Raw genomic sequence first — 54087 nt, 5'->3', positions numbered from 1 at the left:
TACGTCCTCCGCCCCCACGACACCACCGAGAAGGAAACCATGACCACCTGGACCGCCCGTACCGAAACCGCCGACGACGTCCCCGCCGTCCGTGACATCCTCCTCGCGGCCTTCCCCACCGCCGCCGAGGCCGACATCGTCGACGCCCTGCGCGCTGACCCGAAGGCGTGGATCGACGGCTTGTCGATGGTCGCCGCGGCCCCCGACAGCACCCCGGCCGGGTACGCCCTGCTCACCCGCTGCCACGTCGACGGTCAACCTGCCCTCGCCCTGGCCCCCTGCGCGGTGCTGCCCTCAGCCCAGCGCGCCGGTGCCGGCTCCGCGGCCATCCGCGCCGCCCTGGCCGCCGCCCGGGCCATGGGAGAGAACCTCGTTCTCGTCCTGGGACACGCCGACTACTACCCTCGGTTCGGCTTCACTCCGGCCTCCCGCTTCGGTATTCGGGCCCCCTTCGAAGTACCTGACGAGGCCATGATGGCCATGGCTCTGGACGACACCCGCCCGGTCCCGACGGGCACCATCCAGTATCCCGGGGCGTTCGGCGTCTGACCGCAACTGTGGCGCCCCGGGGCTCGTTCCCCGGGGCGCCACAGCCTTTCGAGACACGCGCAACTGCTCTCGTGGGCGACCAGCCCTGATCCGCAGCATGTCCATGTGGGTAACGGGTGCTTTCGCACCAGAACGACCACCCACAGAAGGAGTGCGATGCTGAAACAGGTCGCGGATACAAGCTCGGCGCGCTCGGCGAGCCCAAGTCGCTGACCGGGTGCGCCAGCGGGTCGAGAAGATGCTCCCGAAGATCGGCCGGCCGGACCTGTTGTTCGAGGTGAATGCCTGGACCGGGTTCCTGAACGCCTTCCTGCACCTTCGCGACGGCACGACCCGGATGAAGGACCGGCCGGCCTCCATGGTCGCGCTGCTCGTCTCCGAGGCGTACAGCATCGGCCTGACCCCGGTCGTGAACCACGGCTACGAGGCGCTGACCCGGTCCCAACTCGTGCACGTCGACCAGTACTACCTGTGGGCCGACACCATCACCGCGGCGAACGCCGCTCTCATCGCCGCCCAGGCCCACCTCCCGTTCGTGCAGTTCTGGGGTGACGGGCTCCTCAGGCGCGGCATCACCTGGCTCAACGCCGTCAGCGTCCAGGTCGCGGGCATCGGGCGGATGGTCGTCCCTGGCACCCCGCGCGACTCCCTTCACATCCTGGACGCCCTGCTGAACCTCGACGGCGGGGTCAAGCCGGAGACGGTGGCAACCGACAACGCCTCGTACTCCGACATGGTGTTCGTCCTGTTCATGAGCCTCGTCTACAACTGCAGCCCTCCGCTTCCGCGACCTGGATGACCAGCGGTTCTGGCCGGGAACCCGTCGGCCGGGGTTGACGGCGGCCGGTGTTGATCACGGACCCGGCATCGGGCCCCTGCTGGACGTGATGAGGGGGGGTGGGAGACTGGCGGGATGGATATCCGCCGCAGGAACAAGGTCACCGTCACGGGCCGTACGGACGGGCCGGTGCTCCTGCTGGCCCACGGGTTCGGCTGCGATCAGAACATGTGGCGCCTGGTGGTTCCCACGCTGGCCGAGAACTACCGAGTGGTGCTCTTCGACTACGTGGGTTCGGGCCGGGCGGACCCCTCGGCCTGGGACGAGCGACGCTACAGCTCCCTGGAGGGCTACGCCCAGGACGTGCTGGAGCTCTGCGAAGAGCTCGACCTGCGGGATGTCACGTTCGTGGGACACTCGGTCAGCGCGATGGTCGGGGTGCTCGCGGCGGCGAAGGCTCCACAGCGCCTCTCCCGGCTGGTGATGGTCGCTCCCTCGCCCCGCTACATCGACGACGACGGTTACCGGGGCGGGTTCAGCGCCGAGGACATCGACGAGCTGCTGGAATCGCTGGAGTCGAACTATCTGGGCTGGTCGGCGGCGATGGCCCCGGTCATCATGGGCAATGAGGACCGGCCCGAACTCGGCCAGGAGCTGACGACCTCGTTCTGCGCGACCGACCCGGACATGGCCCGCGTTTTTGCCCGCACCACGTTCCTGTCCGACAGCCGCGAGGACCTCAAGACGGTCATGGTGCCCACGCTGATCCTTGAGTGCAGGCAGGACGTTATTGCCCCCCGGGAGGTCGGCGCCTACGTCCGCGACACGATTCCCGGCAGCAGGCTGGTCACCTTGGAGGCGACAGGGCACTGCCCGCAGCTGAGCGCACCACAGGCCACCGCACGAGCGATCACCGACTTCGTGGGAGCTGCCTGATGATGTGCCGCACCGACCAGTCGGTGCCCGAGCCGGGTGAGGAGCACGACGTGGACGCCACGGACGCGGTGTTCACATCACTGCTGGAGGACAGTGCCGAGGAGCTGTACGACCAGGCTCCGTGCGGATACCTGTCAACACTGATGGACGGCACCATCGCGAAGATCAACACTACGCTGCTGAACTGGCTGGGGCTGGGGCGGTCACAGGTGGTGGGCAGGATGCGGTTCGCCGAGCTGCTCACCGTAGGCGGCAAGCTGTATCACGAGACGCACTTCGCGCCGCTGCTGCAGATGAAGGGCGAGGTCAGCGGCATCGCCCTGGACATCAGAGCCGCCGGCGGCCGGATGCCGGTATTGGTCACCTCGAAGGTGAAGACCAGCGAGGACGACCAGCCCCTGCTGATCCGCACCACCGTCTTCGACGCCCGCGACCGCCGCGCCTACGAGGCGGAGCTGCTGCGGGGCCGCAAGGCAGCCGAAGAAGCACGCCGGCAGTCCGAGGCCGACCGCGCCCGGCTCCAGGAGGCTCTCGCCGTCCTCCAGCAAAGTCTGCTTCCCACCGCACTGCCCGTGGTGCCGGGACTTGAGGCCGACTCCTACTACCACACAGCCTCCCCGGATCTGCTGGGCGGAGACTTCTACGACCTGTTCCCCGTGGACGGCGGCCGGTGGGCGTTCTTCCTCGGGGACGTATGCGGCAAGGGGCCCCAGGCCGCCGCGGTCACCTCGCTGGCCCGCTACACCCTGCGCGCCGCCGCCCTGCACGACGCCGACCCCGTAACCGTGCTCACCACGCTGAACACGGTGCTGCACGAGCGGTACGCCAGCGGCGAGGGCCGCTACTGCACCGCCATATTCGGCGTCTTCGAACCCGCCGACGGCCACGTGAGCGTGCACCTGGCTTCCGGCGGTCACCCTTCTGCGCTGATCCAGCGCGCGGACGGCAGCGCCGACTACCTGCCCACCCCCGGCGGGCTGCTCGTCGGCGTCCTGCCCCAAGCCCCGTTCGCCGCCGCCCGCACGGACCTGCTGCCCGGCGACACCTTGCTCCTCTACACCGACGGCCTCACCGAAGCTCGCACCGGGCCCGAGCGCCAGCTGTACGGCGACGACGCCCTGCGCGCCTTCGCGGCCGACCAGCCGCCGGCAGGCCCGCAGGCCCTCATCGCCGCCCTGTCCGGGCTGCTCGCCTCCTTCGGCGACGGACTCGACGACGACACCGCGCTGCTCGCCCTCGGCGTGCCCGCCCCGCTCCCCACCCCCGCGAGTGAAAATCTGACATGAGCCCATTGACGATCACCACCCGAGACGCCGCCACCGGTCCCGTACTGGAGATCACCGGTGACCTCGACCACCACACGGCGCCCGAGCTCCGCAAGGCCGTGGAACGTCTCACTCTTGCCGCAGGTCAACGGCTGGTCCTGGATCTGGCCCGTCTGAACTTCTGCGACTCCAGCGGGATCAGCGCTCTGCTCTCCGCCCGCAGCCTGGCCACCGAACAAGGCGCCGGCATGGCCCTGGCCGCCGTCCCCGCCAACACCGCCCGCATCCTGCGCATCGTCGGCCTGGACCAGGTCTTCACCATCCATGACGACGTATCGGCAGCTACCGCCGCCGATTCCTCCGATCCGAGCTGTCGTCAAACGATCGTTTGAGACAGGGGGCGCGCGTCCGATGAACCCGCGCAATCCGGGAATTCGAGGCGGCGCGAAGCCAATCAGATCCGATGGGGATTGATGACAAAGTCTGACGACAGATAGGTTCCGATCGGCACGGTGCACATCTCCGAGATGTTCCGCCTCGTACGCGGCAACCAGGCGGCGGCTGTCGCCGGGCGCCAGCAAGCTCGTCACCTCGGCAATCGCCTCGGCGGACGGCTTGAGGTATCGCCGGATGTTCTCGACTCCAGCGTCCCGCCCCGGCGCCTCGCAGAGCCAACGCCGCGCTCGACGTCGGCGGGTACGTCCCGGCGGGGCTGCTGCACGTGTCCGCCGGTTACCTCAGTGACGCCGTAGGCCTGACCAGCGGTGCCCCGGTGTTCGGTGCCGTCCTCAGGGGCCTCGCGGTCATCGGCGGCCGCCTGGTGGTCCTCGCCGGTCGGCGCCACGCGACGGGACCGGCCTGACGGCGCAAACCGCAGCAAGCGGCCGCGTGATCACCAATGCCCACGAGCGATTCCTCAACTCGTGACAACTGCTCGTGAGATGGCGGGGTCACTTGGATTCGAGGCGGCCCAGCGGGTGGCCGCACGCGAGGACCGTTTCGGCGTTCTTCCAGTCGGTGTGGTCGGTCCCGGTGATGTGGCGCAGGTACGCGAGGGTGACCTGCTGGACGAGGGCGACACGGTCGGGGTTCTCGTCGGTGGTCTCCGCTGCCTGGTACCCGGAGATGCCGCCGAGGAAGTGCTCTCCGTCGTGGACAGTCAGGAGGCTCTTGTTGCCGTGGCTGAGGCTGTAGGGGTCGGTTGTCCAGGCCGGGCCCCGAGTGGAGAGCGGGAGGTCGTCCTTGTCTCCGGCGACGACGAGGCCAGGGGCGGTGATGCGGGAGAAGTCCTGGTCGCGCAGCCAGGGGAGGTTGTCGTGGGCGAAGGGGGTCAGCTCGTCGCCGCCCTTGCCGGCGGTGGCCAGCTGGATGCCGGCCATGACCCGGGCATCGGAGAGATCCTCTGCGGCGCCGGTGTGCGGGTCGGTGACGCGCAGGCCCACCAGGATGCCGGCGGTCTGGCCGCCGAAGGAGTGCCCGACCGCGACGATGCGGCTGGGGTCCATGCGGCCTGACAGACCCGGCACGGCCGCCTCCAGGGTGGTGAGCTCGTCGAGGATGTGCCGCATGTCCTGCACTCGGTGGCGCCATATGTGGGGCCGGCGGGGGTCATCGGCGGCCAGGGCGAGCCGCTTGGAGTCCAGATGGGTGGCCTGGAGGACGACGAAGCCGCCGGATGCCCAGTGGTCGACCAGGGGCGCGTAACCGTCCAGGTCGGAGCCGAAGCCGTGGGCGAAGAGCACGACGGGCAGGCTGGTACCGGTGGTGGGGGCGGAGATGCGGACGTGCAGGTCCTCACCGCGCTGTGGGGCGCTCAGCACGAGCGGCTTGACGGACACGGTGGTGGTGAGGGCAGGGCCGGCGAGGCCGGTCGTGGGATGCGTGGTCATGCGTGTGTCTGCCTTTCAGCGGGAGGCGGTTCGGGGGGCCGGGAACGCGTCCGGCGTCGAGGTGGCCGAGCCTGTCCCGGTTAGATCTGATTCAGGCCGGTTCAGTAAGGTTCGGTCCGGTTCAGCGAGAGAGGCTTGGTCGACGACGGTGCGGGCGCCAGCCGGTCCGCCGTACGTGCCGCGGAAGTCGACGCCGTCGAGGCCCTGTTGCCGGTGACGTAGTCCAGGACACGTTCGGTCCGGGGGGAAGGCATCGCGCCGGCATTCCCGGGCCGGGGAGCGCGCACAGAGCGGCACGCAGTTCCGAGGTCCAGGCGTGTTCCTCGACGCCGATCACTCGCCGGGCCGGTGCGGTGGCGTCACTCATAGATCCTCCGTTCTTTGTGCAACTCACCCGATACGCGATCCAATCGGGCCATTCACCCACTGGTGGGCGCATGAGTTACCGTAAAACTTGACGTTGACGTCAAAGGCAAGTGCGTGTGAGCCACAACACACGAAGGAGAGGGGCCGGAATGCGAATCGGCGAACTCGCCCGCCGTACGGGCGTCACCACCCGGGCCCTGCGGTATTACGAGGAACAGAGCCTGCTCACCGCCGAGCGCAGCGACAGCGGCCAGCGCCACTACTCGGAGAGCGCGGTCGACCGGATCCAGCTCATCCGCCAGCTCTACGCCGCCGGACTGAGCAGCAAGGTCATCGCCGAACTGACGACCTGCGTCATCGACGGCAAGGCCACCCCCGAGCTCCTCCAGCGCCTGGCCGCGGAACGCGAGCACCTCGACCGGCGCATCGCAGACCTCGCCCACGCCCGCGACCGACTCGCCTCCGTCATCGACGGTGCCTCGGCCAACGTGCGCACCGGTGCCCCCTGCCGACGTGACTCGTAGACCCTCGCGGCCGCCGGTGAAGTCCAGCGCCGAGAAGGCCCCGCCCCGGAGCTGCCGGTCCCTCTCAGCATGTACGGCAAGGTCGCCGGCTTCCTCCGCACCGAGAAGCTGCTAGTGGTGCAGCGTGCGCACCGTCACTCCGGCGAAGCCGGACGTCCGGCACCCCGTGTCGTGTCCCCCGTGGGGGCTACGCCGGACTGTCCACCGAGGGGTGATTCGGGAACGTCGCCGCCTACGTAGCGTTCTCGGCAGGTCGCCGGAAGACACGCGGCGGAAGTCATACGGAGGTCATCATGAGTACGACTCGCACCGCGTCGCCCCCGCCCGCACTCCGGGAGGGTGGCCGCTTCTTCCGGTCTCCCCTCGTCTGGATGCTGACCGGGCTGGTCGGTGTGGGTGTGGCGTCCGGGCTGGCCTCGGCGGGCGGGGTGGTCGCCGTCGTGGGCGCGGTCGTGGCGGTCGCCGTCTATTGGGCGGTCATGCGCTTCGTCGCCCGGCGGAGTACGCCGGAGATCGCGAGGACGGGAGCCGTGACACGGGCGTTGTCCGGCGCCGCGATCGGCTTCGGGTTCATCACCGTGTCGATGCTCATGCTCCTCACCGAGTTCTCGTTCACCGAACGTCCCGGTAACCCCCTGTCGATCGTGGCGGGCATGGCCGCGATGTCGCTCGGCGCCGCCGTGACCGAGGAACTGCTCTTCCGCGGCCTCGCCCTCCAGGCGCTGGAGAAGCTGTGCGGCAGCTGGGCGGCTCTGGCGATCACCGCAGCGCTGTTCGGCGGACTGCACCTGGCCAACCCGGATGCCACGCTGTGGACTTCGACCGCGATCGCCATCGAGGCCGGAGTCCTCCTCGGTGCCGCGTTCCTGTGGACGCGCAACATCTGGTTCGTCGTGGGCCTGCACTTCGCCTGGAACACCACCCTGGGCCTGATCGGCATCCCGGTCTCCGGCCACGCCTCGGAGGGCCTGATGACCACCGACCCGACCGGCCCCGACCTGGTGACCGGCGGAGAGTTCGGCCTGGAGGCGTCGATCGTGCCCGTCATCGTCAGCCTGCTGATCGCGATCCCCATGCTCATCGCCGCCCACCGGCGCGGCAGCCTGGTGCCCATGCGTCGCGGGCACCGCTGAACACCCGCCGCCCTATAGCAGCTCCGGGAACCGCGATCCCCCGGCGTCTTCAACGTCTCCCTCAGATCCCCGGGCGCGCCGCATCCGCGCGGCGAGCGGCTCCCGCGACCGGGACGTGCAACCGCTTGTCCGCGACCGCCCTCACCTCCGACACCTGCCGATACGCCCCCGGCCTCACACGCGTTGACCGCCCTCATGGCCCTCGCGACGTAGCGGTGTGCTTGAGTCCGTCGGTGCTTCGGCTCCGCCGGTCAGTCCTGTCGGCCGGGAGTGAGGCGGGCCGCGCGGGTGGTGAGGTGTCGTCGCTCCGGTGTGCTGCTGGTGCGTCGGGCCGCCTCGCGGTAGGTGTGGGCTGCTGCGTCGTGGTCGCCGAGCTGCTCCAGGGGGTGGGCGCGGACGGTGAGCAGGCGGTGGTGGTGTGCTGTGCGCCGGTCGGAGTCCAGGGTTGCCAGCAGGTCGAGGCCGGTGGTGGGGCCGTGCACCATCGCGACGGCGACCGCACGGTTGAGGGTGACCACCGGACTCGGGGCCAGATGCTCCAGCAGGTCGTACAGAGCGAGGATCTGCGGCCAGTCGGTGGCGTCGACGTGTTCGGCCTCATCGTGGACGGCGGCGATCGCCGCCTGCAGCTGGTACGGGCCGACCTGCCCCTCGGGCAGGGTCCGGATGATCAGGTCGACGCCCTCCGTGACGAGCCGTCGGTCCCAGCGGGTGCGGTCTTGCTCGGCCAGCGGCACCAGGGCGCCCTCGGGCCCGGTGCGAGCGGGGCGGCGCGCGTCGGTGAGCAGCATCAGGGCGAGCAGTCCGGCGGTCTCGGCGTGGTCGGGCAGCAGGCGGTGCAGCAGGCGGGTGAGCCGGATTGCCTCGGTCGGCAGGGCAGGCGCGGTCAGGTCGGCGCCGCCGGTGGCGGTGTAGCCCTCGTTGAAGACCAGATACAGCACATGAAGTACCGACTCCAGCCGTTCGGCCTGGTCGGCGGTCTGCGGCAGGCGCAACGGCGTGGCGGAGTTCCTGACGGTCTGTTTGGCGCGGCTGATGCGCTGGGCCATGGTCGTCTCGGGCACGAGGAAGGCGGCGGCGATCTGCGCGGTGGTCAGGCCCCCGACCGCGCGCAGGGTCAGGGCGCTTTGGCTGGACTCCGACAACGCCGGGTGGCAGCACAGGAAGAGCAGCGCCAGGGAGTCGTCCCGGTCCGCGTCCGCCTCGGCGTCCGCGGCGCGGCTCAACAACTCGGCCTGGGGAGTGGCCAGGGCGATGCGGTCCTCGCGCCGGCGCCGTGCCTGCTCGCTGCGCACCTGGTCCACCAGTCGGCGGGAGGCGACGGCGACCAGCCATTTGCGGGGGTTGTCCGGCAGTCCCTCGGCGGGCCATTGGAGGGCGGCGGCCAGCATGGCCTCCTGGACGACGGCGTCCTCGCAGGTGTCAGAGGCGCCGTAGCGGCGGACGAGCGCGCCGAGGACCTGCGGCGCCAGCTCGCGCAGCAGGTCCTCGATACGGGTGTCTCGCTCACAGGTCCGTCGCGGCGTCGTGCAGAACCGGCCAGAGCTCGACCGGTTCGGTGTCCGCGAAGGGCATGTCGGCGGCGCTCTCCTGCGCGCGCTCCAGGGACTCGCAGTCCAGCATGTAGAGGCTGGCGAGGTACTCCTTGGTCTCCAGGTACGGCCCGTCGGTGACCGCCGGGGCGCCGTCCTTGCGGCGCACCAGTTGCGCGTGGGCCGCGTCCGCCAGGCCGTAGGCGCCGAGCAGTTCACCGCTGTCGCGGTACTTCTTGTTGAACGCGTCCTGCCTGGCGATCGCCTCGGGCCAGGCGTCGGCCGGGAAGGACTCCCACTTGGCCTGGTTACCGTAGATCATCGCGACGTACTACATCAGGTTCCCCTTGTGTCCCGCGCGCACCCTCTCGGCGCGCTTCCACCCGTCAGTCGGAGCTGGGAACGCCTCCTCGACATCCGGCACAGAGAAAGTTCTCCGGATTTCCTCCAGGCCGCCCGGCCGGCGGCTGGCCCGCCCGAACGATCAACTCACCTGGCGCCCTCCGCTCTGAGGCAGCCACCGAAGAACGTCCGGACACGTGCCTCAACGGCCTCCGCGGCCACCACCCTTGCATCACTCACCGCGCGATCATGCCGGACCGCAATCAACCGCACCGACTGCGGCCGGAACCAGGTACGGAGGCTCCGGCGCGCGCGGCACGGCCCGGCTGTCTCCTCAGTCCAGGTCGGACATGTCCAGCACGAAGCGGTAGCGGACGTCGTTTCGCCGGAGGCGGTCGAGTGCCGTGTCCACCTGTGATGACGGGAGTACTTCGATGTCGGCGGCGATGCTGTTGTCGGCGCAGAACTGAAGCATCTCGGCTGTCGCCGGGCGGCCTCCACTGCCCGCCGAGCTGAGCTTCTTGCGGCCGGTGAGCAGGTCCATGGCCTCGACGGTGACGGGACCCAGGTACCCGAGGAGGCTGAGGGTGCCGTCCATCGCCACCAGCTTCAGATACGGGGCGAGGTCGTGAGCGGCGGAGATGGTGTCGATGACGACGTCGAAGGTGTCTCGTGCCGTGGCCATCTGCTGGGCGTCGGTGGAGACGATGAGGTCGTCAGCGCCGAGCTTGCGGGCGTCGTCGCGCTTGTCCTGGGTGCGGCTGATGACGGTCGTGGTGGCGCCGAGTGCCACGGCCATCTTGACCGCGAGGTGGCCCAGGCCGCCGAGGCCGGCCACGGCGACGCGGCTGCCGGGGCCCACGCCCAGGGACCGCAAGGGCTCCCAGACGGTGACGCCGGCGCACATCAGCGGGGCGGCGGCGGCCGGGTCGAGGCCGGAGGGGAGCGGATAGGCGAAGGCGTCGCGCACGACGTACTCGCGGGAGTAGCCACCCAGGGTGGTCGACCCGTCCTGCCGGTCGGTGCCGCCGTAGGTCAGAGTCGGGAAGGAGTGGCAGAAATTCTCCTGTCCGGCTTCGCACATGGCGCACACGCCGCAGGAGTCGACGATGTTGCCCACCGCGACGCGGTCGCCGACCGAGAAGGTGGTCACCTCGGGGCCGGTCCCGGTCACCACGCCGGTAAATTCATGACCGGGCACCAGGGGCGTTTTTGTGTGCTGGTCGTAGGCGTGCAGGGCGTGCAGGTCGGTGTGGCACACGCCGCAGTGGTCGACCCGCACCGCGATGTCGTCCGGGCGCAGGTCGCGGCGCTCCAGCGGCGCGCGCCGCAGCTTCGTGGGGCCGGCGGCCTGCCATCCGGTGGTCGTTCGCATCACGCCTCCTTAAAACAGACTGTTCTGTCTGTCGCAGCGTAGGCGCGACCGCACCCCCAAGGCAAACCAACTGTTCTGTTTGGTAGGCTGCGGGCATGCCGGAACAGCCCCAGACCTCGCGAGGCGCCGCGACCTACCAGCGCATCCTGGACGCCGCCACCGAAGAGTTCGCCCAGCACGGCATCGCCGGGGCGCGCATCGAACGCATCGTGACGGCAGCGCGCACCAACAAGGCACAGCTCTACGCCTACTTCGGCGACAAGGAGCGGCTTTTCGACGCGATCTTCCTCAGCTCGCTGGAGCGCATCACCACCGTCGTGCCCATCGACGCCGACGACCTCGCGGAGTGGGCTGTCCGTCTCTACGACGAGTACCTGCGCCGTCCCGACCTCATCCGGCTGGCGACCTGGACGCGACTGGAGCGCCGGCCTGCCGGGCACCTCGTCGAGACCCACGAGCACTACGACGACCGCAAGCTCACGGCCATCGCGGAAGCCCAGGCCGCCGGGCGGGTCCGCGCAGGTGACCCGTTCGACATCATGGCCATGGTCATCGCCATGTCCATGGCCTGGTCACCGGTCAGCAACGTATACGCGGCCAGCGGCCAAGAGCCCGATGACGTACACGACCAGCGCCGCACCCTGCTCCGCGACTGCGTCCGGAGCGCCACCGCGGCCGGCAGAGGCGACGCTTCCCCCTCGTGACTTCCACCGACTCCCCTGGTGACACTGCGGCACCTTGCCCGGGGCTCCGGCCTCGGAAGAGTGAACCTGCAAAAGAGTGGACCGTCGGGGGACGACGTTTCACCCGCCCACGCCGTCCGCATCCCTTCTCTCGTCCGTCCCGGCGAAGAGAAAGGCGCGCCGTTGCCCGCGCTCAGAATGTCCTTCGCCTCCGCACTGTCCGTGGCCGTCCTCGCAGCGGGACTGGCTCTCGGTACGGCCAACCCGGCCGGCGCCGCCACCTGCCCTTCCGAGGCGTCCCCCGTTGCCCCGCACGGCGGCAAGGCCCACTGGAAAATCGCCTGTACCGGTAAGGGGGTGAAGGTCTACGGCTGGGTCCAGGACACAGCCACGGACGGCCGGTGCGCAACCGTGACCGCCGCATCCGACGGCGGTCCTGGATGGATCGACATGGTCGAGGCGTGCGGTTCCGGTGTCCGCACCAACTTCGACTGGTCCATCCCTGGCACCAGGGCGGCCAAAGTCTGGCTGCGCGTCGTCGACACGGACTGACGCCCTGCGGTCTCGGCGGCCTGGCCTTCTACCGCCCTTGGGCGGCAGCCCCAGGACTCATATGTCCAGCCGCGAAATGGGCCGGGCCCCAGGATCGCCCTCACAACAGAATCGAACAGATGGCCGCGTTCCGTAACTTCACCTGGGGAGACCGCCTCTGTCGCGGCGTCGGCGGGGCTCTCTCACGATCACCCACCTATAATCCTCCTTGTCCGGCGGAATCCGCCTGCTCTCGAACCTTGCCGGAGGCCACCCTCGCGTCACGAAGGCGTGGGCCGACAGCGGTGGCGGGCGGTGAGGTCCATCGCAGAGAACGCGCCGTCGTGGTTGCGCAGGGCTACCTGGTCGCGGTGGAGGACATCGAGTACGTCGAGGATGTGTCCGGTGCCGCGCACGAGGCGGAACATCGCGGAGATGTGCACGGTGTCGCCCGGCCGCGCGTAGATGAGCAGCTCGCCGAACTTCGGGCGCTCCGGCGGGTGGAGGCGGCTGGAGGTGCCCGGGTCTTCCTCGAAGACGGCCGGGTCTTCGATCCCGGCCTGCCCCATCCAGGACGAGGTTCTGCCGGGCAGTCGACTGCTGGTCGGCCGAGACCGGGTCAGGTCGAACGCAGGCAGAAGGGATGTCCGGCCGGACTGGCGTAGACGCGGCTACCGGTGCGGGCTTCCGGGGTGATCTCGTCGGTGGGCCGCAGTCGGGTGGCGCCGGCGTCGGTGGTGGTGCAGGTCCGCCATGAGGAGCATGTTCTCCTCGCCGGTGATCAGCCCGTCGACCGCCGAGAACTGCCCGGTGACGCCGATCGCGGCGCGGACGGCCTGGGGTGCGGTGGCCAGGTCGTGGCCGCCGATGTGGACGGCGCCGGTGCCCGGGCCGGCGGAGACGAGGGTGGAGAGGATCTTCACGGCGGTGGTCTTGCCCGCGCCGTTCGGACCGAGCAGCGCGAACACGGACCCGGCCGGGACGACCAGATCGATACCGTCGAGGACGGTCTTGTCACCGTACGACTTGCGCAGCCCGAGGGCGGAGACCGCGAGGGGCGTCGAGTGACCGCCGACCTCTTTGGATGTGGGCATGACATATCGAGGCATGATGTCTTCCTTTCGAAGGCTGGACTCAGGGGGGCGGGACCGCCCCGGGGGAGGGTTCCGGCGGACCCTCCCCCGGGCCCCTCGCCAGGGCTGCGGCAGGGGCCTCGCCGGCCGCCGTGAAAAGCTCGACGGCCATGGTCCGCGGGGGCTTCCGACGGTCGCTCGGCCCGCGCCGGCTCGCGCTGTTCCGGGGCGGGCGGACCGCCTCGTGCCGGTGGGTCACGCCCACGGCACGAGGTGTCAGGTGCTACTTCCCGGCCGTGCCGGGTTTGCCGCTGATGGACTCCTGATAGACGTCCGCATAGGTACGTGAGTCCTTGATCAGGTCGTCACAGAACGCGGCGACGTCCGTACCGATGAGCTCCAGGACCCCCTTGCCCGCGGCGGCGCCCTCTTCGAAGAAGTCGACGATCCCGGGGAGCAGAGGTCCGTCGGGCAGGTCGACCGGTCCCACCTTGAACAGGTACTTCTGCATCTCGTTGTAGACGATCCGGTAGTCCGGGGGAAGCGCCTTGACCCGAGCCGTGTGCGCGCGCCACTGCTTCTTGCCCTCGATGATGTCCTGGATGCCCACGTCAGCCTCCCAGCCGGTTCAGTTTCCTTGCGACGTTCCTGTTCAACTGCTCGCGCCACCGGTCGCGATAGGTTCGAGCCCCTTCTCCACCGGCCAGCGCCGCGCAGAAGCCGGGGATGTCGTCGCCGAGCACCTCGTGGACGCTCTGCCCCTCCGCCGCTGTCTCCTCGAGCAACCCCAGGGCGGCGTCGAGGATCGGCATCAGGTTGCGGCCGGTGAAGTCCCCATGGGGAAGGAGGTGGGCCTTGATCTGGCCCCACGCCGTCCGGTAGTCGTCCGGCAGGACCGCGGCCCTGGCCTCGAACGCCTTCCAGTCCCTGGTGAGATCGCTACCTGTGACGGTCTCCCAGAAGTTCATCTCCCGCCCTCCTTCAGCTTGTCGATGCGTGATGAGACGTACTGCCACTTCGTCCAGAACTTCGCGAGTTCCTCGCGTCCCGCGTCGTTGAGCGCGTAGAACTTGCGCGGCGGACCGACTCCGGACGGCCGCTTCGTCACCTGGACGAGCTTGTTCCGCTCCAGCCGCAACAAGATGGTGTACACCGTCCCCTCGACGACGTCGGCGAAGCCGAGCTCGTTCAGCTGCCGGGTGATGGCGTACCCGTAGGTTTCCTCGCCGCCGATGATTTCGAGCACGCACCCTTCGAGCGTGCCCTTCAGCATCTCCGTCAGGTCGTCCATCGCAAGACCTCCTCGGCCCCTGGCGGTACTGCGTAGTACCGAGTACCACTATACAGTAGCACCGAGTACCGGGGGTATGCCAGGGGTTGTCCGCCCTGGCGCGCGGCCGCAGGACGGGGGGAGCCACAGTCGCGTGCACCGGGACCCGCCACCGGCCGCTGCAGGGCGAGCATCGCCGCGCAGGTCACCGTGTATACGGCCGCCGCGGTCCCCGCCGACCGCACATGCTCCGGATCTTGCGACGCCTGGTCCGGGGGTCAGCGCACCCAGCCCGGCTCCGCGGGAACGGGGGCAGGCGCGGGCGTCTCGAACGGTTCGGTCCGCTCTTCGCACTGCGGCAGCACCACCAAGTCGGGGCCGGGGCCGCGCGGTCGTACGTCGACGGAGCCAGGAGCGATCTCACGGCTGATCTCGTCCACGGCCGCGGACAGCACAGGGAGCAGGGTCAGGCGGGTGGCCGACTCCAGCGGCGGGGTCAGCCGCTCGGCGAGCGCGCGGACTTCGTCGGTCGTCGGCATGCACGCACAATGTCTCGAGAGCGGCGCCGACGGGAAAGAGGCTGGCATTGCCGACCCGCTCGCCGTAGCAGCCGTTGGCCGTGCACTGAACGCGTGTGGCGCCCGCCCCGTTGGCCCTCCCGAGCACCCCGCCGGTGGTCGACCTCGCGCCGCTCCTCGGCACGTACAAGCGTGAGGGTGTCCTGATCACCATCACCGAGAACGACGGCAAGGCTCACCTGGTGTACGAGTTCGTCGACGGCATGAAGGACTTCTCGCCGCCCCTGGAGATGGACCTCGTCCCCGTGTCGCCCACGGTGTTCGCCGGCCCCGGCAGCGGTGCCTACAGCGCCGACTGGAGGCCCGTCGTCTTCTCGATCCTGGCGGACGGCACGGCCTGTGTGTACATCGGGATGAGGGCCGCCCCGAAGACCGCCTGACGCCCCGGCACCGGGGAGGAGCGGGGGACGGCAGTCCCCCGCCTGCCGTGCGGGGTGTACGGGCCTGCGTCCTGCGGCTGACCGCCCGGGGAAGGGGGACGGCCGGGAGGATGTCTACGGGCGCCCCGGCCGGCACGGGGCAGGCCGCCGGCCGGCCGCCTTCAGGCGCCTGCTCAGGACGTGAGATCCAGGACCCGGACCGGTTCGCCGGCCCACCGGCCCGGTGCAGTCGTCGCGATGACCGCCCCGTCCGGGCGGTCCGGGGTCGGCTGCGCCGCGTACTGGCTGTGGGCGGCCGCCCAGGTCTCGTGCCGCGCCACCGCCAGCGCTGCCGCGAGGTCGAGATCCAGGACGGTGATGCCGGGCAGTGAAGCCAGGTGCTCCGCCGTACCCGGGCCGCGCACGATCGGCCTCGAGGAGCGCGCACGCCGGAACGTACAGGAACCAGCCCGGCCCCGCGTGGGCGCGGCGGATGAGCCGCGAAGCCAGGACGTTCCCCTGCCCTGCCGCGGCCATCGCCGTGTCGTCCAGGACGATGTGCACGGCGTCGCTCACCGGGCGGTCACCTGCGCCAGACGACGATCCAGCTCAAGATCCAGGTCATCCCGTTCGGAGGCGGTCGGGGAGTAGCCGCTCCACTCCTTCAACGCCACCAGAGCCCTCTCCGCCGCTCGGCACGCTCCGTCGGCGTCAGCAGCGTCTCCGCCAGACGTGCCGGACAGGCGCGCAGCGACAGACCCTCCGCAGCCGCGATCTCGGCGAGTCGGTCCGGGCTCGTGCTCAGTTGGTGCGTGCCCTGATGTGCGCGCGTTCGCCCTGCCGGCCGAAGAGAATCAGCAGCTCGACCGCTCGTCCGTCGGCGCTGCCCAGAAAGTGCGGGAGGCCGGTGTCGAACTCCGCGGCCTCGCCGGGCGGCAGCACGAGGTCCTGATCGCCGAGGACCAGCCGCAGCCGCCCGTTGAGGACGTACAGCCACTCGAACCCCCCGTGCGTCTGCGGGGTCGGTTCGGCCGGGGCGCCCCGGCCGGGGATGAGCATCTTGAACGCCTGCATCCCACCCGGCCTGCGGGACAGCGGAACGAACGTCATGCCGTGCCGGTGAAGCGGCTTGAGGTGGACCCGGGGGTCGCCGGTGGGCGGGGCACCCACGAGGTCGTCCAGCGGGACGTCGTAGACGCGGGCCAGCGGGAGGAGCAGTTCCAGGTTGGCGCGGCGCTGGCCGCCCTCCAGCCGGGACAGCGTGCTCTCCGAGATCCCCGTGGTCACGGCCAGCTCGGCCAGGGTGATCCGGCGCTGCCGACGCAGCGCGCGCAGCCGCGGGCCGACGGCGTCGAGCACACCTCCCAGGTCGTTCGGATCGTTCGGGCCGCTCCGGTCGTCGTCCATGGCCGGCATCATGCCGATACAGCAAGTCTTCGTGCAATTCCGGCCGGTGCACGGGCAGTCTCGTCGCACTACGTCCGATGAGGAGCACCGTCCATGACCGAACAGACCACTCCCGAGGGGCACTCCGACGCGGGCCGCTTCTGGGAAGAGCACTACAGCTCCCGCGACGGGGCCACAGGGCGCCGGGTGAATCCCCTGCTGGTGGAGATCGCCTCCGGTCTCACGTCGGCGACCGCACTCGACCTGGGCTGCGGGGCCGGTGGTGACACTCTCTGGCTGGCCGGTGCGGGCTGGCGGGTGACCGCCGTGGACGTCTCCGGCACGGCCACGGCACAGGTCGCCGACGCGGCTCGCGAACGCGGGCTCGGTGACCTCGTCCATGCCGAGCGGTACGACCTGGCCGTCGGCTTCCCCGCAGGCCGCTTCGACCTGGTGACCGCCCTGTATCTGCAGTCGCCGTTCGACCTGCCGCGCACGCAGGTGCTGCGGAACGCGGCGCGGGCGCTGACACCTGGCGGACGGCTGCTGGTCGTCGACCACGGATCGATCGCCCCGTGGTCGTGGAACCAGGACCACGACGCTTCGCACCCCACACCGCACGAGATCGCCGCCGACCTCGCCCTGGACCCGGACGGCTGGTCGATCGAGAGGGCGGCCTCGCCACGACGGATCGCTTCCGGGCCGGACGGCCGGACCGCCGAGGTCGTCGACCACGTCCTGCTGATCCGCCGGGCGACCGGCTGAGCAGCAGCACGCCCCGTCCCACCCGCCTGATCGACCGTTCGCACAGAAGGGCACTCTCATGAGGTCCACCCGCCGCCGAGACCTGCCGCCGCCCAGCACCGGTGCCTCGGAGAAGGACGTACTGCTCGGCTTCCTCGACTACGTGCGCGCCTGCATGGCTGCCAAGGTCGAGGGCGTGCCGGAGCCACAGGTCCGTACGCCCGGTGTCCCGTCGGGCACCAACCTGCTGGGCCTGGTCAACCACCTTGCCCACGTCGAACGTTCCCTGTTCCTCGGCGAGCAGGTCGCCGACTGGCAGGCCACCTTCGCCGCGGCCCCCGGCGACACGGTCGACGACGTCCTGGCCGCCTACCGCGACGCGGCCGCCCGGTCGAACGTGGTCGTCCGCGCCGCGTCCGACCTGACCGCCACCGTCGCCCGCCCCGCGTCCCGGCCGGAGGGACCGTCCCTGCGGTGGGCGCTCACGCACATGATCGAGGAAACGGGACGCCATGCCGGCCACGCCGACATCCTGCGCGAACTGCTCGACGGAACCACGGGCCGCTGAACAGCGAGGCGCGCAGGAGCACGTCCATCGATTCGACAAGGAGCCGACGGCCGAGGCCGGCGTCTGACCGACGGCGTAGCTGTACGAGAACAGGGCCGAGGAGTGCGCCACCGCCGCGGCCAAGTCCCCGGGAGCCGCCGCGTTGATCGCGGACGGCAACGGCGAATACCGCGGGACCTACCGGCGCATCCTCAACACCGGCACCCTGGCCGACCGTGGCCCGTTCACCAGCAGCCAGACTCAGCAGGCCCGTAACAAGCTCCACCTTGCAATCGCAATCAGCTTCCCTCGACCACCTCGTCCAGCGCGGACGCGCCCTCGCCGACTGCACCCAGGCCGATGTCGACGCCTGGTACGCAGGCGGCTGCACCGGCACAGCGGCGATCCGCCAACTCGCCCTCCAGGCCCCGGCCCCGGTGATCGCCAGGATGCTCGGCCATAACGACGACCACACCACCGGATCGCCGAAGAGGCCGGAGGAACTCGGCGTCACTATGCCCCCGGCGACCACCGTCGGTGACTAGCGCCCGTCAGGCGCTGCTTGACCTTGCCGCTGGCGGCAGGGTTGCACGATGACCGGCATGAACAGCACCGCACCGCAGAGCAGCAGGATTGTTGCCGTCACCGGAGCCGGCACCGGAATCGGCCGGGCCACTGCCCGCGCCTTCGCCGCCGAGGGCGCCCACGTGGTCGCGATCGGGCGGCGGGTCGAGCCCCTCGAGGAGACCGCGGCCGGGCACGACCGGATCACGCCGCTGGCCGCCGACATCACCGCCGATGGCGAGCCGGACCGGATCCTCCGGACCGTGCTGGAGATGCACGGCCGGCTGGACGTACTGGTCAACAACGCAGGCATCGTGCGCAGCGGCACACTAGGAACGCTGACGCCGGAGATGATCACAACTCAGCTTGCCACCAACCTCGTCGCCCCCATCCTGCTGACCCAGGCCGCGTTGCCACTCCTGACGAAGTCGGGAGGAGTGGTCGTCAATGTCAGTACGTCGGTGGGGCAGCGGGCATGGCCCGGCAGCTCGGTCTATGCGGCTACCAAGACCGCTCTGGAGCTGCTGACCCGCAGCTGGGCGGTCGAGCTGGCACGCCGTGGGATCCGGGTGGTGGCGGTCGCCCCTGGCGCGATCGACACCCCCATCGGCGAGCACCAGGGCCTGACGCCGGAGCGGATGGCAGCGGTGCGGGAGTGGCAACTGGCGCACACCCCGCTTGGCCGGGTCGGCCGCCCCGAGGAGGTGGCCTGGGCAGTCACCCAGCTCGCCGCACCGGCCGCGGCGTTCGTCACCGGAGTGGTACTCCCGGTTGACGGCGGAGCGGTCGTGGCGTGATAAGAGTGCCCTGGGAGGTGGGATGGGTGCGGATAGGTGAGCTGGCCAGGGCCACCGGGACAACCGCCCGCGCGCTGCGGCACTACGAGCAGACCGGACTGCTCTCTTCGCAGCGGGCCCCCAACGGCTACCGCATCTACGACGAGCGGGCCGTGGTGCGGATCCGCAATATCCGCTACCTGCTGGCCGCCGGGCTCACCCTGGACGACGTGCGGGTGTTCCTGCCGTGCCTGGACGGCGATGTGGCCGCCGCACCGCCCTCGGACAAGGGCCTGCGGGTCGCGTCGGAACGGCTGGCGGTCCTCAACGAACGGATCGCTGCTCAGACCGAGGCCCGCGACCGGCTGGAAGCCGCGTTGCGACAAGCAACCGGTGGCCAGGCCCGCCCAGTGGCCTGAACTCCCGCCTCGTCACAGAAGCCGGCGGAACCTGGAGTCGCTATGCACCCATGGCCACTCACAGTGACCATGGTTCCTCACCAGCCAAGGAATACGCGGTGCTCCGGATCGGGGTGGACATGCCGGGAGCGCGCCGGGAGCCGGTACGCGCCCGGTCCCGCCGTCCTCAGCCGCCCCGGAGGAGATCACTGGCTTGGAGTGGGCCGAACGCGTGCGCCTTCGGCCGTGTGCGGCTTCAGTAACTCGAAGGACATCTCGGTCAGGAGCCCCGCTGGGGCATGGCCTTGAGTCTCCAGTGACTGGAGACAGCAGAGTGGGAGACATGGACGCTACGACCCTCTACTCGATCGGGAAGCTTTCCCGGCGGACCGGCTTGTCCGTGAGGACCATTCGGTTCTACTCCGATTCGGGGGTGGTGGCGCCGACCACCCGAAGTCCCGCCGGCTATCGGCTCTACGACCACGACGCAGTGCTTCGTCTGGAACTCGTCCGCACACTGCGCGAACTGGGCATGGACCTGCCCACGATTCAACGGGTACTGGACCGCGATCTCTCGGTGGCGGAAGTCGCCGCGGCACACGCCGACGCCATGGACGTCCAGATCCGAATGCTGCAACTGCGCCGAAGCGTTCTGCGAGTCGTGGCCAGTCGCGGATCCAGTCCTGAGGAGACCAAGCTCATGCACAGGCTCACGCAGTTGTCCGGCGAGGAACGCCGACGTCTGATCGACGATTTCGTGGACGACACCTTCGGCACAGTGGATGCCGAGCCGGGCGCAGTGGCCATGGTTCGCACTGCGACTCCCGATCTCCCCGATGACCCGACCTGCGAGCAGGTCGCCGCGTGGGTGGAACTCGCCGAGCTGGTCGGCGACGAGGATTTCCGTGCCCGGATGCGCCGGACGGCCGTACGCCAGGCCGCCGGGCGCCCGCTCGACATCGAGCGCGACGCCGGCGAGGAGCTGATGGAGTTCACCTGTCAGAAGGTGGCTGAGGCCCTGGAGTCGGGCATCGACCCGCTCAGCAACAGAGCCGCACCCGTCATCGACGACCTCGTGCACCGCTTCGCCGAGGTGTTCGCGCGCACCCCTGACACGGAATTCCGGGACTGGATGGCGCAGCAGTTCGAAGAGGCACACGATCCCAGGGTGGACCGGTACTGGCGGCTGGTGTGGATCGTCAACGGCTGGCAGGTGGTACCGAATGCGGTCCCCATGTACCCCTGGCTCACCCAGGCCCTGCGAAAGGGGCACCTGTGACTCGCCGAGGCGACCCGGATGACCGAGACTGCCGGAAAGGGTCGGCGACGACCGATGAGTCCCGCCATGATGCACAGTCATAGATCGTGACCGGTGCACCGCAGCCGCGTGGGAGGTCGAAACGCCCACCGCCCGCACCCGCTGAGATCCAGACACGAGACATCGAGGAACCGAGATGCGCATCCTGATCAGCACCGCCTTCATTTCGCTCGACGGCGTCGTGGAGGCCCCAGGAGGCGAGCCCGGTTACAGGAACTCCGGGTGGACCTTCAAGGACGTCGAGTTCCTCCCCGAGGCCTTCGAGATCAAGGGCCGCGAGCAGAGGGAAGCTGCCGCGCTCCTGATGGGCCGGACCAGCTACGAGGCGTTCAGCCCGGTGTGGCCCGACATGGAGGACTTCACCGACTACAAGGTGATGCCGAAGTACGTCGTCTCCACCACCCTCACCGAGGACGACCTGGTGACGAACTGGGGCGAGACGACGATCCTGCGCACCCTCGACGAGGTCGCCGCGCTGAAGGAGACCGAGGGCGGCCCCGTCATCGTCCACGGCAGTGCCTCCCTGAACCGGGACCTCTCGGACGCCGGCCTGATCGACCGTTACCACCTGATCGTCTTCCCGCTGCTGCTCGGGGCGGGCAAGCGGCTCTTCAGCACCACCGACAAGGACACACAGAAGCTGAAGCTCGTCGAGCACGAGGCCTACGCCAACGGGCTGCAGAAGAACGTCTTCGACGTCATCCGCTGACAAGGCTCCCCCGCCCACCCTGGGGCACTGGTGCCCCTTCTCATCGTCAATCGGCACCACACACGTCGAGCACGTCAAGATCGATACTGCCGGCCCCGGTGGCTCCGCACCGAGCGCTGCCCGCTCGGCCGGCACCGGCCCCGGTTCAGGTGCGAGCCGAGGCAGTGCTGGGTGCGGTGTCCTCGCCGGGAGCCTTCCGAAGGCGGCTGCGGAGGGTGGCGGCGAAGTCCTCCGCGCGGGTCAGCTGGGTGCGCAGGTCCTCGATCTTCCGGGCCGCGGCCTGCTCGTAGGTCCCCATGCGCTGCAGAAGCGCTTCGCGTTCGGTGCTTTCGGCCGGCGGGGCGGCGTCGAGGCTGTCGGTGATGTCGAGGAGGTCGCGCATCTCGTCCAGGGTGAAGCCGAGGGGCTTCATACGGCGGATGACCATGAGCCGGGTGACGTCGGTCTCGGTGTAGAGACGGAATCCGCCCTGGGAGCGGGCGGAGGGGATGACGAGTCCGACTTCCTCGTAGTGGCGGATGGTGCGCAGGGACAGTTCGGTCCGTGCGGCGACTTCGCCGATCTGCATGTGCGCGTCGTCCACGCTGTGGCCCTGGCCCTTCTCGTCGTGGCGGCCGCATCCGTACGTTCCACCCCACCATCAACTCTAACGTTAGGGTAGAGTTAATGGTGGCGAGGGCGGTCCGACTGCCCTGCTGCTGCCGCTCCGGGGTCGAGGACGTCCCCGGCGAAGACCCGATTCTTGCAGGAGAGAGCGTGCGCGAGCCCATGACGCCGATCGCCGCCGCCTGCCCGCCGTGACACTTCGCACCCCGATGTGAGCCGCCGGCCGCACACCCGCGGCAGGCTCCGTCCCCTTCGACTTCCGGCCCGCCCCGCGGGTCGTCCGCAGGGTTCCGCTTCGGCCCTGCGCGTCCTTCCCGTACGCCCCGGCCTGCCGGTGGGGTGTGCCCGAGCACGACAGGTACGCATCTCCTTGTCTTCTGTTGCTGTCACTCCCGCCGCGCGGCTGCGCGGCCTCAAGCCCGACTGGCTGAACAACCCGAAGGTCTGGCGCACCGAGATCCTGGCCGGCCTGGTCGTCGCCCTGGCCCTGATCCCCGAGGCGATCTCCTTCTCGATCATCGCCGGGGTCGATCCGGCGATCGGCCTGTTCGCGTCCTTCACCATGGCCGTCACCATTTCCGTCGTCGGCGGACGTCGCGCGATGATCTCGGCGGCCACCGGTGCGGTCGCACTCGTCATCGCTCCCCTGAATCGCGAGCACGGCCTTGGATACCTGATCGCCGCCGTCATCCTCGCCGGTGTCATCCAGGTCGCGCTCGGCGCGCTCGGGGTGGCGAAGCTGATGCGGTTCGTCCCGCGCTCGGTGATGGTCGGCTTCGTCAACGCGCTGGCGATCCTGATCTTCATGGCCCAGGTGCCCGAGATGCACGACGTGCCCTGGGCCGTCTATCCGCTGATCATCGGCGGACTCGCGTTGATGGTGTTCTTCCCGAAGGTCACCAAGGTGGTCCCGGCGCCGCTCGTCTCCATCGTCATCCTGACCGTCATCACGGTCGCGGCCGGCATCGCCGTGCCGACCGTGGGCGACAAGGGCGAGCTGCCCTCGTCACTGCCGGTGCCCGGCCTGCCCGACGTGCCGTTCACGATGGACACCCTGACGACGATCGCCCCGTACGCCTTCGCCATGGCGCTGGTCGGCCTGATGGAGTCGCTGATGACCGCGAAGCTGGTCGACGACATCACCGACACCCACTCCTCCAAGACCCGCGAGTCCATCGGCCAGGGCATCGCCAACATCGTCACCGGCTTCTTCGGCGGCATGGGCGGCTGCGCCATGATCGGCCAGACGATGATCAACGTGAAGGTCTCCGGCGCCCGCACCCGCCTGTCGACCTTCCTGGCCGGATCCTTCCTGATGGTGCTGTGCATCGTCTTCGGCCCGGTCGTCTCCGACATTCCGATGGCGGCCCTGGTCGCGGTGATGGTGATGGTGTCGTTCGCGACGTTCGACTGGCACTCCATCGCCCCGAAGACGCTGAAGCGGATGCCCACCGGTGAGATCGCCGTCATGGTCATCACCGTGGCTGTGGTGGTGGCCACCGACAACCTCGCCATCGGCGTCGTCGTCGGCTCCGTCACCGCCATGGTCATCTTCGCCAAGCGTGTCGCCCACCTCGCCCGCGTGCACGCTGTCCTCGACCCCGACGGCACCACCGTGGTGTACTCCGTGACCGGTGAGCTGTTCTTCGCCTCCTCCAACGACCTCGTCGGCCAGTTCAACTACGCCGACGACCCCGACCGGGTCGTCATCGACCTGTCCGCCGCCCACATCTGGGACGCCTCCTCCGTCGCGGCACTCGACGCGATCGAAACCAAGTACGCCCAGCGCGGCAAGAGCGTCGAGATCACCGGCCTCAACGACCCCAGCGCCGACCTCCACGGCAAGCTCAGCGGCGAACTCACCAGCCACTGACACCCGCCCGCGACCACACGGCCGAGGACCCCGGCGCCTGTGCCGGGGTCCTCGGCCGTTCCCGCGGCCCTACGCCGGCGTGGGGCCGCAGCACGCGTGGCTGCCGCTCTGCGGGAGGCCGAGGAGTCATGACCGACATGGTGCGCCCGCACAGGCTCATGCCTTCTCTTCGGTGGAACGTACGGCCTTGCCGTCTGCGACGGTGCTCCGGAGCGGGCGGTTCTTCGTCCTGCGGCTAAGGTTCGAGCCGCGCGACCCCTCCCGTCTCAAGGGCCGCCCACAGAGCCCCGTCGGGCCCCAGGGTGATGCCGTGCGGCTCGGACGAGGGGGACGGCAGGCTGTACTCGACGATCTTGCCGCTACCGGTGATGTGGCCGAGGCTGTTGGCTCCCCATTCGGTGAACCAGCAGTCCCCGGTGGAGGCCGCGACGATGGCATGGGGCTTGGCCGTGCGGTCAGGAAGCGGGAACTCCTCGACCGTGCCGTCCACCGAGATCCTGCCGATCTGGCCCGCCGCGATCTCGACGAACCACAGGGCGGCGCCGTCGCTGGTGATGCCCACGGGTGCGGCGCTCGGGGTGGGGAGCTGATGGATGACGATCTCCCCGTGGACAGTGCTACGGCCGATCGCGTTCGCCTGGTTGAGGGTGAACCACAGGGCCCCGTCAGGGCCTGCGGTGATCCCCGAGGGACAGGCGCCCGCACAGGGAAGGACGAACTCGGTGATCTCTCCCGTGCTGGTGATGCGGCCGATCCGGTCGGTGTTCATCTCCGTGAACCACATCGCACCGTCGGGACCGGCGGTGATCCCGAAGGGTCCGGCGTCGGGCGTCGGCACGGGGAAGGACTCCGTCTCACCGCCGGCGGTGATGCGGCCGATCCGGTGGTCCTGGTACCGGCTGAACCACAGTGCTCCGTCGGGCCCGGGAGTGATGACCGTAGGGCGGCAGTCGGACGGGGCCAGGGGGAATTCGTCGAGTTCGCCGTCGAGGGTGAGGCGCGCGATGCGGCCGCTGTGCGCGAAGGTGAGCCACAGCGCGCCGTCAGGTCCGGCCGCGATGCCGTACGGCCCAGCGCTCTTGTCCGCCACGGACATTTCGGTTACGGCCACAGCAACTCCTTGCGGGGATGGGACGGGGATCAGCCGACGTTCCCGGCCGATGTCGCAGCTCGGCCTCGCACCAGGTCGAGAACGATCGCGGCGAGGTCAGCAGGCCGGGTCATCGGGATGTTGTGGTTAGAGCTGATGCCGATCAGCCGGCGGCCAGGGGCGGCATCGACGACCGTACGCATTTCGTCACGCCGCGAGGCGTAAAAACCGTCCTCGGCCAGCACGATCGTCATCGGACAGGTGAGGCGGTCGTACACCTCGATGCTCGGGAAGACGTCCGCGTCCGGCTCCACGGCGGTGACAGTCGCGATCTCCTCGATGGCCGGTCGCCGTGCCCACCGGTGGCCGCGGCGCAGGAAGGAGCGCCGCGTGACCTCCTCGACAAGTTCGTGCCGTGCTCCGGCGTTGAGCCTGTCCCCTCCGGCATCCCGCACGCACTGCTCGACATAGGCGTGCATCTGATCGTCGTCCGCTTCCCAGCCGTAGCGGAACATCGTCCGCAAACGGTCCGCCGTCTCCGCGGTCCGCGCAGCGGCATGCTCGGCGAGTGACACGTCACGGTCATCGAGCACCACGCCGTCCACGACGCAGAGGGCGGCCGATTCCGCGAGGCCGCTGGCAACGGCAGCCGTGACCGCGTACCCGCCGGTGGAATGGCCCACCAGCACGGGGCGGTCCCAGCCCAGCGCGGTGACGACGTCCCCGATGTCTCGCCAGTACTGCTCGGGACCGGTGGAGTCGAGCCGGGTCTGTCCATGGCCACGCAGGTCGATGGCGATCGGATGACACCCGCTCACCAGACGGGATGCCACATCCGCCCAGACGGCGGCGTTGTGTCCGCTGCCGTGGACGAGCAGCACCCCCACACCGTGGCCGCCGAAGTCCACACCCGAGAGAACCCCATCCGCGACGGGGAGTTCGATCTCTGTTCCGGTCACCACCGCACCCTGACGACCAGAGGCCATCAAGCGCAACTGCTTTTCCGTCTTCGCCGTCGCCGTGGTCGACGACCCAACGCTGCCCGAGACCCTGGCCGAACCGGCGGCCGCACGGGCGGACGAGATGGATGCCGACACCGTCAACCGCGAGCTGCCCCTCGCGCGCAAGGCGATCGGCTGGTGGCAGCGCCAGGGCTGGATCAAGCCGATCCGACGGTCGGCATCGAGCGGCGGCCGGCACCGCCCGACCGCACCATGTACGGGGCCGACCGGTGCGCTACCGGGAGACCGCGTGGCGGATGCCGTACGCGGCTGCGCCGATGAGGAGGACGGCTGCTCCGGTGATCACGGACGGCAGCGGAAGGGCGAACGCCAGGAGGAGGCAGCCGGCGAGGCCGGCCACGGGGATGATCCGGTGTCTGCGGCCTTCGGCCGAGCGCACGGTCCATGCGGAGGCGTTGGCGATGGCGTAGTAGGCCAGGACGCCGAAGGAGGAGAATCCGATCGCTCCGCGGACGTCCGTGGTCCCGGCGGCTACGGCGACGATGGCACCGACGAGGAGTTCTGCCCGGTGGGGGACCTTGAAGCGTGGATGCACGGCGGCCAGGGCGTGGGGAAGCTTGTGGTCCCGGGCCATGGCCAGGGTGGTGCGGGAGACGCCGAGGATGAGGGCGAGCAGGGAGCCGAGGGCGGCGACGGCGGCGCCGACGCGTACGACGGGGACGAGCCAGTCGGCGCCGGCCGCCCGCGCTGCCTCGGAGAGCGGTGCTTCGGCGGCGGCGAGTTCACCGGGGCCGAGGATCAGAAGGACGGAGACGGCGACGAGGGCGTAGACGACAAGGGTGATACCGAGAGCGATCGGGACGGCGCGGGGGATGGTGCGGGCCGGATCGCGGACTTCTTCGCCGAGCGTGGCGATGCGGGCGTAACCGGCGAACGCGAAGAACAGCAGTCCGGCTGCCTGGAGCACGCCGCCGGCCGTGGCGTCCGTGCCGATGTTCAGGCGGACCGTGTCCACGGCGCCGGAGGTGAGGGAGGCGACCACGAAGGCGACGAGCACGGCGAGGACGACCGCCACGGTGACGCGGGTGAGCAGGACGGACTTCTGGACGCCCGTGTAGTTGACTGCGGTGAGTGCCGCCACGGCGGCGACCGCGACCGCGTGGGCCTGGCCCGGCCAGACGTAGGAGCCGACGGTCAGCGCCATCGCCGCGCAGGAGGCGGTCTTGCCCACGACGAACGCCCAGCCGGCCAGGTAGCCCCAGAAGTCGCCCAGCCGCTCACGTCCGTAGACGTAGGTGCCGCCGGAGGCCGGGTAGAGGGCCGCGAGCCTGGCGGAGGACGTCGCGTTGCAGTAGGCGACGACCGCAGCCAGGGCGAGACCGAGCAGCAGGCCGGAGCCGGCCGCCCGGGCGGCCGGAGCCAGGGAGGCGAAGATCCCGGCGCCGATCATCGATCCCAGGCCGATCATCACCGCGTCCGGCACACCCAGGCGCCGCTGGAGTTCGTCCCGGCTTCCGACTGCTCGCTGAGGCGTGCTGCTCAACTTCTTCTCTCCTTGGCGGACGAGACGGCAGGCATGTTCCGCGGTCCGCCCGTACGATAGGCGATCCGTCCGAACATCTCGTGACGCGTCCGAGCAGAGCCCTCGTCCTGCCCGGCAGGCCACCTGTGGTACTTCGCCCTTCTCGGGAGACGGTCCGCCCGGTGCCATCCGGGCAGGAGCGGCTTCCTCCCTCCCCTCAAGCGCCCTTCCGGGGGTGCGAGCAAGGGTGCCCGGTGGTACGCCTGGCCTCGAGAACGTCCTGGCCGGCCGTGGAACGGAGGAACATGAGCAGGGAAGAGATCGGTCCCCGCGTGGTGGGCGGCAAGCTGATGTACAACCGCGCTGTCCGGATCGACGAACCGCGCAGCTGGCTCTACGTCGCCGGGCACGAAGCTCGCGACGACGACGGAAGTATCGCGCACAAGGGTGATATGGCCGGTCAGATCAGGCTGGCGCTGCGCCGGCTCGGGGAGACCGTCGCCGAGGGTGGCATGACGATGGCGGACGTGGTGCACATCCGCGTGTTCACCACCGACATCTCGGCGTGCAAGGCTGAGTACGGGGTGCTCATGGACGAGCTCGAGGCGCTTCGGTGTCGGCCGGCCAGTCTTCTGGCGGAAGTCAGCGCCCTGTCCGACCCCGACATGCTCATCGAGATCGAAGCCGTCGCGGCGCGCTGACCCCATGTCAGCAGCCCTTGGGACGCTCAGGTGAGTGGCTCCTGGGGTCCAGCATGTGGGGGTCGAAGCCCCGGCTGTTCAGAGCCGGATCACGATCTTTCCCCGGGTGCGTCCGCGCTCCGCGTGCGCGTGGGCGTCGGCGATCCGCTCCAGAGGGTAGGCCTGTTCGATCCGGGGTATGTAGCGGCCTTGCCGGCCCAGTTCCGCGGCAGCGGACAGGAGGGCGGAGTCGTTCTCCGCGTTGACCACATGCGTGCCCAGGCGCTGCCCGCCGGCATGGTCGGCGACCGTCGCCACGCGCTGCGGGTCACCTGTGATCGCGACGAGGTCGCCCAGCGAGCCGGAGGCCGCGGTGTCGAGCGCGATGTCGACACCGTCCGGAGCGAGAGCGGTGAGGCGCTGTGCGAGGCCGGGGCCGTAGGTGGTGGGAACGGCGCCGAGAGAGGTGAGGAACTCGTGGTTGCGTTCGCCGGCTGTCCCGATCACGGTGGCACCTCGCGCTACCGCGATCTCGGCTGCCGCGCTGCCCACGCCTCCGGCGGCGCCCTCGATGAGAAGGGTGCGCCCCGCGAGGGAGCCGAGCGCGTTCAGGCCACCCATCGCGGTCACGGACGCGAGACCGGCGCCCGCGGCCTGCTCGTCGTTCCAGGTGGCGGGGGTGTGCGCCCAGGCCGAGAGGACGAGCAGCTCTGCGGTCGCCCCGGTGACACCGCCCAGTCCGAAGACACGGTCGCCGATGCTCACCCCCTGCACCCCGTCCCCGATCTCGTCGACCACACCGGCGCCGTCGCGCCCGGGAATGGCGGGCAGTTCCACGGGGAACAGCTGGTGCAGGGCGCCGGCACGCAGCTTCCAGTCGATGGGATTGACGCCGGCCGCCGCGACGCGGACACGGATCTCACCGGGCCCGGGCTGAGGGTCGGGGGCCTGCTCGATCACCAGGCTCTCCGCTCCGCCGTACTCGTGGAATCGGGCTGCACGCATAAGGATCTTCCTTACTTCGACGGGCCGGAATGACGTGTTCATCCGGCGCTCGCCACTGTAGAACCTGACGTTGACGTGAGGTGCAAGCCCCAATTGCCGCCAGATCGGAGGAGGGTGAACGCGGATGGGTGAGTTGCCGAGCGGGCGGGGTGAGCGTGAGGCCCGCGCCACCACGAGGGATCACGCCGCCCGTCACGGCCCGGCACCCATGTGTCCTCGGGCGGGCCCGGCGAACCCGGCACGACGCGAGGGCAGCCGGGCGTACGTGAACACCCTCGGGGCCAGTTCATGATCGATCTCAGCGCCGGCAACGGGTCGGTCGGTCCCGAGGGCCGGCCCCGGAGCCGGTGTTGCTAGCCTGAACCTGACGTCGACGTGAGGTACGAGCGGGAAGGGAGTGACCTGCGTCATGCGCATCGGACAGCTCGCCAGGCGGTCGGGGGTCAGCGTGCGGGCCCTGCGCTACTACGAGGAACAGCGGCTCCTGGAATCGTCGCGGACGCCCGGTGGGCAGCGTGACTATCCCGAAGAAGCCCTGGAGCGGGTCCAGCTCATCCAGGACCTCTTCGCGGCCGGCCTCTCCAGCCGTACCGTCGTCGAACTCCTGCCGTGCGTGAGCACCGGCGTCGCGACCCCCGCCATGCTCGACCAGCTCATCATCGAACGCGACCGCATCGCCGCACGCATCCAGGACCTGACCCGGGCCGAGACCAAACTCGCCGACGTGATCGAGAACGTGAGCGCGGCGAACGTGGTGCAGGACTGATCAACCCTTCGCGAGGGCCCCCAGCGGGGACAGCGACGCGCGCCGCCGGTCGTGACGCGCAGGGTGGGACGGGGCCGACCGGATTCGAACCGGCGTCCTCCCACATGCGGTGAAGGCGCGACAACCGCTGCGCTACGAGCCCCGTCCCGCTCGCGATCATACGGGCCGCCCTCACCGCGCTGCTCGTACACGGCAGGACGGACCACATCATCAAGGAGCCCGGAGCCCCCGGAGAAGCCCTTCCAGGAATGCGCGCCGCGCAGGGTCGGCCACGGCTTCCCCCGTCGTCCCCGGCAGATCGATCAACTCGTTCCGTCGTCCGCTCGACAGCTCGCGAAACCGGCCTGTCGCTGGGCGGACCTACTTCAGAGGCTTGGGCGGGGACCCGTACGTCTCCGAGTCGATGTACTGCGCGGAGTGCGACGCCCTCTTCCGCGTCGATCACGCCGTCGTGGCCCGCCGGAGCAGTTGACCTCCGGCACACCACTGACGAAACCCTGCGCCGCACCGACCTCTGCTCCGCGCCCGACGTCAGTCACGCTACCGAGGGAGGAGGGCGGTGACGGTCTTGCCGCCGGACGGGCCCGACGTGACAGCGGTGGCGCGGGCGAGGTGGTTGACCATGGGCCAGCCGAAACCTCCGGTGCCGGCGTTCAGGTCCGGGGTGCGCATGCGTGGTGCCTGCGAACTGCGGTCGCGCACGGTCACCTCGATCCCGTACGGGTGAGCGGTCAGCTCCAGGCTGCAGGGGGCGCCGCCGTGACGCAGGGCGTTGGTGACGAGCTCCGAGACGACCAGGATCACGGTGTCGGCGGCCTCGGCCGCGGTCGGGATCACGAGGCCTTCGAGGAAGGCCCTCGCGCTCCTGCGTACGACGGCTACGAATGACATGGAGCGGGCGGGTGGGACGTCGACGCTCATCGTGTCCATCAGGCCACCCCGGTCTCCGGATCGTCCATCGCTTGGTTCTGTCTGCGCGGTGCTTGTGCCCGGCTTGTGGCCCCTCAACCTTGTGGTGTCGCTGTTCGACGTTGAATGTCTCATCGTCGAACGCACGGAAATCTATGTTGAGGGGAGTAGACATTGGGTTGTGGTGTGGTTATGGTTTCTCTCGTAGCCGAGGAAATCAGCAGGGCCTGGCAGAGATGAACTGCCAGGCAGAGGTACCGGTAGTTGCAGTTGGCAGGACGGTGCGGTGGCGGAGTTTCGAAGCCAGGGTTTGCAGGACGGCGACGAGACTGGCGACCGGACCGGGTGGCCCGTAGTGATCAGGGGCCGCCATGAGCAGTACCGCGGTATCCGTAAGTGCAGTTCGTGGTGCCCAGCAGTGAAGTCAGTGAGCAGCACCTCGGTGAAGGCGTCGGCTGCGGGCGCGCGCACCGGGAAGTCCGGCGGTGGGGTTCCAAGCCAGAGCAAACGCAGGACCCGGCTGTCGGAGGTGGCGCTGTCACAGGCCACCGAGCAGTTCGCAGTACCAGATATGCAGTTGATCATCGAGGAAGAACGGAGGAACCAGGCGCCATCAGGATCGCCCGGGCGGAAGCAATTGGGCCCGGGTACCGCAGGACATCGATAGTGAGGTGGTCTCCGGTCAAGCAACCGCGATCCCCGCGCCCCCGTCAGCATTCAGGTCGGGTCAGCGGACACAGAAGGCCGGCGCAGTTCCAGGGCCGGCAGATGGTGTAGCAGTTCCTTCGGGGCCCTGGTGCCATATGGCACCAGGGCCCCTCCAGCGCGTTCCACAGAGAGGTGCAATGCCCGCAGACGACACCTTCGGCCGTCTCGACGACGACGACTACCCCGCCTACACCATGGGCCGGGCCGCCGAAATGCTCAACACCACCCAAGGCTTCCTCCGCGCCATCGGCGAAGCCCGACTGATCACCCCGCTGCGCTCCGCGGGCGGCCACCGGCGATACTCCCGCTACCAGCTGCGCATCGCGGCCCGGGCCCGGGAACTCGTCGACCGCGGGACCCCGATCGAGGCCGCCTGCCGCATCGTCATCCTCGAGGACCAACTCGAGGAAGCCCAGCGCATCAACGCCGAATACCGCCGCGCCGACGAATCGGTGAAACCGCCGAACCCGGCCTGAGACGGCCAGGGCGGCCCCCAGAGCTTCGCTGCCACCACCCGGAGGGTCGCCCGGAACCCAGAGCGTTCCGGGCGCCACCGTCCTCGGCGGTTGTTGTCGGACCGAGAGTGGCCGGCCGCGCACCGACAGCTCATCGAGGAGCTCCACGCATACGTGTGAGCGCTGCTCATTCGGTGCGCCCGTGGTCGACCGGCCGTTCCTCAACGGTCCGATACCCGTGCACACCGCTTTGGTGCGCACGGAGCGGTGCCGTCCTCTCGGCAAGGGGTGTTGTCCGGGACAACACCACGCAAGTCACCGGTGCGACAGCTGAAGCTGTGAGCGAGCACGGAGTAGGCGTGGCTCGGTGCGTGTTGTCCGCGGAGAACACGTACCGCCTACGGGGAGAAGGAACCGCAGCGTAAGACGAGCTGAGTGAGCAGTGAAAGCAACAGGTGGGTGCGGCATCGCTCTCGGTATGCGAAGAGACACTCCGATCGCTCGTTGGGAACGGTGCGATCCGGACATGCAGTAGGCCCTCGTGCGCCTCCCGGGGCGCGCCGTTCCGAGCGAACAGACGGAGCGAGCCGCAAGGACCACCTGTTCGCTCCCGCGCAAGATCGTTCGCTGTCCACACGGGCTGTGCGTGGCAAGGGGCGTGGCAAAGGGCGTAGCGACGGGCGTGGCATCGTCGTGCGGATGAGCCATGTGAACAACGCTGCCAGTCCCTCCGAAGGCGCCTGGATCTTCGGCCTGCAGGAGATCCCCGCCGCTGACACGAGCGAGGACAGCACGGTGCATCAGGTCGCTCCCGCTTTCGGCAGGACTCTCATCAGGGCCACCGAGGACACGCCACAGGCTTTGCGCTGGGCGGCGGAGGAATTCGTCGACCAGTGTGGCCCCGACTGGGCAGTCTCCTCCGTCCTTCTGCAATGGCTCAGGATCGAAGCCGGTGACGAGCTGCTCCTGGGCGTGGAAAGCTGCGTCCTGGAGCGCGTCTCCGACGATCTGATCCGCCTTCACGCCCACTACAACCAATGGGACGATCTGGTCGTTCACATCTCGGTTGTTCGCCGCATGCTGGTCGACATGGCGCACTTCATCGTCACAGAGTCCCGCCACCCGCTGCCTGCCTGGCGGATCAGGCGACTGGGAGAACAGGACCGGAGCCGCCGCAGGTGCGATGCCGAGTAGGCCGACCTGCGCGACCCCGGTCACGTTCCTCGCCTCGTGGTGATCACCCAGTCGCCTTCGTGAGCCGTCGCCGGCAGTGAGGCCGCAGGCGAGGGAGACGAAGGCGTCGTGGAGTGTGGTGCTCCTCAGCGTCGCGGAGGCGAGGGGATCAGCCGTCCCCGGTAGACGAGCGACGCAGCCTGTTTGAGGGGGCGCAGGCGGACGCTCACCGTGTAGCCGGTGATGCCGGGGACCGTGGCGAGGCCACGGCTGAGGAAGTCGTAGAAGTCGGCGGCGTCCGTGCACATCACGATCGCCATGAGGTTCTGTTCGCCCGTCGTGGCCGCGGCGAAGACGACGCGTGGGAGCGTGGCAACAGCCGTGCCCACCGCGTGGAGCCGCTCGGGGGAGGTCTGCAGCCACAGCGCCGCGCCGAACGGGTAACCCAGCCGCTCGGGAACCAGGTCCACGTCATAGAGGAGCGTGCCCGAGCGCTCCAGGGCCTCCATCCGGCGTGCGATCCGGCCGGTGGTCCAGCCGGTGCCCTTGGCCAGTGCGGCCTGGCTCGCCCGGCCGTCCTCGGCGAGGACGGCCAGCAGCGCGGCGTCGTCCTCGCGCAACTCGACCGGTGGGCCCTGCGGCCTTTCACGGGGGTGACGTTCGAGGAGAAGCTCCACCGCCTCCTCCGGGAGCGAGGGGCCGAGCCGCACCCAGTCGGCGCCGGGCGGGGAGTAAGCGTGCAGCACCATACGGGTGTTGAGCTCCACCACTCCCGGATAGCGGGCAAGCCGGCGCAGCACGTCCGGCACCCTGCCGTCGTGGGGCGCTTCCATCGAACAGACGATCTCCGAGCCGCCGAAGGAAATGTTCGCGAAGGAGATCTCGGGCAGCCGGGTCACTGCCTCGGCGAGCGCGTCGATCCTGTCCGGGCGGAGCGTGATCCGCACGATGCTCGCCGTGAGATCGTGCACCGCCGGGTTGACCAGCCCCACCACCCGCATGGTGCCTGTCCGTTGCATCGCCCGGTAACGTCGCGCCACGGTCTGTTCCGACGCCCCCACCGCCTCACCGATCACGCGGAACGGGGCGCGTGGCACCACGTGCAGCGCATGGAGGATAAGGCTGTCCAGAGCGTCAAGCATGGTGGAATCATCACATGAAGCGCGTGATGACAGCAGTTCTCCTTATGTGATCCGCACCGGCTTGGGGAAACCGTCAGGTGTGGCGGAAACTTCTGGAGGATGTACGGGCGAGGTCACGCCGAGCCGCTGAACCCCTGCGGGACCCACTTCGGTGTTCCAGACGCTTCGGCGGCTCCATGCGCGTACGGCCTTGGAAGGCCCTCGACTCCGGACTGCACCGTGGCCGTCCGGCAGCAGTGAGCGCGGCCCGTCCGCCCACTCCGGCGGGTCCTGCCGGACCCGCCGGGGCGCTCACACATCCCCCCACCCGTCCGTCGCGCCGGAGTTCCGACGCTCCGAAGGAGTCCTCTTGTCCCAGTCACCACCCGCTGCCGAGCCCCGTCGCGGGATGACACTCCTCATGGCCTGCCTCGGGGTCTTCGTCGCCTACCTGCCGGTGACCAGCGTCTCGGTGAGCCTGACCGCCATCCAGTCGGCTCTCTCCACGAGCACCCTGCAACTGTCATGGGTCTCGGACGCCTTCGTTCTGCCGATGGCCGCCTTCATCCTCACCGCCGGAATCGTCGGCGACGTGCACGGCCGCAAGAAGGTCTACCTCGCCGGGCTGCTGCTCTCCGCCGCCGGCGCCGCGACCTCGCTCACCGCGCACTCGATCGGCCAGCTCTGGGCCGGCCAGGCCCTTTCCGGGGTCGGCGCGGCCGCGCTGCTGCCGACGACACTCGCACTCATCAGCCACGCCGTACCCGACCACCGCGAGCGGGGAAAGTTCATCGGCTTCTGGGCCATGTGCCTGCTCGGGGCACTCGCCATCGGCGGTGTGGTGGCCGGGACGATCCTCGGGCACGCGAGCTGGCGGTGGATCTTCCTCGTGCCGATACCCGTGGCTCTTTTCGCCTTCGGCTTCTCCCTGCGACTGCTGCCGGAATCCCGCGCACCGCGCACCGGCCGACTGGACTGGCCGGGACAGATCACGGCCGCGCTCGCCATCACCGCACTCGTCTACGGAGTCATCCAGGGCGGCGCGGGCTCCTTCGGCGAAGCGCAGGTCGTCGTCGCGCTCGCCGTCGCCGTCATCAGCGCAATCGCCTTCGTCATGGCCGAGCGGCGCTCCTCGCATCCGATGCTCGACCTGTCGCTCTTCCGCAGCCCCGGATTCACCGCCACCACGCTCGTGGCCATGGTCATGTTCCTCGGCATGATCGGCTTCTTCTTCGTGCTGAGCCTCTACTTCGGCATGGTCCAGCACCTCGCCACACTGGACATCGCCTGGCGCATGCTCCTGATCACCGGTGCCGCACTGCTCGTCAGCGGAGTCGCCGGACGCATCATGCACAAGATTTCTCCGCGTCTCATGATCACCACAGGACTGCTCATGGTGACCACCGCGATGCTCACACTGCTCGGCGCCGACGCGGGCACATCCTTCGTAGCGCTCTCCTGGCGCCTGGTCCTGCTGGGGCTCGGCATGGGGCTTGTCACGACGCCGATGACCGCCGTCGCCGTGGCCTCGGTACCTCACCCGCTCGCCGGAATGGCCGCCGCGGGGAACAACGCGTTCCGGCAGGTCGGCGGGGCGCTCGGCCCCGCCGTGCTCGGCGCCCTCCTCACCAGCCGCGCGGTCTCCTCCCTGCCGGGCCGCCTCTCCGACGCCGGCGTCGACGGCCCCCTCGCAGACCGGCTTGCCGAGGCGACCCGTGACGGGGGCCTCGGCGCGATCGGCGCGATATCGCTCGGTTCGAAGGCCGGCCAGGTCCAGAGCGCCGTGAGCGATGCCTTCCTCGAAGGAATGCGCCTGTGCCTGACTGTCTCGGCCACCCTGACCTTCCTGGCTGCCGTCCTCGCCTTCGTCCTTCTGCGCCCCCGCAGGACCCCGGCAAGGGCCGAGAAGGTCGTACGCACATCGACGGGACAGACGCCGAGCACCTCTGAACGGTCCAAGGCCCTCGTGGAAGAAGGCGCCTGACGCGCACTCCCCTCCCCCAGCAGGTGAAGGCTGTGCCCCACGGAAGCTTCGTGGGGCACGGCCTTCACCCCTTTCCGGCCCGTCTGCCTCTGGACAGCGCTCCGCGCGCAGTGACGTCCGGTGGTCAGCATCAGGAGGAGAGGTGCCTGCGCTCAAGACATGCCTGCGGGGAGCGGCGGCAGAGGCATCTGGACAGCAGCGGGCCGGTGGGGGCGAGGTAGGGGCCGGCCAAGGGGGAACCCCCGGAAGAACAGGGACCAAACTCCGTCTTCGGTCCCTCCTCTGTTCAGTCCCCCGCAAAACACCAGGTCAGAGCGATTCGCCCGGGACCGAAGGGACTGAAGGGACCGAAACTCCCTGTTCCAGCTGCGTGCAGGCGCGCGTACGTAAGACTGACCCTTACGTATCTCTGGTGCGCTGACAACTAGAGAAATGAGTCCCTTCAGTCCCTCAGTCCCTCGGGCGGTCTTCCTGACCAGGTGAAACACTCGGGGCTCGGCTGTGGAACCCAACCCTGGCCACACAAGAGGAACGGACCGACGAACAGTGCAGCGCCCCGCCGACACCGCCTCGTCCGGAGTCGCGCAGCAGCCGGGACCCGTGGACGTCGCCCGGTGGCTCGCAGGCCGTCAGTGGCCGGTCCACCCGCTCGCCCCGGGACGCAAGACTCCGGCCGCCAACTGCGAGCAGAGCCGTGTCCGCAGTCATGAACCCTCGCGCTGTCCCTGCCATGAACAAGGCCGCTGGTGTCACGGCTTCCACAGCGCGACCACTGACCTCGCGCGCATCGACGCCGCATCTTCGTCTGCAGCGAGCTCAAGCCCAACGACAAGTTCGACGAGGCCCGGGTCAAGCTCCTCACCGGCGGGGACAAGAGCAAGGCCCGCCGCCTGCGGCAGGACTACTTCAGCTTCACCCCGACCCACAAGCTCTGGCTGCTGGGCAACCACCAGCCCGAGGTCGGGACGGGGGGGCACGCGTTCTGGCGCCGTATCCGGCGCGGAGGGTGAGGGAGAAGACCCACGGTCCTTCGTGACAGGAGGGGCACGGTGACTTCTCCCCACGGTGACGTCCTCGTCGCTGTGACGGCGAGGGTCGTAAAGGCTTTCGGTGGTATGACAGCCCAAGCAGATGAGGTCGGCTGCGGTCGGTGCTTCGATGAGCGCGAGGTCGAGTTGCTGCGGACGCCTGACGTTCCGCTCCCGACAGACCTTGTCCGCCGGATCGCTCGGAAGGATCCTTCCCACTGGGACGACCAGCCCGCGATCATCCGTAGGATTCTGCCCCAACTCGTCATGGTGCTCGCCGAGGGCGAGAGCGAGTCCGACCTCATGGCCCGTGGACTGGCCGCGGCAGCCTGGTCGCGGTGGCCCCGCGAGCAGGCCGGGGCAGTGGCCGATTTCCTGGACGGGTGGTGGACGCAGACCTTGCGGACGAAAGCGCCGCCGATCTCAGCGTGTGCGGTCTTCGAGGCCTGTGTGACCGCGAGCTCCTCGGTCACCCCGTGGCTCGCCCGCTGGGAGGAGGAGATGGGCCATGTCGCCCGACAACACCTGGCCGACGGTCTCATCCGGTGGCGGGAAGAGCTGGTGTCTGATGACTCGCCTTTCATGTGGTGGCTGGGTACCGAGGCAGAGGAGCAGGCCGCCTGGCGAGAAGTGAAGCGGTGGCTGGCCGGTCAGGCGCGAGCTGGCCGGTGGTCAGGCTGCCGTTCCTGCGCATCCGGTTCGTAGAGGAAGGGAAATCCCGGCACCGGATTGCAAGTCCTGCATTGGGATGGGTGGATGGTGCCGGGCGGTGTTGGGCAGTCCGGAACGGCCTGGTCAGGCAGACTGCCCGGTACCGCGCGCTCCGGGCGAAAACGGGCCGTGCCGGAGCATCCGCTCACGCATCGCTCACGCACAGACGGCTTTGCGGTGCAGGGCCGGCGTCGGTCTTCAGGCGGGAGTCACCGTGTCCAGCCTGCCGACCTTCGCCTCGGCGACGAGGTCGGCGAACTGGGTCGCGCTCATCTGAACGTGCTGACCGGAGTCGTCGGTAAGGACGATGCGGCGGTCCTCGCTCGCAGTGGGGTCCACGAGGAGCTGGGGGCAGCCGCAGTCGCAGTTTCCGCACAACGTGGTGACAGGTTCAAGGGAAGCGAGGTCCGGAACGTGGGAGTCATGGGTCATCGGGGTGCCTTCCGCCGGGGCCGCCCGCTCGGCTGCGGCCATGAACTGGGTGGGCATACCCGCGCTGTCGCGCCGTCGGACCGGCACGGTGAGCGTGTCATCTCTTCGCGTAACCGGGGAACCGCCCGCGGCCCGGGGCCGACTACCCAAGGGGGCGCACCTCGTCACGCGGGTGGTCCGGGGCCGCCCCGGTGCAGGAACGACCCCGGACCCGGTTTGCGTCAGGCGGCCTGCACGATGGCCTCCGCCTCGTCGCGCGCCAGTTGCGCGGTCATCGCAGTACGCGCACGGGCCACTCGGGAACGGACCGTGCCGACCGGGCAGTCCGCCTCGCGGGCGGCCTCCGCGTAGGAGAGTCCGAGCAACTGCGTGAGGACGAACGCCTGCCGACGGTCGTAGGGAAGCGCCGCCAGGAGTTCCTGGAGCGCCACGCCTTCCTCGAAACCGGGCAGCCCCGTCGGCTGGGCGCGCTCGACGGTCGTGCGCCAGTCGTGGGTGTCGGCGAGCAGGGGGCGCGCGGCGGCCCTGCGGAAGTCGTCGACGACGGCGCGACGGGCGATGGTGAGGAGCCAGGTGCGGGCCGAGGAGCGGCCCTCGAAGCGGTGCAGTGTGTGCAGCGCGCGCAGGAACGTGTCCTGCGCGAGGTCCTCGGCAGCTTGTGGGTCGGCGGACAGATGGGCCACGTACCGCACGACGTCGCGGTGCAGGGCACGGACGAAGGCGTCGGCTGCTTCGCGGTCGCCGCCGCGGGCGGCGAGTGCCCAGCCGGTCGAAGCGGTGTCCTCGGCCGTCCTGTCGCGAGGGGCTGAGGCACGTTGTGGCCCGCGTCGTGCGGGCAGTGTGGTGTTCTTCATCGCCTGGGTCCTTCACGGATCGGTCCGGTACCCGGGCGTCCGTGCACGCCGCGGCTACGGCTGGCGTGGCGGTGTACGGGAGGGGCCCGGGTTCCGGTGAATGGGGCACCCGGGCTCGTTCGGAGCCGGGTGTGCCGGAGGACTCCCGCTGCGTGCGGGTACGACGGCGGGCCGGTCGGCGACCGGTCGTGTGCCAGGGGTCTACGTCCTCCGGAATGCCTGTCGCGTCCTCAGAACACGACGAACACCCCGGGCGGCCCGCGCCGGTCCAGTGCGCGGGCACACCGCAGGCCCGGCGACAGCCGGTCGCTCAGGCCACGGTGGGGGCGCAGGCGGCGGCGCCGGGCCGGCAACGGCGCTGTGAGAAGGGGATGGAGAGGGGCCAGCAGCCACCCTGCGACCGCCCGCAGGGTTTGGAAGGCGGCGCGTTCGCCGTGGGCCAGCCACACGCCGCAGACGAGTGCGGCAAGGATGTGCGCGGCGAGCATCCCCGTCGAAGACATTCCGGCCATGCCGTGGCCGGCGTGGGCCATCGAGCCCATGTGGTCCATGGTGGCGGAGTGATCCATGCCGGCCATGTGTTCCGTGCCGGTCATCGCGTCGCTCGTGGCCGAGTGGCCCATGTGCGCCATGCGATGCATGCCCGCCATGGCGTCCGTCGGCGGCGCGGCGGCGCCGCCGACGGAGGGCGTGGCTGTATCCCCGGCGGTCCCGAGGATGGACTGTGCGGCCGAGAAGGCGCTGTGCAGCACACCCTGGGTGGCGACGGCGACGCCCGTGATGAGCCAGGGACCGCGTTCGCGGGCTGCGAACCACCAGCAGGGGACGGCGAGTGCGAGAAAGCCGGTGGCGGGTACCCAGAAGGGAAGCGGGGTTTCGGACATAAGGACGTGTCCGGTCGCGGCGAGCGTGACCGAGACGACGGCGAACATCGCCGCCCTCACCGCGCGTCCGACCGGTCCCGCTTCCATGGCGCCTCATCCTCCCATCGCGGGACGCCGAGCAACATGGCAGGGTTTCCGGCTTGCCGCCCATGTCGGACAAGTGGACGCGGCAGCGGAGTTCCGGCATATGCGGTCGGCGGAGGTGGTGGTGCTGTGCATGGCGCTACGGGCGGAGCAGGCGGTCGGTCCGGGCGCCGGGCTGCACGACCACCGCCCGGATCCTCAGTGGTTTTCCGTGCGCGAAGCGGAGCGTGAAGGAAACCTGTTCCCCAAGTCGCAACGTCCCCTTCGGCCGTACGGTCACGTCGATTCCGTGCGGCGTCATGGTGAGGCCGTCCCCCGCCGGGACCGTGACGGAGTCCACGGGCTGCCGATAGGCGCCGCCGGAAGCCATCATGCGGTGTTCGCTCAGCCGGGGCGGTGTGACCGTATCGGTCGAGGCGATGTGCACGAGCCGGTCCGCGGAGCCCCCGTCATTCGTGAGGGTGAAGAAGGCGGCCGTCTCCGGCGTCGGACCGGTGGGCTGGTAGACGTATGCCTTCGTGACGGCCACGTGAGGTGGGCTGCCGGCATGTCCGTTCGCGGTCCAGGCGCCCAGACCGGCGAGGGCCGTGCCGCAGGCCAGGACAGGAACGCCGACGGCGGTGAGCGATGTGCGCAGGCGTGCGGAGAGAACGGGCATCAGAAGGCCGCCCTCGGGGAGGGGCGCCGACGGCGCGCGGTGGCTGCTGCCGGAGCCGGTTGCCAGCTGCGCAGGCGGAGGCTGCCCAGGACGACGAAGACCGAGCTGAGGGACATCGCGGCGGCGGCGAGCATCGGGTTGAGCAGGCCCACCATGGCGAGCGGCAGGGTGACGGCGTTGTAGCCGAAGGCCCACAGCAGGTTGCCGCGGATGGTGGCGAGAGTGCGACGGGCCAGGCGTACGGCGTCGGCAAGGGCTTCGATGTCGTCGCGGACGAGGGTGACGTCGGCGGCGCCGATGGCGACGTCCGTGCCGGTGCCCATGGCGATGCCGAGGTCGGCCCCGGCAAGCGCCGCCGCGTCGTTGACGCCGTCCCCGACGACCGCGACCCTCCTCCCCTCGGCGCGCAGCCTACGGACGAGCTCCGCTTTGCCCTCGGGGGTGCAGCGGGCGTACGTCTCGTCGATGCCGAGTGCGGTGGCGACGGCTCGCGCGGGCTCCTCCTGGTCGCCAGTGGCGAGGACGGGGTGCACGCCGAGGCGGCGTAGCCGGTCCACGGCGTGGTAGCTGCCGGGGCGTACGACGTCGCCGAGCGCGAGGACAGCCTCGGGCCGCCCGTCCACACGCACCAGGACAGGGGTGTGGGCGGCTTGCAGGGCGGCGGCAAGGGCCGCGCCCAGTTCCTCGGGCAGTTCGCCCTCCGGGGCACCGACCTCGACGAGCCGCCCGTCCACGTGTCCGCGCACGCCGTTGCCCGGTGTCGCGGCGAAGCCGCTGAGCGCGCCCTGCCGTAGGGCGCCGTCCCCGAGTGATCGCTCGGCGTGGCGCACCAGGGCCAGGCCGAGTGGGTGCTCGGAGCCGGTCTCGACGGTTGCCGCAAGCCGCAGTACCTCCTGCGCGCCGGGGCCTTCCGTACGTGTGGTGAGGGTGGCGACGGTGAGGTGGCCCGAGGTGAGGGTGCCGGTTTTGTCGAGTACGACGGTGTCGATGTGCCTGAGGGCTTCGAGGGCTTGAGGACCCCTGATCAGGATGCCCAGCTGGGCGCCTCGGCCGGTGGCTGCCATGAGGGCGGTGGGGGTTGCGAGACCGAGCGCGCAGGGGCATGCGACGACGAGGACGGCGACGCAGGCGGTGAAAGCGGGCTGGGGATCCGCGCCAGCGCCGAGCCAGAAGCCGAGCACGGTGGCGGCGAGGGCGAGCACGACGGGCACGAAGGCGCCGGCCACGGTATCGGCGAGCCGCTGGGCGCGGGCCTTCCCGGCCTGGGCCTCGGTGACGAGGGCCGTGATGCGGGCGAGTTGGGTGTCGGCGCCGACGGCCGTCGCGCGTACGAGCAGGAGCCCGCCCGCGTTGACCGAGCCGCCCGGGACGGCGGAGCCGGCCGCGACCTCCACGGGCCGGGTCTCGCCGGTGACCAGCGACAGATCCACGGCGGACGTGCCCTCGACGACCTCGCCGTCCGTCGCGACGCGCTCACCGGGCCGTACGAGGAAGACCTGGCCCGCGACGATGTCCGCGGCCGCAATGGTTCGCTCCACTGCTCCGTCGCGCACCGTCACTTCTTTCACCCCGAGCTCTGCGAGCGCCCGCACGGCGGCCGAGGTGCCGCGCCGGGCGCGGGCCTCGAGATGCCGGCCCAGAAGGACGAAGAGCGGGACACCGACCGCCGCTTCGAGATAGACGTGTGCCGTCCCGTCCGACGCCGCGGGCAGCAGTGTGAAGGGCATCCGCATGCCGGGGTCGCCGGCGCCACCGAGAAAAAGCGCGTACGAGGACCAGCCGAAGGAGGCGAGGACGCCGAGCGAGACGAGCGTGTCCATCGTCGCCGCGCCGTGCCGCACCCCGCGCCACGCGCGCTCGTGGAAGGGCCACGCGCTCCAGCAGGCGACGGGCGCGGCGAGCACGTAACACAGCCACTGCCAGTTCCGGAACTGGAGCGAGGGCGCCATCGACAGGACAAGGACGGGGAGAGCGAGGAGCGCGGTCACCACCAGCCGATGCGGGACACCGAGCTCGGCCGCCGTGACCTCCCGGTCCTCGCCAGACACCGGCGGCGCGGGGAGGCAGGCGGTGTACCCGCCTCGTTCGACGGCGGTGACGAGCACGTCCGTTCCGAGGTCCGCCGGATGTTCGACACGGGCGGTACCGGTCGCGAGATTGACCGTGGCGCGCACTCCTTCCAGGGCGCCGAGCTTCTTCTCGACCCTGCGCACGCAGGCCGCGCACGTCATACCGCCGACGATCAGATCAGTCGTGGCCAGGGTGCGAGGGGCCGTTTCCCGAGTCATCAGTGGCCCATCCCGCTCATGCCGCCCATGTCGTGCGAGCCCGGTTCGTCATCCGGATGCGTGACTCCACGCATGTCGGGGGCGACAGGCCCTGCGAGGTGCCCCACCGCGTACGAGGCGGCGAAAACCGCGGCGAGCAGGAGCAGGAAACCTCCGAACAGCGCGTACGGGGCGGGGGCGGATTGCCGTGCGGTGTGAGTCGTCACCGAGTGGTCCATGAGGCAGGCTCCGGGCGAGAGTGCGAGTCGTACGCACCAGAGGTCGGCCGCCCCGGGCCACGAGTTCCCCCGGACCCGGGTGGCGTGCATCACATATCGGACACATGTCACGTGGCCCGGAAGCAACACGCTTCCGGGGCACACCTGGCGAGGAGGGCCCACCGAACCCGAACGACCTACGGCCGGCGTCGGACCCGACGACTCACACCATCACGACGAACATCACCGCCATGCCCAGCGACATCAACGCGTGACAGCCCACGTCCCATGCCGCGTGCAGCGCGCCGCCCTTGGCCGCGCTGCCCGTGGCCACGCCGACCGAAGTGCGGGGAGTCAGGCGGCCCGCGTCGAAGCCCTTTGCGAGCCACCACAGCCCGAGGGCCAGCAGAACGAGTGCGAGCAGTCCCGCGCCCCACCGGTCGCCGGCGGTGCTGAGCGTCATCGTCGCGAGTGCTCCGGGGGCCGACATGTCCATCCCCGGCATGTCATGCGCCTGGCTTCCGCCCGCCCCTTCCGCAGACATACCCGACGACATCGCCACGACCATCCACGCCATCGCGCCGGTCATCACGGCATGCGGCAGCGTGCTCGCGAGGGCTCGCAGCCGAGGCTCGGGGCCACTTGGCAGAGCGAGGGCGGCCAGCACGAACCAGACCGCGGCGGCGGAGAAGAAGACCACCTGCGGAGTGCCCGGCAGATCCATGCCCCAGGGCCAGGCCATCGCGAACATGGCCAGGGCCATCACCCCGTGCAGACCGTGCGCGAGCCGTGCGGTCCACGAATGGGAGCCGGGCGCGAAGACGCGCCACAGAGCGTGGACGGCGAGTGCGCAGAAGAGCAGCGTCAGAATCCAGCGCAGCCCGGTAGCGGCGATCATAGAGCTATCTCCTTCGGCATCTCGGCTCGCGCTTCCGTACGCGAGCGCCGGTGTCGGCGTGCTTGCGCGATTGCCAGGTCCGCGAGCAGGAAACAGGCCAAGGGCAGTCCGAACAGCGGCAGGTAGTAGGCGAGTACGGCGGTCACGACGACGAGCGGTGCCATGACCTTGCCCGGCACTCGGCGCCAGGCCCCCCGCACCGGCGGACGTCCGAGCCGTGTCCCCCCACCTCGGGTGGGCCTGCGCAGCCACCACATGCGGTAGCCCCAGAAGAGCATTCCGATGAGCGCGAGGGCGATGACCGCGAGGACGATCTGGTTGGCGAGACCGAAGAGCAGCCCCATATGGGCGTCGATGCCCCAACGCGTGAGCTTGGCGAGGACGGGAAAGTCGTCGAAGACCACCTTGTCCGTGACCTTGCCGGTGGCCGGGTCGATCGCGACCGAGTCCTGCTGCTCCGGCCAGTGCCGCGTGTTCTCCTTGACGATGTACGCACTCTTGTTGTCTGCCGGCGGGCTGATGACGAGCTTGCCGCGCAGCCCCTCGGAGCGGGCGATGCGGACCGCTCCGTCGAAATCGACCTTCGTGATGGAGGAGCCGGCAGAGAATTGATCTGAGTCCGCCCCTGCCGATCCACCACCCTGTGCTCCACGGCCGAGGGCCGAGGAGACGGACGGCGACGCACCGCCCAGCGAGTCCTGGATCTTGCCGATGTTCACGCCCGCGTGCGCCGACCAGGTCAGCCCGGTCGCCGAGAGCGCGAGGAAACCGACCGACACCCACAACCCCACGGCCCCGTGCCAGGACAGCGTGCGCTTGCGCCCCTTCGGGCCCCGGCGCGGCACGAACCACTTGCGCAGCCGCTCCCGGCCGCGCGGTGCCCCGAGCCAGAGGGCGAGCCCGCCCAGCACCTCGACCCACAGCCAGCTCGCGGCGATCTCAGAGTAGTTGCGGCCGAATTCGCCGAGGTGCAGCGTGCGGTGCAGGCTGTCGAACCAGGACCGCACGGGCAGCCACTCACCGAAGGTGCGCAGTGTGCCTTGCACCTTCGCGTCGTACGGATCGACGAAGGCGGTCTGCGTGTAGCCCTCGGGCAGTCCCTTGACGTCGAAGGTGACCCGGGTCGTGTCGTCATCCCCCGCGCCCTTGGTAACGGAGACGAGCTGCCCACCGGGTATCGCCGCGCGGGCGGAGTCCACCTGGGCGGTGAGCGGCTTCGGCTCGCCGCGTGGAGTGACCTTCAGTTCGTGGTGGTAGACGACGGACTCGATCTGCGGGGTCGCCGTGTAGAGCAGTCCTGTCACGGCGGCGACGAGCAGGAACGGGCCGATCAGGACGCCCGCGTAGAAGTGCAGGCGCAGCAGGAGGGGTCGTAGCCCGTTCCATGTGCCACCGCCGTTTCTCGGCGTGGGCGTGGCGAAGTCCTCGGGCGGGGCGGCCTCCTCGGTCTTGCGTTGCCGGAGCGGTGGTGGCGCGGCTGGCGTGGTCTCGGTCATCGACTCTTCCTCATGCGTGGACCGGTGGGGACGGTGAGGTGCACGTACAGGAGTCGGAGCGCGGGTGACGTGAGTTCCCGCCGACAGTATGTGATGTGAATCACAAAAATTGTTAGGTGCCGCTGCGTGCCCGGACGGGTCTGGCCATCGCTGTCACCGCATGGCACGTCCGATCGCCAAGAACTTCTCCGCCCCGCCCCCGACTTCTGCAACAGCGCCTCAAGGTGTGTCACTTGATCACCGAGGAGAATTCCCATGCCGACACCCAGGCCGGCAGCCATCGCCCTCGCCACCCTCCTGTGCCTCGCCGCCGCCGGCTGTTCGGAGGCGGACTCCGGCGCGGAAGGCAGGACGACCGGCTCTGCCGACAAGGCACCTCCCGCCGCGCAGGGCGCGTACCCCGTCACCGTCGAGAACTGCGGCCGCGACCAGACGTTCGACAAGGCCCTCAGTCGGATCGTTGTGATGAACGGGGCCTCGGTCGCCGAGGTGTCCACGCTGCTCGCCCTCGGCCAGGGCGACCGGATCGTCTCCAATCAGCAGACCTACGGCATGAGTGATGCCCGACGGGGTACTCCGCGACGACCCGCCCGCGCCGCGCCCCCTTCATCTGTTCCGGGCCGACGCGGACATCTTCCGACAGACGCCGGTCCGGCTGCCTGCCGTCCGCAGCCCTTGGCTGCGCGAGATCCTTGAGAACCTCACGGACCACATACGCGCCGGCCTCTCCTGAAGGCCTTCCGTTCGCCGGGCTCTGCGGCCCTGGTCAGGTCCACGCTTGCGGCCCCGCCGCCACGGTGGATCGCGTGCATGCGTCGGGGCCCGGCTGGTGGACCGAATGAGCGAGCCGCCGAAGGGCTACTGCGTGGCGCCCGGGAGCACGGTGCAGCCTGGTGGGCATGGTGGTCCTGGGTGACCTCTTGGCAGCCTCCCCAGAAGCGGATGGAGACGCGTGAACGATCATTCACCGAGCCCGGCCCTCCCACCTGTGGTGGACAGAGAGGCGTACCAGGAGGCGCGGAAAGCTCTGCTAGCACGGGAGAAGGCGCACACCCGTGAAGGAGACGCGATCGCGGCGGCGCGGCGGCGGCTGCCGATGGTGGAAGTCGACGCCGGCATCGAGGTGATCGGCCCCGACGGGCCGATGACGATCCTCGACGTCTTCGAAGGCCGCAAGCAGCTCATCGCCTACTTCCACGCCTGGTGGCCCGGACGGCCCGCCGCCGGGCAGTGCGAGGGCTGCACGTTCTTCAACAGCCAGGTCCGGGAGCTGTCCTACATCCACTCCCGCGACGCCACATACGCCACGCTCTGCAAAGGCCCCTACCAAGAGAGCGTCCGCTACCGCGACTTCCTGGGCCTGGAGATGCCGTGGTACTCGGTCGAGAAGACGGCGCCGCAGCTCTTGGAGGGCCGTGACTGGCAGCGTCACCACCTCGTCTGCTACGTCCGCGACGGCGAGCGGGTGTTCGAGACGTACTACACCGGCGGTCGCGGCGTCGAGATCATGGCGCCCACCCACGGGCTGCTGGACATGACCGTCTACGGACGCCAGGAGGCGTGGGAGGACTCCCCCCGCGGCTGGCCTCAGCCCTGGTACTCCACCGAGAACCCCGAGGAGTGGCGTACGAACGGGCGCCCCATCGCCCAGTGGTCCCGCATCGAAGCCGGCCGCTCCGACGAGCTGACCTAAAGGCTGTCCCGCAAGTCGTGGTCGTTCGGGGTTCGGCGGTCAGTTGGGGATGGGGCGTGCTCCGCTTCGAGTGCCAGAAGGGGTGCCAAGCGCCGCCGAACCGCTCGAACGACAAGCTCATCCCTTGATGAACTCGATGATCTGCGGGGCGATCTTCTTCGGAGCCATGACGACGGCGCCATGGTTGAGTCCGGGCAGAGTGCGATGGTCGGCCTGCGGCAGAATCTCGGTGGCGGCGAGGGCGGCGCGCTGGAATGCGGCTGGACTCTTGCCACCGGTCAGCACGCGGGTTGGTAGGGCCACCCCTTTCCACTCCTCGGCATCGAGCGGCTTGCCTTGCTGGGTGTCGCCCATGACCGCGATGTCATAGGGGAGAGTGCTGGCCAACTTGGTGAGGTTTGCCCACATCTTCGGCATGAGCTTCATGAAGAACACGGCGATGCTGGGCATGCCCTGCACCCTGGTCATGAAGTACTTGACCGCGTCGCTGTGCTGGCCTGCCGCAAGCAACGCGGTGATCTGCTGCGCGAGATCCTTAGGCGGTCCGTCGTCGCCTTCGGCGACCACGAACGGCGGCTCGTACAGAGCCAGGCGGTCGACGTTGACTCCGGCCGCGGCCGCGCGTAGGGCGAGGACCGCTCCGGAGGACGAGCCAAACAGCGACGCCGAACCGCCGACGTGTTGGACCAACGCGGCGATGTCTTCAATCTCGCGGTCTGGAGCGTAAGCAGCGGCGTCCCCGCTGGCACCGCGTCCGCGCCGGTCGTAGTTGATCACAGTGAAGTGGTGGGCGAGGAGAGTCGCGAGTTTGGCTGTGTCCGAGCGGTCTGCCAGTGCCGAGGCAACCAGGACGACGGCCGGCCCGTGGCCCGACTGCTCGAATGCGATCTCGGTGCCGTCGGCGGAGGTGACTCGGGCCTCGGCTCCGGCCGACTGCTCTCGCGCTGTTGCCATGTTTGTCTCTCCGGTTCACGTAGGGGCCGTAATGCTGTGGGCGTGCGTTGCTGCTATAGGACCCCCGCAGTGCAGGGAACTCATCGGTGCGCCAGGCTTTCGGCACCGAAGTCCTCGCATCTCGGAGAGGACGAACCCCCTCACGCAGAATCGAGGGCATGGGGCGGCAGTGGGATGAGCCAGTTGTGACTGGTGTGATTACGGCATCGCAGCCGTCCTGGATAGTCCCGTTCACCGGGCTGAGCCAGCGTTCCTTCCGCAAGCTGGTGACGGTTCTGCGGCGCAAGGGTGCGAACGCAGTCGGTAGAGGGCGACCGTGGAGCCTGCCTCTGGAGGATCGGACGCTGCTGGTCGCGGCTAATGGCGAACAAACTTGACGATGCGGCAACTCGCACTGCTCTTCGGTGGGTCGAAGTCCGCCGCAGACCGGATCATCGACCATCTCGGGCCGATGATCGCGCTCCGGCCGCGCAGGTCTTTCGACAGGGGCACTGTACTGATCGTGGACGGGACGCTCGTGCCCACCCGAGACCACACCATCGCCGAGCGGTCCGAGAACTATCGGTACTCCACCAACCACCAGGTCGTCATCGACGCTGACACTCGCCACGTCGTCTTGGTGGGCCGCCCAGTACCCGGCAACCGCAATGACTGCAAGGCATGGGAGGAGTCAGGAGCCAAGGCTGCCGTTGGCACGACCATCACCATCGCCGACGGCGGCTATCCGGGCACCGGACTCGTGATGCCTCACCGGCGCCGCAAAGCCGAGGAGCTGCCCGACTGGAAGGAGGACCACAACAAATCCCACAAGCAGGTCCGAGCCCGGGTCGAGCACGTCTTCGCCCGCATGAAGAACTGGAAGATCCTCCGTGACTGCCGACTCAAAGGCGATGGTGTCCACCACGCCATGCTCGGTATCGCCCGGCTGCACAACCTCAACCTCGCCAGCTAGATAAGCGGCCGGGTTGATCGCCTCCCACGATCCCGTCCCTCAGAGAGAAATAACGGGACAGCCCTTACGAGCTCGTGCACGGTTAGCGGTGGGACGTCGAAGGCACCGGTGGGTGCCTTGGTGCTCATGTCTGCCAAGCCGGGATCCGGTCTGCGGTCTGCTGCTGGGACAGCAGACCGGCGACGGCTTGGACGGTGGTGTCCATGTGTTCACGGCGGCCGAGGTGGCGGGCCAGTGCCCGCCAGTTCTTCAGATGGGCGATGCCGTGCTCGACCCGGATGCGGCGTGAGGAGTGGGCCTTGCGCTGGCGCTCGTGCATCTCCTCGTACCAGTCAGGGGCATCCTTCTTGCACTTGCGGTGCGGGGGTGTCACGACGCGTCCGCCGGTCTGTGCTCCGAGCCCCTGGTAGCCGGCGTCGGCGAGGATCTCGACCGCCGGACCGTCGGCCAGGAGCTTGACCAGCCCTAACTCTCGGGCGTGGGTGATGTCCGCGCAGCTTCCGGGTCTGGTCGGGCTGCAGAACAGCAGCCGTCCGTCCCCGTCCGTGAAGACCATGGCCTTTACGGCGTTCTGCTTGTTCTTGCCGGAGATGAACTTGTCCCGGTCCTTGCGGCCGACGGCCGGGCGGCGGACCCGGATCTCGGTGCCGTCGATGATGCCGGTCTTCCCGGTCGCACCGAGATGGTCGACGACCTCGGCCAGGCTTCGCAGCCGCACGTCGGGGCTGATGGTGCACCCACGCTCGGCGAGCAGGGGCCGTACCTCGCTGATTGCCCGGGTGACAGTCGAGCGGTCCACGCCGAACCAGCAGGCCAGCACGTCATGCGTAACCCCGTGGCGAAGGTGCACGAGCGTGGCCAGGAGCCGGTCGACAAAAACCATGCGGTGCTTCGCACCGGCGCCCACAGCCCGCTTCCGCGGCCGGGACGCAAGTCTGGCCTGGTGCCGTTGATGCCACAACGGACCAACTTCGGCAACGAGTTCAGCGATCACAGCGGCCGACAGGCCCGTGATCCTCCGGTCGCTGGTGATCGCTGCGCGCGTCACGTTCCCCACCACACGACCATGATCCACGACCCAGAGCTCGACGTCGCACCGCTAACCGTGCACGAGCTCGTTAGCCGTTGGCCGCTCGACTCGACGCCGTCCGCGACGGAGAGCTGGACCTGGCGCTGGTGCGGGGCGCGCTCACCTCCGCGGCGGTGACAGTGGTGCGCGCCTGGTCCGAGCCGCTGCACGCGGTGTTCGCGCGCGAACACCCCGCCGCCCGGAAGCCCGTCGTCCGCCTGCACGATTTCGCCCCGTACGGTCTGCGGCTTCCCGCCAGGGACAGTGACCCGCCGATGTATGACGCGATCATCGCCGCTCTGCCCATGGCCCCGCCGCGGCCTCCTGCCGGGGACATGCTCAACGTGCTGTTCGAGGTGGGCCGGGACACCGAGGGCTGGACGCTGATGCCGGCCGAGCAGCTCGACGTGTCCCGCTCCGAGCGGCTGCTCCACATGCCGCTCGACCCGCCGGTGACCGTCGATGGCCACGTTGTCACCTCACTGGCCACGCCGGAGCCGTGCGTGGCGTCGTACGTGGCCTCGTTCGCGGACTGAACTCCCGCCTCGGGCCGGTGCTCCCAACTCACGCGTCATGGCGCCCCTTGAGGTCCTTCGGAATCCGGCACCGGGCAGAAGCCCAGCGGCAAGGGAGGGTGAATCACGCCCTGCGTCGCGAGCTGACCTCCGTTCGCCGACCGGCGCGGGTGAGGCGTGCGATGGCGATGCGAGCCGTCTGCATGCCGGCCGGCGGAAGATCTGCCTCCACGGCCGGTCCAGACGGAACTCCCAGGTCCTGCGCGTCTCGGGTCCCTCGTTCCGGGAAGGCGGACAAGCAGATGCGCACCGACTGCCGGCCGGAGAAGGAGGACAACCCCGGCTGCCCGCCCGAGCAGGCCGAGCGCACGGTCAGGTCTGCGGGGCCGGGAAGGTGACGCCGGTCAGCCGCTCGCTCTCGCGCCACAGCCAGTCCCCCAGCTCGGGGTCGTCGGCCCCGGCGGGCAGCCGGACCGGCTTGGGCGTGCCGGAGGTCTGGTCGCGTCCGGCCGGGCCGAGGTAGGCACCGTTGACGACCTCGGGGTGGGTCGCCGCGTAAAGGGACGGCCAGGCCGCGCCGTCAGGGGAGCCCATCAGCGTGCGGGAGGCGAGGGCCAGGAGCAGGCGCCCCGTCCGGCTGGTGGAGGTGTGACGCTGCAGGTTGGTGACGGCGGAGCCTGGATGGACGGCCACAGCGCGGTGCGCACTGCCGGCAAGGCGGCGGGCGAGTTCCTGGGTGAAGACGACGTTGGCGCGCTTGGACTTCGCGTACGCGCTCATCGGGCGGTAGCCGCGCTCGCTCATCAGATCCGCGAGATCACCGGAGCGCCAGGCGGCGGCGATGGCGCTGACCGTGACGACCCGGGCGGCTGCGGAGCGCCGCAGGGCGGGCATCAGGTGCGCGGTCAGCGCGAAGTGGCCGAGGTGGTTGGTGCCCACCGTGAGTTCCAGTCCGTCGCGGGTCAGCCGTCGTTCCGGGACGTCCATCACACCGGCGTTGTTGACGAGGAGGTCGAGGGTCTCGCCTGCGGCGATCGGGGCGGCCGCCTCGCGGATCGCGTCGAGGCTGCCGAGGTCGAGTTCCACTGTCTCCAGGCGGGCACCGGGCACATCCGCTCGCACGCGGCGGACGGCCTCTGCCAGGGAGTCGGGGCGCCGCCCCGCGAGCAGGACGCGGGCACCGTGCTCCGCCAGCAACTGGGCGGTGCGGTAGCCGATGCCACTGTTGGCGCCGGTGATCAGTGCGGTTCGGCCCACGAGACCGGGGACGCCGACCGGGGTCCAGTGCGAATCCACCACGTCACTCCTTAAATGAATGTTCATTCATTTCATTCTGGAGAGGCCCGCCCGAACTTGTCAAATGAATGTTCATTACGGAAGGCTGGGGGCATGGCAACACGTGACCCCGACCGAAAGCGGCAGCAGCTGATGGAAGCCGCCCTGGCCGAGTTCGCCGAGTTCGGTGCGGCCGGAGCCCGCGTGGACCGGCTCGCCAGACGCGCGGGCATCAGCCCTGGCCTGGTGTACTCCTTCGCCGTCGGCAAGGAAGGGCTGTTCGAGGCCGTCTACGAGGCGATCGCCGAGCAGACCGTGAACGCGGTCCCCATCGACGCGGACGACCTGCCCGCATACGCCGGCCGCCTGCACGACGCCGGGCAGCAGCACCCCCAGGTCATGCGTTTCCTCACCTGGTACGCCCTGCAGAGCACCGAACGGCCTGCCCCCGACATCGTGGCCCGCTCGATGCAGGACAAGATCACCGCCATCGAGGCCGCCCAGCAACGCGGCAGCGTCCGCCGGGACAAGCCGGCCGCGGAGATCCTGGTGCTTGTTCTGACTCTCGCGAACATGTGGCAGCACCACACCGAGGACGTCAACTCCCTGGTTCCCCCCGCACAGCAGCGCACAACGATCACTGACGCCGTACGCCGCCTCGTCACCCCGGACCAGCCCGCCGATCACTGACCGCACCGCCCCACGCCCTAGCCGTCCCGCCGATCCCGGTCACGATGTCAGCGCCGCGCGCGATGACGGAGGCGTGGACTACAGCCTCGTGATCGCCGCCGCCCAGGCCGCCGGCCCCTGCCCGCCCGGCGAGGAGGCCTCCTGGGGCCGGCGCGTGTAAACGCTCACCGTCGACCTGCACATGATCGCCAAGCAGGCGGCTCAGGACGTCGACCGGCTGGAGAGCGCCAAGACGTTCGTCGCCTTCCTGGAGAAGGCCGAGATCGAGGAGACGAGCCGCCGCGGTCTGCTCACCCTGCGGCCCCCGTCCGGCGACGCGGAGACCATCCGGACCGAGCAGGAGGAGACCGACCGCGGCCGCCAGCTGATCGAGCGGGCCCGCTCCCTCTTGAAGCTCTGAAGGGCACCCAGGGTTCAGGGCGTACTGCCGACCTCGTCGTTCTTGGCAAGGATGCGGTAGACGGTGGCCCGAGGGGCGCTGGCCCTTGTTCTTCCCCGAGGTGATGATGAGCTTCTGGGCGATCTGCGGTACGGGTACGCCGTCGGCCCGCAGGCCGCGGGCGTAGTCGGCCATGTCGTCGCCGACGACCTAGGGACGTCCGCCGCGACGGCTGCGCTCGCGGGCGGACGCCTGGCCCTCCAGGGATTTCTCCCGGATGTACTCGCGCTCGGACTTCGCCATCCCGGCGAAGAAAGCGAAGAGGGCGGCGCCGCGGCCGGAGGGATCATACACCCCCTGAAGGGGGCCGGTGAGGAGTTCGAGCTGAATGTCGTGATGGCGCAGGTCCTCGGCGATGGCCAGCAACTCGGTGGCGCCGCTCCCGAGCCGCTTCATCTCGTGCACCGTGAAGATCACCCGCTGGTGCGGGACGGCCTTCTTGATGGTGCGGGCCAAGTCCATCGCTTCGACGAACTCCGGCCTCACCTTGA

General features: G+C 69.6%; 57 protein-coding genes, 1 tRNA gene and 9 pseudogenes (3 of these 67 only partly in view). 34 read left to right on the top strand and 33 right to left on the bottom strand.

Translation table 11 applies throughout. The features are described 5' to 3' along the window. Positions 1 to 43, top strand: partial view of a class I SAM-dependent methyltransferase gene (locus tag AB0P41_RS14130; RefSeq protein ID WP_365932090.1) — the 3' portion only. Its footprint begins 752 nt before the window's first position; 43 of the gene's 795 nt are visible here — the last part of the coding sequence; its start codon lies off the left edge, out of view; its stop codon occupies positions 41 to 43. Beyond that, on the top strand, positions 1 to 549 hold the 3' portion of the coding sequence (locus AB0P41_RS14125; RefSeq protein ID WP_365932088.1) for an N-acetyltransferase. Its footprint begins 39 nt before the window's first position; 549 of the gene's 588 nt are visible here — the last part of the coding sequence; its start codon lies beyond the left edge, outside the window; the stop codon is at positions 547 to 549. The genes AB0P41_RS14130 and AB0P41_RS14125 overlap by 82 nt, the downstream gene beginning before the upstream one ends. Positions 550 to 728: 179 nt before the next feature. Next, a pseudogene (locus AB0P41_RS14120) lies at positions 729 to 1361 on the top strand (Tn3 family transposase); the annotation flags it as partial. Between the two features lie 101 nt (positions 1362 to 1462). Then, entirely contained in the window at positions 1463 to 2263 is an 801-nt protein-coding gene (locus tag AB0P41_RS14115; RefSeq protein ID WP_356706709.1) for an alpha/beta hydrolase, read from the top strand. 2 nt (positions 2264 to 2265) lie between these two features. Beyond that, on the top strand, positions 2266 to 3549 hold the full coding sequence (locus AB0P41_RS14110) for a SpoIIE family protein phosphatase (protein ID WP_365932133.1): 1284 nt from the start codon (positions 2266 to 2268) through the stop codon (positions 3547 to 3549). After that, positions 3546 to 3920: an STAS domain-containing protein gene (locus AB0P41_RS14105; protein ID WP_365932084.1), complete on the top strand. Its 375-nt coding sequence runs from the start codon at positions 3546 to 3548 to the stop codon at positions 3918 to 3920. Before AB0P41_RS14110 ends, AB0P41_RS14105 begins: the two co-directional genes overlap by 4 nt. A gap of 240 nt (positions 3921 to 4160) precedes the next feature. Then, positions 4161 to 4390, top strand: a pseudogene (locus AB0P41_RS14100) (MFS transporter); the annotation flags it as partial. Positions 4391 to 4478: 88 nt separating this feature from the next. Here AB0P41_RS14100 and AB0P41_RS14095 read toward each other — a convergent pair. Beyond that, entirely contained in the window at positions 4479 to 5417 is a 939-nt protein-coding gene (locus AB0P41_RS14095; RefSeq protein ID WP_365932083.1) for an alpha/beta fold hydrolase, read from the bottom strand. Positions 5418 to 5932: 515 nt separating this feature from the next. Here AB0P41_RS14095 and AB0P41_RS14090 point away from each other — a divergent pair. Beyond that, entirely contained in the window at positions 5933 to 6307 is a 375-nt protein-coding gene (locus tag AB0P41_RS14090) for a MerR family transcriptional regulator (protein WP_365932080.1), read from the top strand. A 293-nt stretch (positions 6308 to 6600) separates the two neighbouring features. Beyond that, positions 6601 to 7440, top strand: a complete 840-nt coding sequence (locus AB0P41_RS14085) for a CPBP family intramembrane glutamic endopeptidase (RefSeq protein WP_365932078.1) — start codon at positions 6601 to 6603, stop codon at positions 7438 to 7440. Positions 7441 to 7691: 251 nt separating this feature from the next. Here the strand turns inward: AB0P41_RS14085 and AB0P41_RS14080 are convergent, their stop codons facing one another. From AB0P41_RS14080 to AB0P41_RS14070, 3 genes are all read right to left on the bottom strand, one after another. Continuing rightward, on the bottom strand, positions 7692 to 8933 hold the full coding sequence (locus AB0P41_RS14080; RefSeq protein ID WP_365932132.1) for a sigma-70 family RNA polymerase sigma factor: 1242 nt from the start codon (positions 8931 to 8933) through the stop codon (positions 7692 to 7694). A 13-nt stretch (positions 8934 to 8946) separates the two neighbouring features. Continuing rightward, positions 8947 to 9294, bottom strand: a complete 348-nt coding sequence (locus tag AB0P41_RS14075; protein ID WP_365932076.1) for a YciI family protein — start codon at positions 9292 to 9294, stop codon at positions 8947 to 8949. A 354-nt stretch (positions 9295 to 9648) separates the two neighbouring features. Continuing rightward, positions 9649 to 10689 carry an NAD(P)-dependent alcohol dehydrogenase gene (locus AB0P41_RS14070; RefSeq protein ID WP_365932074.1) on the bottom strand — a complete coding sequence of 347 codons (1041 nt, stop codon included), beginning with the start codon at positions 10687 to 10689 and terminating at the stop codon, positions 9649 to 9651. 95 nt (positions 10690 to 10784) lie between these two features. On the opposite strand from AB0P41_RS14070, the gene AB0P41_RS14065 reads away from it, so the two are divergent. Continuing rightward, positions 10785 to 11393 carry a TetR family transcriptional regulator gene (locus tag AB0P41_RS14065; protein ID WP_365932072.1) on the top strand — a complete coding sequence of 203 codons (609 nt, stop codon included), beginning with the start codon at positions 10785 to 10787 and terminating at the stop codon, positions 11391 to 11393. 162 nt (positions 11394 to 11555) lie between these two features. Beyond that, complete coding sequence (locus AB0P41_RS14060; RefSeq protein ID WP_365932070.1) at positions 11556 to 11924, top strand: hypothetical protein; 369 nt, start codon at positions 11556 to 11558, stop codon at positions 11922 to 11924. 260 nt (positions 11925 to 12184) lie between these two features. Here AB0P41_RS14060 and AB0P41_RS14055 read toward each other — a convergent pair whose 3' ends face one another. The 6 genes and pseudogenes from AB0P41_RS14055 to AB0P41_RS14030 form a co-directional block, all read right to left on the bottom strand. Beyond that, the gene (locus tag AB0P41_RS14055; protein ID WP_356706725.1) at positions 12185 to 12472 is read right to left on the bottom strand and encodes a recombinase family protein; all 288 of its coding nucleotides are present in this window, start codon (positions 12470 to 12472) and stop codon (positions 12185 to 12187) included. 168 nt (positions 12473 to 12640) lie between these two features. Then, a pseudogene (locus AB0P41_RS14050) lies at positions 12641 to 12997 on the bottom strand (ATP-binding cassette domain-containing protein); the annotation flags it as partial. A 262-nt stretch (positions 12998 to 13259) separates the two neighbouring features. Beyond that, entirely contained in the window at positions 13260 to 13586 is a 327-nt protein-coding gene (locus tag AB0P41_RS14045) for a DUF1048 domain-containing protein (protein ID WP_356706727.1), read from the bottom strand. A gap of 1 nt (position 13587) precedes the next feature. Continuing rightward, positions 13588 to 13944, bottom strand: coding sequence for a DUF1048 domain-containing protein (locus AB0P41_RS14040; protein WP_365932068.1), 357 nt, complete (start codon positions 13942 to 13944; stop codon positions 13588 to 13590). After that, positions 13941 to 14267 (bottom strand): PadR family transcriptional regulator, encoded by a 327-nt coding sequence (locus AB0P41_RS14035; protein ID WP_356706731.1) that lies wholly within the window; start codon positions 14265 to 14267, stop codon positions 13941 to 13943. Before AB0P41_RS14035 ends, AB0P41_RS14040 begins: the two co-directional genes overlap by 4 nt. Before the next feature lie 287 nt (positions 14268 to 14554). After that, positions 14555 to 14773: pseudogene (locus tag AB0P41_RS14030) on the bottom strand (hypothetical protein); the annotation flags it as partial. Between the two features lie 122 nt (positions 14774 to 14895). Between AB0P41_RS14030 and AB0P41_RS14025 the strand changes: the two are divergent. Further along, positions 14896 to 15204 carry a hypothetical protein gene (locus tag AB0P41_RS14025; protein WP_365932138.1) on the top strand — a complete coding sequence of 103 codons (309 nt, stop codon included), beginning with the start codon at positions 14896 to 14898 and terminating at the stop codon, positions 15202 to 15204. 173 nt (positions 15205 to 15377) lie between these two features. On the opposite strand, the pseudogene AB0P41_RS14020 reads toward AB0P41_RS14025, so the two are convergent. The 3 genes and pseudogenes from AB0P41_RS14020 to AB0P41_RS14010 all read right to left on the bottom strand — a co-directional run bounded on the left by AB0P41_RS14020 (position 15378) and on the right by AB0P41_RS14010 (position 16590). Next, a pseudogene (locus AB0P41_RS14020) lies at positions 15378 to 15759 on the bottom strand (hypothetical protein). Next, a pseudogene (locus AB0P41_RS14015) lies at positions 15756 to 15988 on the bottom strand (hypothetical protein). Before AB0P41_RS14015 ends, AB0P41_RS14020 begins: the two co-directional pseudogenes overlap by 4 nt. Continuing rightward, complete coding sequence (locus tag AB0P41_RS14010; protein ID WP_356706733.1) at positions 15985 to 16590, bottom strand: XRE family transcriptional regulator; 606 nt, start codon at positions 16588 to 16590, stop codon at positions 15985 to 15987. The pseudogene AB0P41_RS14015 and the gene AB0P41_RS14010 overlap by 4 nt, the downstream one beginning before the upstream one ends. 93 nt (positions 16591 to 16683) lie before the next feature. Between AB0P41_RS14010 and AB0P41_RS14005 the strand changes: the two genes are divergently transcribed. From AB0P41_RS14005 to AB0P41_RS13975, 7 genes are all read left to right on the top strand, one after another. Then, positions 16684 to 17334 (top strand): class I SAM-dependent methyltransferase, encoded by a 651-nt coding sequence (locus AB0P41_RS14005; RefSeq protein WP_365932066.1) that lies wholly within the window; start codon positions 16684 to 16686, stop codon positions 17332 to 17334. Positions 17335 to 17392: 58 nt separating this feature from the next. Continuing rightward, complete coding sequence (locus AB0P41_RS14000; protein WP_356706737.1) at positions 17393 to 17881, top strand: DinB family protein; 489 nt, start codon at positions 17393 to 17395, stop codon at positions 17879 to 17881. A 266-nt stretch (positions 17882 to 18147) separates the two neighbouring features. Then, on the top strand, positions 18148 to 18405 hold the full coding sequence (locus AB0P41_RS13995; RefSeq protein WP_365932063.1) for a hypothetical protein: 258 nt from the start codon (positions 18148 to 18150) through the stop codon (positions 18403 to 18405). Positions 18406 to 18453: 48 nt separating this feature from the next. Continuing rightward, on the top strand, positions 18454 to 19221 hold the full coding sequence (locus AB0P41_RS13990; RefSeq protein WP_365932061.1) for an SDR family oxidoreductase: 768 nt from the start codon (positions 18454 to 18456) through the stop codon (positions 19219 to 19221). A 26-nt stretch (positions 19222 to 19247) separates the two neighbouring features. Beyond that, the gene (locus tag AB0P41_RS13985) at positions 19248 to 19619 is read left to right on the top strand and encodes a MerR family transcriptional regulator (RefSeq protein ID WP_356706743.1); all 372 of its coding nucleotides are present in this window, start codon (positions 19248 to 19250) and stop codon (positions 19617 to 19619) included. A gap of 322 nt (positions 19620 to 19941) precedes the next feature. After that, positions 19942 to 20877: a MerR family transcriptional regulator gene (locus AB0P41_RS13980; protein WP_365932060.1), complete on the top strand. Its 936-nt coding sequence runs from the start codon at positions 19942 to 19944 to the stop codon at positions 20875 to 20877. Positions 20878 to 21052: 175 nt separating this feature from the next. Then, the gene (locus AB0P41_RS13975) at positions 21053 to 21625 is read left to right on the top strand and encodes a dihydrofolate reductase family protein (protein ID WP_365932058.1); all 573 of its coding nucleotides are present in this window, start codon (positions 21053 to 21055) and stop codon (positions 21623 to 21625) included. Positions 21626 to 21770: 145 nt separating this feature from the next. Here AB0P41_RS13975 and AB0P41_RS13970 read toward each other — a convergent pair whose 3' ends face one another. Further along, entirely contained in the window at positions 21771 to 22208 is a 438-nt protein-coding gene (locus tag AB0P41_RS13970; protein ID WP_365932056.1) for a MerR family transcriptional regulator, read from the bottom strand. 393 nt (positions 22209 to 22601) lie between these two features. Between AB0P41_RS13970 and AB0P41_RS13965 the strand changes: the two genes are divergently transcribed. Continuing rightward, positions 22602 to 24104, top strand: coding sequence for a SulP family inorganic anion transporter (locus tag AB0P41_RS13965; protein WP_365932054.1), 1503 nt, complete (start codon positions 22602 to 22604; stop codon positions 24102 to 24104). Positions 24105 to 24339: 235 nt separating this feature from the next. Here AB0P41_RS13965 and AB0P41_RS13960 read toward each other — a convergent pair whose 3' ends face one another. The 3 genes from AB0P41_RS13960 to AB0P41_RS13950 form a co-directional block, all read right to left on the bottom strand. Further along, entirely contained in the window at positions 24340 to 25215 is an 876-nt protein-coding gene (locus AB0P41_RS13960; RefSeq protein ID WP_365932052.1) for a virginiamycin B lyase, read from the bottom strand. Between the two features lie 29 nt (positions 25216 to 25244). After that, complete coding sequence (locus tag AB0P41_RS13955; protein WP_365932050.1) at positions 25245 to 26153, bottom strand: alpha/beta hydrolase; 909 nt, start codon at positions 26151 to 26153, stop codon at positions 25245 to 25247. A 277-nt stretch (positions 26154 to 26430) separates the two neighbouring features. Beyond that, a complete protein-coding gene (locus AB0P41_RS13950; protein WP_356706757.1) occupies positions 26431 to 27699 on the bottom strand; it encodes an APC family permease in 1269 nt (422 codons plus the stop codon). A gap of 284 nt (positions 27700 to 27983) precedes the next feature. Here AB0P41_RS13950 and AB0P41_RS13945 point away from each other — a divergent pair, with 284 nt between their 5' ends. After that, positions 27984 to 28379: a Rid family hydrolase gene (locus tag AB0P41_RS13945; RefSeq protein WP_365932048.1), complete on the top strand. Its 396-nt coding sequence runs from the start codon at positions 27984 to 27986 to the stop codon at positions 28377 to 28379. 78 nt (positions 28380 to 28457) lie between these two features. Here AB0P41_RS13945 and AB0P41_RS13940 read toward each other — a convergent pair whose 3' ends face one another. Beyond that, positions 28458 to 29363 (bottom strand): NADP-dependent oxidoreductase, encoded by a 906-nt coding sequence (locus AB0P41_RS13940; RefSeq protein WP_365932047.1) that lies wholly within the window; start codon positions 29361 to 29363, stop codon positions 28458 to 28460. Positions 29364 to 29772: 409 nt separating this feature from the next. On the opposite strand from AB0P41_RS13940, the gene AB0P41_RS13935 reads away from it, so the two are divergent. Beyond that, a complete protein-coding gene (locus tag AB0P41_RS13935) occupies positions 29773 to 30129 on the top strand; it encodes a MerR family transcriptional regulator (protein ID WP_365932045.1) in 357 nt (118 codons plus the stop codon). 69 nt (positions 30130 to 30198) lie between these two features. On the opposite strand, the gene AB0P41_RS13930 is transcribed toward AB0P41_RS13935, so the two are convergent. Both AB0P41_RS13930 and AB0P41_RS13925 read right to left on the bottom strand, forming a co-directional pair. Further along, positions 30199 to 30272: transfer RNA gene (locus AB0P41_RS13930), tRNA-Ala, on the bottom strand. Between the two features lie 397 nt (positions 30273 to 30669). Beyond that, on the bottom strand, positions 30670 to 31059 hold the full coding sequence (locus AB0P41_RS13925; protein WP_356706764.1) for an ATP-binding protein: 390 nt from the start codon (positions 31057 to 31059) through the stop codon (positions 30670 to 30672). 824 nt (positions 31060 to 31883) lie between these two features. On the opposite strand from AB0P41_RS13925, the gene AB0P41_RS13920 reads away from it, so the two are divergent. Then, entirely contained in the window at positions 31884 to 32222 is a 339-nt protein-coding gene (locus tag AB0P41_RS13920) for a MerR family transcriptional regulator (RefSeq protein ID WP_356706766.1), read from the top strand. A gap of 678 nt (positions 32223 to 32900) precedes the next feature. Beyond that, the gene (locus AB0P41_RS13915) at positions 32901 to 33395 is read left to right on the top strand and encodes a hypothetical protein (RefSeq protein WP_365932043.1); all 495 of its coding nucleotides are present in this window, start codon (positions 32901 to 32903) and stop codon (positions 33393 to 33395) included. Positions 33396 to 33520: 125 nt separating this feature from the next. Here AB0P41_RS13915 and AB0P41_RS13910 read toward each other — a convergent pair whose 3' ends face one another. After that, positions 33521 to 34516 (bottom strand): Lrp/AsnC family transcriptional regulator, encoded by a 996-nt coding sequence (locus AB0P41_RS13910; RefSeq protein ID WP_365932041.1) that lies wholly within the window; start codon positions 34514 to 34516, stop codon positions 33521 to 33523. A gap of 388 nt (positions 34517 to 34904) precedes the next feature. On the opposite strand from AB0P41_RS13910, the gene AB0P41_RS13905 reads away from it, so the two are divergent. The 4 genes and pseudogenes from AB0P41_RS13905 to AB0P41_RS13890 all read left to right on the top strand — a co-directional run bounded on the left by AB0P41_RS13905 (position 34905) and on the right by AB0P41_RS13890 (position 38212). Continuing rightward, positions 34905 to 36479 carry an MFS transporter gene (locus tag AB0P41_RS13905; protein ID WP_365932130.1) on the top strand — a complete coding sequence of 525 codons (1575 nt, stop codon included), beginning with the start codon at positions 34905 to 34907 and terminating at the stop codon, positions 36477 to 36479. A 501-nt stretch (positions 36480 to 36980) separates the two neighbouring features. Then, positions 36981 to 37223 (top strand): annotated as a pseudogene (locus AB0P41_RS13900) (hypothetical protein); the annotation flags it as partial. A 47-nt stretch (positions 37224 to 37270) separates the two neighbouring features. Continuing rightward, positions 37271 to 37477: pseudogene (locus AB0P41_RS13895) on the top strand (DNA primase); the annotation flags it as partial. Between the two features lie 297 nt (positions 37478 to 37774). Continuing rightward, positions 37775 to 38212: a hypothetical protein gene (locus AB0P41_RS13890; protein WP_365932039.1), complete on the top strand. Its 438-nt coding sequence runs from the start codon at positions 37775 to 37777 to the stop codon at positions 38210 to 38212. A gap of 204 nt (positions 38213 to 38416) precedes the next feature. Here AB0P41_RS13890 and AB0P41_RS13885 read toward each other — a convergent pair whose 3' ends face one another. From AB0P41_RS13885 to AB0P41_RS13850, 8 genes are all read right to left on the bottom strand, one after another. Beyond that, positions 38417 to 38707: a hypothetical protein gene (locus AB0P41_RS13885; protein WP_365932038.1), complete on the bottom strand. Its 291-nt coding sequence runs from the start codon at positions 38705 to 38707 to the stop codon at positions 38417 to 38419. A gap of 164 nt (positions 38708 to 38871) precedes the next feature. Continuing rightward, positions 38872 to 39504: a sigma-70 family RNA polymerase sigma factor gene (locus AB0P41_RS13880; protein WP_356706773.1), complete on the bottom strand. Its 633-nt coding sequence runs from the start codon at positions 39502 to 39504 to the stop codon at positions 38872 to 38874. Positions 39505 to 39734: 230 nt separating this feature from the next. Continuing rightward, on the bottom strand, positions 39735 to 40475 hold the full coding sequence (locus tag AB0P41_RS13875; RefSeq protein WP_365932036.1) for a hypothetical protein: 741 nt from the start codon (positions 40473 to 40475) through the stop codon (positions 39735 to 39737). Between the two features lie 136 nt (positions 40476 to 40611). Further along, positions 40612 to 41130, bottom strand: a complete 519-nt coding sequence (locus tag AB0P41_RS13870) for a copper chaperone PCu(A)C (protein ID WP_365932034.1) — start codon at positions 41128 to 41130, stop codon at positions 40612 to 40614. After that, on the bottom strand, positions 41130 to 43418 hold the full coding sequence (locus AB0P41_RS13865; protein ID WP_365932033.1) for a heavy metal translocating P-type ATPase: 2289 nt from the start codon (positions 43416 to 43418) through the stop codon (positions 41130 to 41132). Before AB0P41_RS13865 ends, AB0P41_RS13870 begins: the two co-directional genes overlap by 1 nt. After that, a complete protein-coding gene (locus tag AB0P41_RS13860) occupies positions 43418 to 43636 on the bottom strand; it encodes a hypothetical protein (RefSeq protein WP_365932031.1) in 219 nt (72 codons plus the stop codon). Before AB0P41_RS13860 ends, AB0P41_RS13865 begins: the two co-directional genes overlap by 1 nt. A gap of 202 nt (positions 43637 to 43838) precedes the next feature. After that, the gene (locus AB0P41_RS13855) at positions 43839 to 44513 is read right to left on the bottom strand and encodes a DUF5134 domain-containing protein (protein ID WP_365932029.1); all 675 of its coding nucleotides are present in this window, start codon (positions 44511 to 44513) and stop codon (positions 43839 to 43841) included. Further along, positions 44510 to 46009 (bottom strand): PepSY domain-containing protein, encoded by a 1500-nt coding sequence (locus AB0P41_RS13850; RefSeq protein WP_365932027.1) that lies wholly within the window; start codon positions 46007 to 46009, stop codon positions 44510 to 44512. Before AB0P41_RS13850 ends, AB0P41_RS13855 begins: the two co-directional genes overlap by 4 nt. Positions 46010 to 46264: 255 nt before the next feature. Between AB0P41_RS13850 and AB0P41_RS13845 the strand changes: the two genes are divergently transcribed. Continuing rightward, entirely contained in the window at positions 46265 to 46705 is a 441-nt protein-coding gene (locus AB0P41_RS13845) for a hypothetical protein (protein WP_365932136.1), read from the top strand. A 256-nt stretch (positions 46706 to 46961) separates the two neighbouring features. Beyond that, entirely contained in the window at positions 46962 to 47702 is a 741-nt protein-coding gene (locus AB0P41_RS13840) for a DUF899 family protein (protein ID WP_365932025.1), read from the top strand. Between the two features lie 117 nt (positions 47703 to 47819). Here the strand turns inward: AB0P41_RS13840 and AB0P41_RS13835 are convergent, their stop codons facing one another. Continuing rightward, complete coding sequence (locus AB0P41_RS13835; protein WP_365932024.1) at positions 47820 to 48656, bottom strand: alpha/beta hydrolase; 837 nt, start codon at positions 48654 to 48656, stop codon at positions 47820 to 47822. Positions 48657 to 48841: 185 nt separating this feature from the next. On the opposite strand from AB0P41_RS13835, the pseudogene AB0P41_RS13830 reads away from it, so the two are divergent. After that, positions 48842 to 49608, top strand: a pseudogene (locus AB0P41_RS13830) (transposase). A 124-nt stretch (positions 49609 to 49732) separates the two neighbouring features. On the opposite strand, the gene AB0P41_RS13825 reads toward AB0P41_RS13830, so the two are convergent. Continuing rightward, entirely contained in the window at positions 49733 to 50491 is a 759-nt protein-coding gene (locus tag AB0P41_RS13825) for a transposase family protein (protein ID WP_365932021.1), read from the bottom strand. A 242-nt stretch (positions 50492 to 50733) separates the two neighbouring features. Here AB0P41_RS13825 and AB0P41_RS13820 point away from each other — a divergent pair, with 242 nt between their 5' ends. Further along, the gene (locus AB0P41_RS13820) at positions 50734 to 51213 is read left to right on the top strand and encodes a LysR substrate-binding domain-containing protein (protein ID WP_365932019.1); all 480 of its coding nucleotides are present in this window, start codon (positions 50734 to 50736) and stop codon (positions 51211 to 51213) included. Positions 51214 to 51564: 351 nt separating this feature from the next. Here the strand turns inward: AB0P41_RS13820 and AB0P41_RS13815 are convergent, their stop codons facing one another. Then, entirely contained in the window at positions 51565 to 52488 is a 924-nt protein-coding gene (locus AB0P41_RS13815; RefSeq protein ID WP_365932018.1) for an oxidoreductase, read from the bottom strand. 93 nt (positions 52489 to 52581) lie between these two features. Between AB0P41_RS13815 and AB0P41_RS13810 the strand changes: the two genes are divergently transcribed. Together AB0P41_RS13810 and AB0P41_RS13805 are read left to right on the top strand one after the other, a co-directional pair. Continuing rightward, positions 52582 to 53157, top strand: a complete 576-nt coding sequence (locus AB0P41_RS13810; RefSeq protein WP_365932016.1) for a TetR family transcriptional regulator — start codon at positions 52582 to 52584, stop codon at positions 53155 to 53157. 181 nt (positions 53158 to 53338) lie between these two features. Continuing rightward, positions 53339 to 53557, top strand: a complete 219-nt coding sequence (locus tag AB0P41_RS13805) for a hypothetical protein (RefSeq protein ID WP_365932014.1) — start codon at positions 53339 to 53341, stop codon at positions 53555 to 53557. A 189-nt stretch (positions 53558 to 53746) separates the two neighbouring features. On the opposite strand, the gene AB0P41_RS13800 is transcribed toward AB0P41_RS13805, so the two are convergent. Further along, on the bottom strand, positions 53747 to 54087 hold the 3' portion of the coding sequence (locus tag AB0P41_RS13800; protein ID WP_365932012.1) for a recombinase family protein. 160 nt of this gene lie beyond the right edge of the window; the window shows 341 of its 501 coding nt (coding positions 161-501); its start codon lies beyond the right edge, outside the window; it ends in the stop codon at positions 53747 to 53749.

Origin of the sequence: Streptomyces sp. NPDC079167, from assembly GCF_040686735.1 — a bacterium.
GTDB lineage: Bacteria > Actinomycetota > Actinomycetes > Streptomycetales > Streptomycetaceae > Streptomyces.
Note: the sequence above shows the minus strand (reverse complement) of the source record. Positions and strands in the feature narration are given on the sequence as shown.

What these genes read in the sequence shown, in the direction of transcription:
- AB0P41_RS13865 (WP_365932033.1), bottom strand. Translation starts at nt 43,418, where the DNA reads ATGACTCGGGAAACGGCCCCTCGCACCCTGGCCACGACTGATCTGATC.
- AB0P41_RS13935 (WP_365932045.1), top strand. Translation starts at nt 29,773, where the DNA reads ATGCGCATCGGACAGCTCGCCAGGCGGTCGGGGGTCAGCGTGCGGGCC.
- AB0P41_RS13825 (WP_365932021.1), bottom strand. Translation starts at nt 50,491, where the DNA reads ATGGTTTTTGTCGACCGGCTCCTGGCCACGCTCGTGCACCTTCGCCAC.
- AB0P41_RS13990 (WP_365932061.1), top strand. Translation starts at nt 18,454, where the DNA reads ATGACCGGCATGAACAGCACCGCACCGCAGAGCAGCAGGATTGTTGCC.
- AB0P41_RS14090 (WP_365932080.1), top strand. Translation starts at nt 5,933, where the DNA reads ATGCGAATCGGCGAACTCGCCCGCCGTACGGGCGTCACCACCCGGGCC.
- AB0P41_RS14070 (WP_365932074.1), bottom strand. Translation starts at nt 10,689, where the DNA reads ATGCGAACGACCACCGGATGGCAGGCCGCCGGCCCCACGAAGCTGCGG.
- AB0P41_RS14010 (WP_356706733.1), bottom strand. Translation starts at nt 16,590, where the DNA reads ATGGACGACGACCGGAGCGGCCCGAACGATCCGAACGACCTGGGAGGT.
- AB0P41_RS13940 (WP_365932047.1), bottom strand. Translation starts at nt 29,363, where the DNA reads ATGCGTGCAGCCCGATTCCACGAGTACGGCGGAGCGGAGAGCCTGGTG.
- AB0P41_RS14105 (WP_365932084.1), top strand. Translation starts at nt 3,546, where the DNA reads ATGAGCCCATTGACGATCACCACCCGAGACGCCGCCACCGGTCCCGTA.
- AB0P41_RS14005 (WP_365932066.1), top strand. Translation starts at nt 16,684, where the DNA reads ATGACCGAACAGACCACTCCCGAGGGGCACTCCGACGCGGGCCGCTTC.
- AB0P41_RS13845 (WP_365932136.1), top strand. Translation starts at nt 46,265, where the DNA reads ATGCCGACACCCAGGCCGGCAGCCATCGCCCTCGCCACCCTCCTGTGC.
- AB0P41_RS14035 (WP_356706731.1), bottom strand. Translation starts at nt 14,267, where the DNA reads ATGGACGACCTGACGGAGATGCTGAAGGGCACGCTCGAAGGGTGCGTG.
- AB0P41_RS14075 (WP_365932076.1), bottom strand. Translation starts at nt 9,294, where the DNA reads ATGATCTACGGTAACCAGGCCAAGTGGGAGTCCTTCCCGGCCGACGCC.
- AB0P41_RS13910 (WP_365932041.1), bottom strand. Translation starts at nt 34,516, where the DNA reads ATGCTTGACGCTCTGGACAGCCTTATCCTCCATGCGCTGCACGTGGTG.
- AB0P41_RS13860 (WP_365932031.1), bottom strand. Translation starts at nt 43,636, where the DNA reads ATGGACCACTCGGTGACGACTCACACCGCACGGCAATCCGCCCCCGCC.
- AB0P41_RS13870 (WP_365932034.1), bottom strand. Translation starts at nt 41,130, where the DNA reads ATGCCCGTTCTCTCCGCACGCCTGCGCACATCGCTCACCGCCGTCGGC.
- AB0P41_RS13885 (WP_365932038.1), bottom strand. Translation starts at nt 38,707, where the DNA reads ATGCCCACCCAGTTCATGGCCGCAGCCGAGCGGGCGGCCCCGGCGGAA.
- AB0P41_RS14065 (WP_365932072.1), top strand. Translation starts at nt 10,785, where the DNA reads ATGCCGGAACAGCCCCAGACCTCGCGAGGCGCCGCGACCTACCAGCGC.
- AB0P41_RS13980 (WP_365932060.1), top strand. Translation starts at nt 19,942, where the DNA reads ATGGACGCTACGACCCTCTACTCGATCGGGAAGCTTTCCCGGCGGACC.
- AB0P41_RS13890 (WP_365932039.1), top strand. Translation starts at nt 37,775, where the DNA reads ATGGTGCTCGCCGAGGGCGAGAGCGAGTCCGACCTCATGGCCCGTGGA.
- AB0P41_RS14055 (WP_356706725.1), bottom strand. Translation starts at nt 12,472, where the DNA reads ATGGGGCAGGCCGGGATCGAAGACCCGGCCGTCTTCGAGGAAGACCCG.
- AB0P41_RS14115 (WP_356706709.1), top strand. Translation starts at nt 1,463, where the DNA reads ATGGATATCCGCCGCAGGAACAAGGTCACCGTCACGGGCCGTACGGAC.
- AB0P41_RS13920 (WP_356706766.1), top strand. Translation starts at nt 31,884, where the DNA reads ATGCCCGCAGACGACACCTTCGGCCGTCTCGACGACGACGACTACCCC.
- AB0P41_RS13855 (WP_365932029.1), bottom strand. Translation starts at nt 44,513, where the DNA reads ATGATCGCCGCTACCGGGCTGCGCTGGATTCTGACGCTGCTCTTCTGC.
- AB0P41_RS13905 (WP_365932130.1), top strand. Translation starts at nt 34,905, where the DNA reads ATGACACTCCTCATGGCCTGCCTCGGGGTCTTCGTCGCCTACCTGCCG.
- AB0P41_RS13880 (WP_356706773.1), bottom strand. Translation starts at nt 39,504, where the DNA reads ATGAAGAACACCACACTGCCCGCACGACGCGGGCCACAACGTGCCTCA.
- AB0P41_RS13810 (WP_365932016.1), top strand. Translation starts at nt 52,582, where the DNA reads ATGGCAACACGTGACCCCGACCGAAAGCGGCAGCAGCTGATGGAAGCC.
- AB0P41_RS13945 (WP_365932048.1), top strand. Translation starts at nt 27,984, where the DNA reads ATGAGCAGGGAAGAGATCGGTCCCCGCGTGGTGGGCGGCAAGCTGATG.
- AB0P41_RS14040 (WP_365932068.1), bottom strand. Translation starts at nt 13,944, where the DNA reads ATGAACTTCTGGGAGACCGTCACAGGTAGCGATCTCACCAGGGACTGG.
- AB0P41_RS14000 (WP_356706737.1), top strand. Translation starts at nt 17,393, where the DNA reads ATGAGGTCCACCCGCCGCCGAGACCTGCCGCCGCCCAGCACCGGTGCC.
- AB0P41_RS13915 (WP_365932043.1), top strand. Translation starts at nt 32,901, where the DNA reads ATGAGCCATGTGAACAACGCTGCCAGTCCCTCCGAAGGCGCCTGGATC.
- AB0P41_RS14110 (WP_365932133.1), top strand. Translation starts at nt 2,266, where the DNA reads ATGTGCCGCACCGACCAGTCGGTGCCCGAGCCGGGTGAGGAGCACGAC.
- AB0P41_RS13875 (WP_365932036.1), bottom strand. Translation starts at nt 40,475, where the DNA reads ATGGAAGCGGGACCGGTCGGACGCGCGGTGAGGGCGGCGATGTTCGCC.
- AB0P41_RS13835 (WP_365932024.1), bottom strand. Translation starts at nt 48,656, where the DNA reads ATGGCAACAGCGCGAGAGCAGTCGGCCGGAGCCGAGGCCCGAGTCACC.
- AB0P41_RS13850 (WP_365932027.1), bottom strand. Translation starts at nt 46,009, where the DNA reads ATGACCGAGACCACGCCAGCCGCGCCACCACCGCTCCGGCAACGCAAG.
- AB0P41_RS13975 (WP_365932058.1), top strand. Translation starts at nt 21,053, where the DNA reads ATGCGCATCCTGATCAGCACCGCCTTCATTTCGCTCGACGGCGTCGTG.
- AB0P41_RS14085 (WP_365932078.1), top strand. Translation starts at nt 6,601, where the DNA reads ATGAGTACGACTCGCACCGCGTCGCCCCCGCCCGCACTCCGGGAGGGT.
- AB0P41_RS13925 (WP_356706764.1), bottom strand. Translation starts at nt 31,059, where the DNA reads ATGGACACGATGAGCGTCGACGTCCCACCCGCCCGCTCCATGTCATTC.
- AB0P41_RS13805 (WP_365932014.1), top strand. Translation starts at nt 53,339, where the DNA reads ATGATCGCCAAGCAGGCGGCTCAGGACGTCGACCGGCTGGAGAGCGCC.
- AB0P41_RS14095 (WP_365932083.1), bottom strand. Translation starts at nt 5,417, where the DNA reads ATGACCACGCATCCCACGACCGGCCTCGCCGGCCCTGCCCTCACCACC.